This window comes from Halorhodospira sp. M38 (genome assembly GCF_022227985.1).
GTDB lineage: Bacteria > Pseudomonadota > Gammaproteobacteria > Nitrococcales > Halorhodospiraceae > Halorhodospira > Halorhodospira halophila_A.
The window spans coordinates 168,972-226,504 of sequence record NZ_JAJNQP010000001.1; the positions used below are offsets into that span (position 1 = coordinate 168,972).

Here is a 57,533-nt window from a genome sequence, read left to right on the forward strand (position 1 = left end):
CAACCACGACGTCGTACTGGTGCTCGACCGTTTTGATCGGTTCTGTCATCTGCGCCTTAGCCCCCCAGAACGATTTGGATGACCGCCAGGATCCCGGCGACGGCCACCAGGAAACACGCGAAATAGACGGCGAGGTTGCCGAGCCACTTCAGCCCCTCGAGGTGCACGTAGTCCTCGATGACCACCTGAACCCCAAGCGCCCCGTGATAGAAGAGCATGATGATGGCGGCGACCAGCAGCGTGGCGTTGAACGGGTTCGCCACCCAGGCGCGGGCCGACTCGAAATCGGCGCCAGCCTGCAGGGCCAGCCCGATCCCCAGCCACATCATCAACGGCACCAGCACCACCGCGGTCAGGCGCTGATGCCACCAGTGGTGAAAGCCGTTCTTGGCCGAGCCGAGGCCGCGGGCCCGGGAGACGGCGGTCTCGTACTTACGCATGATCAAAACTCCCCTGCGTAGGCGATCACCCAGACCAGAGCGGTCAACAGGACGCTCGCGGCGAGCACCATGTAACCGCCGCGATAGACCGCCTTGAGCTCGAAGGCGCGCACGGTGTCCCAAACCAGGTGCCGAACGCCATTGCAAAGGTGGTAGGCCAGGCTGAACGTGATACCCAGCAGCACCAGCTGCCCGAACCAGTGGCCGAGCACCCGCGTCAGCAGTTCGTAGTATTCGGGTCCGGCGGCCAAGGCCATCACCCAGGCGACCAGCAGGACCGCAGCCATGGTGACGAACACCCCGGTGCCGCGGTGGAGCACCGAGAGCAGCGAGGTCAACTGCGGCCGGTAGATGGTCAGGTGCGGAGAGAGCGGACGATTCGGATTTCTCATGGATTTTTGCTCCGCTGAGCCGAGTCAGAACCTGCGGCGCACGATAAGAGTGAGGAAACGGGACGATAAGCTATATTGCGGACAATCGTAATGCAAGCATTAACAAATGGGAATACTGATGCTGACGGAAGATTAACATTCTGCCCCGGTCTAAGGCTGGCTGCCCCGGCGATGATCACCCACAATGAATACGATGTCAGTATACGGATCCCGCCCCTAGAGTGGCACTAGATGCAGCAAGCCACCGAGGAGAGGTTATGCGAGAAGAGTTCCCGACCGTACCGGTAGATGCGCCCGAAGACGGCGCCGGAGCCTCTCAGCCGGAGTGCCTCGAGACCGGCACCGGCTATAGCGTGGTGGCGGTTACCGGCGAGGAAGCCGGGGATTTCTTGCAACGCATCCTGACCGCGGACATCCCGGCTGCAGACGACGCACGCAGCGTGCTGGCCGGGTTGTGCACGCCCAAGGGGCGGCTGCTTGCCCTGGCGCGAGTCATCCCCTGGGACGACGGCTACCGGCTCGTCCTCCCGGAGGACACCGCGGCCGAGACCGTCGCCCGGCTGCAGATGTATGTACTGCGCTCGAGGGTGACGGTGCACGCCCCCGACATGCAGTGGCGCCTGCTCCGGGCGGCCGGCCCGACCGCCCGGAGCCTGCTGGCCCGATGGAGTGAGCGCCCTATGCCAGAGGCCGAAGGCGTTGTGCGCAGCGGCGAGGTGGCGATCATCCGGCTACCCGGTGCGCCGGAGCGCTACTGGGTGGTCGGACCGGCGGCCCCGGTGGCCGCGGTAGAGGGCGTGCTTGCCGAACACCTGCCGCCGACCGACGAAGAGACCTGGCGGGCGTTGGAAATCCTTGCCGGACAGCCCGAGATCCGCGCCCCGGGCCGGGAACTGTTCATCCCGCAGATGGTGAATCTCGATCGCCTTGGTGGCGTGAGCTTCAGCAAGGGATGCTTCCCGGGGCAGGAGGTGGTGGCGCGGGCGCACTACCGCGGCAAGGTCAAGCAGCGCATGTTCCGCGCCCGGGGCACCGGAGATGCGCCGGCGGACGGCAGCGAGGTCCGTGATGCCGACAACCAGCTGGCCGGCCACGTCGTCTGCGCAGCGGGTGCGCCGCAGGGGTTCACGGCCCTCGTTTCGCTGCGCGAGGCACAGCTGTCCGGCCCCGCATCGCTGAGCGTGAACGGACAGCCGTTGCACCTCCTCCGCGAGGCCGGCACCTGAACCGCCGCCCTACGACTCCGGGCGCATGGCGGGGAATAGCAGGACGTCGCGGATCGAATCGCAGTCAGCGAGCAGCATGACCAGGCGGTCGATCCCGATGCCCTCCCCGGCAGTCGGCGGCAGCCCGTACTCCAGGGCACGGATATAGTCGCCGTCGTAGTGCATCGCCTCCTGATCCCCGGCATCCCGCTCCGCCGCCTGGGCACGGAAGCGATCCGCTTGGTCCTCGGCGTCGTTAAGCTCAGAGAAACCGTTGGCGATCTCGCGACCACCGACGATCAACTCAAAACGCTCAGTGTAGAAGGGTTCGTCGTCCCGCGGGCGAGCCAAGGGGGATACCTCCTTGGGGTAATCGGTTACAAAGACCGGGCCGTGGAGCCGAGGCTCAGCCGTCTCCTCGAACAGGGCCGCCTGGATCCTGCCCAGCCCGTCGCCGGAGCTCACCTCGATCCCGCGCGCCTCGGCCGCCCGGGCCGCCTGCTCGCGATCCGCGAGTTCCTCGGCCGTGAGGTCAGGATTGTACCGAAGAACCGCTTCAATCAGAGAGATACGCTCGAATGTTGAAGTGAAATCATAAGTCTCGCCCTGCCAGGTTACCTGCCCGCTTCCGAGCGCCTGTTCAGCCAGATGCCGGAGCATTTCCTCGGTAAGGTCCATCAGGTCGTGGTAGTCGGCAAAGGCCTGATAGAACTCCAGCATGGTGAATTCCGGGTTGTGGCGGGTCGAAACCCCCTCGTTCCGGAAGTTTCGGTTGACTTCGTAGACACGCTCGAAGCCCCCCACGACGAGCCGCTTGAGGTAGAGCTCCGGCGCGATGCGCAGATAGAGATCCCGGCCGAGGGCGTTGTGGTGGGTCACGAAAGGTCGCGCCGCGGCTCCGCCGGGGATCGGCTGCATCATCGGTGTCTCCACCTCCATGAAACCGCGGCCATCCAGGAAACGGCGCAGGGCAGCGAGTACGCGGGTGCGCAGGGCAAAGACGCGCCGACTCTCCTGGTTGACGATTAGATCCAGGTAGCGCTGGCGATAGCGGATCTCGTGATCGGTCAGCCCGTGCCACTTCTCCGGCAGCGGCCGCAGCGATTTCGTTAGGAGCCGGACCTGATCGCAATGGATGGAAAGCTCCCCCTTGTTCGTCCGGAACACCGTCCCGGTCGCGCCGACGATATCGCCCACGTCCCAGCTCTTGAACGCGGCGTAGACCCCCTCGGGCAGGTCATCCCGGCGCAGATAGAGCTGGATCCGCCCCGAGCTGTCCTGGAGCTGCGCGAAGCTCGCCTTGCCCATGACCCGTTTGGCCATCATGCGCCCGCCGACCGTGACTCGGGCGCCCTCCTGCTCCAGGGCCTCCTCGTCCAGCGGGCCGTAGCGCTCGTGAAGGTCGGCGGCCAGCGCGTCACGGCGGAAATCGTTGGGGAAGGCCTGGCCCGCATCGCGCAGACCCTGCAGCTTCTCGCGGCGCTGGGCGATGAGCTTGTTCTCGTCGCTTTCGGACATCCGTTGACTCCGGGCAGTGTCAGGGGCGAGCGTCAGAGGCCGGCCTTGAGGCTCGCCTGTATGAACGGGTCGAGGTGGCCGTCGAGCACGGCCTGCGTGTTGCCGATCTCGATTCCCGTCCGCAGATCCTTGATCCGGGACTGATCGAGGACGTAGGAGCGGATCTGGTTCCCCCACCCGATATCGGACTTGGTCTCTTCCTGGGCTTCGGCCTCGGCACGGCGGCGCTGCATCTCCAGCTCGTAGAGTTTGGCGCGCAGCTGACTCATCGCCGTGGCACGGTTCTTGTGCTGCGATCGATCGTTCTGCGACTGCACCACGACGCCGGTGGGTTCGTGGGTGATGCGGACCGCCGACTCGGTGGTATTGACGTGCTGGCCACCTGCGCCGGAAGCGCGGAAGACGTCCACGCGCAAATCCGACGGGTCGATCTCGATATCGACATTCTCGTCGTCGATCTCCGGCGACACGAACACCGAGGAGAACGAGGTGTGGCGGCGACCGCCGGAGTCAAAGGGCGACTTGCGCACCAGACGGTGAACCCCGGTCTCCGTGCGCAGCCAGCCGAAGGCGTACTCGCCGGAAACCTTGATCGTGGCGCTCTTGACTCCCGCCTCCTGGCCGGCCGTCACCTCGATGACCTCGGTGTCGAAGCCGCGGGCCTCGGCCCAGCGCAGATACATCCGCAGCAGCATCTCGGCCCAGTCCTGGGCCTCCGTTCCGCCTGACCCCGCCTGGATATCGAGGAACGCATTGGACGCGTCCATCTCTCCGGAGAACATGCGTCGGAACTCCAGGGTCTCGATGTGCGTGGCGACGCGCTGGACATCCGCCTGGACCGCCTCAAGAGTTTCCTCGTCGCCCTCCTCCCGGGCCATGGCGACCATCTCGCCGGCGTCATCGAGCACCCCGCCGATCTCCTCGAGGGTGCTCAGGACGGACTGCAGCTGAGAGCGCTCGCGGCTCAGCCCCTGGGCCCGCTCCGGGTCGCTCCAGACGTCGGGGTTCTCCAGCTCACGCAGGACTTCCTCAAGCCGTTCGCGTTTGCCGGCTTCGTCAAAGATACCCCCTCAGGGCCTCGAAACGCCCTTGCAGATCTTCGATTTGTTCAAGCAGCGGGTTGATCTCCATGAGCACCTCCGGATACTAAGGGCGCGAATCGTACTATATTCACCCGTCGTTCAGCAGCCTCGAACTTCAGCGCCGGCATCCAAGCCGTGCGCATCGACGGGTGTCTGCGCCGCCGCCGCGGCGCGCCATCCACCCGCTGATCAGGATTGAGGTTCCCATGACCACGACGACCAGTGCCGAGCCTGGCCATCAGAAGCTTGCCTGGGCCCGCGCCCATATGCCGGTCCACAAAGCCCTGCGCGAGCGCTACCGCGAGACACGCCCCTTCGAAGGCCTATGCATCGCGGTCTGTTCCCACATCGAGGCGAAAACCGGCGTCTTTCTGGAGACACTCGCCGCAGCCGGCGCCGAAGTCGTATTCACCGGCAGTGAACCCGGTTCCAGCCAGGACGATGTGGTCGCGGCACTCAATGAGCAACCCGGGATCAGCGGCTACGCCCGGCGCGGTGTCAGCGAGGCGGAGCTGGCCCGGCTCCACGGCCGCGCCCTGGATCACCAGCCCAACCTGATCCTGGATGACGCCGCCGAACTCACCGCACGACTCGTTCACCAGCGCCCCGAGCTGCTGGACGGGCTGCGTGGGGTCTGCGAGCAGACCACCACCGGTGTGCAGCGGATCCAGGCCATGACGGCCGAGGGCGCTCTGCATTTCCCGGCTTACGCCGTCAACCACACACCGATGAAGCACGAGTTTGACAATATCCACGGCACCGGCGAGTCGGCACTAACCAACCTGATGCTGACAACCAACCTGCTGCTCGCCGGAAAGCAGGTCGTGATCTGCGGCTACGGTGACTGCGGCGTGGGGATCGCCCACAAGGCCCGCACCTGGGGGGCGCAGGTGACGATCACGGAGGTCGAACCACGCCGGGCGCTACGTGCCCACATGAACGGTTTCGCCGTGCGCCCCATGGAGGAGGCCGCCGGCGTCGGTGATTTCTTCATCACCGCCACGGGCAACCGGGATGTCATCCGCGCCGAGCACGTTGCGCGCATGCGCGACGGCGCGATCCTGGCCAACGCCGGGCACTTCAACGTGGAGATCGACGCCGCGGGCTTGGCCCAGCAGGCCGAATCCCGCTATCCGGCGCGACCGGGTATCGAGGCCTTCCGCATGAGCGACGGCCGCGAGATCCACTTGGTCTGCGAAGGTCGCCTGGTGAACCTGGCCGCCCCGACGGCCATGGGTCACCCGGCCGAGGTCATGGACCAGACCTTCGCGATGCAATTCATGGCCGCGGACGACCTGTTGCGCCACCGCGACCAGCTCCGCGCCGGCGTGCATCCGGTTCCCGACGAGGTCGACGCCGAGGTGGCCCGCCTCAAGCTGGAAACGCTGGGGGTCGGCATCGACGCCCTGACCGACAGCCAGCGCCGGTTTCTCGAGGCTTGGCGGGCCGATGACATCCTTGAAGCGCCCTGAGCGCCACCCCATGCACCGGGCGGGCGGCGAAGCCTCGGCGGAGCGCCGCCCACCCCCCGGCTACTTGCCTGAGGCGAAAACGCGCACTAGGGTATACACGCTATGGCAGATTACAAACGCGACGACAATCCGGACCGTCACGAAGGGCACAGCCGGACTTCCCCCTATCCGGTCAGCCGGCTATCCGCGCCCATCGACCTTGTCGACACCGCCCGCGAGATCCAGGAGGCGGATCAGGCGATCAACAACCGCACCAGCTCAAAGCTGACGGTGATCGCGGATCAGATTCGCGCCCTCCAGGAGCAGGCACGGGAGGTGCTCGAGGAAAGTCAGCGTGACATGGACCTGCACCGGGCCAAGTGCAACTTCACCCGGCGCCCGGGAAGCATCTACCACCTCTACGAGCGCGAGGACGGCGAACTCTACTTCTCCATGCTCGCTCCCGAGGATTGGCGCAACGGCCCGCCCCATACCTACAAGGGGTCCTACCGCCTGGAAGCCGACCTCTCCTGGACACCATTCGACGAGATGGATCAGCCCGATGCCACCCGGGACATGGTGCAGCGCCTGATTGCCGATCACCGCAGCGGCGGGGGGGGGGGGGCCCCCCCCCCCCCCCCCCCCCCCGCCCTGTCTCCTCCGGGCGCTACTCCGCCTGCCCGGGCTCGGCCTGGCCGAGCCGGCGCACCCGCTGCTCGAGTGCCGCGGCGATGCGCAGCTCGGGCGTCTCTCCCTCGCCTTCGGCATCCAGCGTCTCCGCTGATACGGGCTCTCCGAGGCGGATCGTGATCCGCCCGGGCCTGAGCAGCCGGGTGCCGATGGGCATGACCCGATCGGTTCCCTCGATCCAGACCGGGATGGCCGGTACCGACTGCGCCTGGAGCAGAAGACCCACGCCCGGCTGAAACGCCTGCAGGCTGCCATCGGCCGAGCGCCGCCCCTCCGGGAACCAGACCAGCCCGTAGCCATCCCGTAGGGCTTTCGCACCGAGCGCCAGGCTGCCGCGTGGGCCGGTGTGCGGATCGATGGGCAGCACCAGGCAGGCCCGGCTGACCAGCCGCACCAGACGGTTGGAGAACAGCAGCCCGGTCCAACCACCCCAGCGCATGCGCACGATCCGGGCGTAGCGCATGATCGACCCCAGCGCCGGTGGATCCACGGCGCTCAGATGGTTGGGGACGAGCAAGACCGGGTCGCGCTCCGGCAGGTTCTCCAGGCCTTCCACGCGCACCGGCGCATAGGCCCGGAACAGAACCTGGTCGATGCCGTAGAAGATCGCCCCGAGCAGGCGCTCGAACCGCGTACGCGGCAGCATCCAGCGTAGTTGCTGGTCGCTGAGCATGGCCTCCGGGTCGCGCAGCTGTTCCACCAGGCCCGGCCCGCGGCTCTCATCGGGAGAGATCTCCGCGGCTTCGGCCGCCTCGCGCAGCAGGTCGCGGACGGTCTCGATCCGCCCCAGGGCCTCCTCCTCCAAGGCCACGCCGACGCTACCGCGTAGCTCCAGGGTCAGATCCACCCACCCCAGCGAGTCGAGCCCGAGGTCGAGACGCAGATTGCTGTCCGGGGTCAGGCGCACCCGCGGATAGCGGCGGACGAGCCCCTCCCAGACCCGGCGGGCAGTGGGGATCTGCAGCAGCTGCTGATCCTCCACCGCCATCCGCTCCTCGGGCATGGGACCGGTCTCGGCCGCCTTGGCGCCCTCGCCGAGCATTTCGAACAGCTCTCGCAGCTTGTGCCGGCGCAGCTTGCCCAAGCGCGTGCGCGGCAGCGGGTCGGGACTGACCCGATAGGTGCTGATCTGGTGGTGGCTGGGCAGGACCGTGGCCGCCTCATGCAGGGCCTGATTCAGGCGCTGGCGCACCTGCTCATCGTCGTGGTCGCGCACCGCCGCCGGCTCCGGGAAGAGCACCGCCGCCAGACGCCCCTCCTGCTCGAGCACCCCGGCATCGCGGACCACCTCCGCGGCGCACAGCGCCGCCTCCACCCGCTCCGGATCGACGTTCTCGCCGCCGGCGAGGACGATCATCTCCGAGGCTCGGCCCTCCAGGTGGAGATAACCGTCGTCATCGAACCAGCCCAGATCGCCGGTTCGGTAGAAGCCGTCGGCGGTGAACACCTGGGCACTCTTCTCCGGCAACTGCCAGTAGCCCTGGAAGACGTTGCCGCCGCGGGCCAGCACCTCGCCCGTGCGCGCCCCTTCCTCCAGCGGTTCGATCCGCAGCTCCACACCCGGCAGCGGCAGGCCGGCCGCCTTCAGGCGCAGCCGATCCGGCGGGTTGTAGGTGAGGATCGGCGAGGTCTCGGTCAGGCCGTATCCGGTGGCCACCTCCCAGCCCAGATCCCGCAACCGCTCACCGATCTCGGGGTTGAGAGGCGCCCCGCCAGAGACGACCATGCGCACCGACGGCGCCATGCGCTGATGCAGGCCGCGAAAGAGCCGGCGCCCCAGCTGCCAGCCGAACCGTTGCCGGGCGCCGCGGGAGAGCCGGGCCATGCCTTCGAACAACCGTTCGGCGCGGGCACCCCGCTCTGCGACCCGCCCCCGGATCGCCCCATCCAGGGCCTCGTAGAGCCGCGGCACCCCCAGGATGATGGTGGCATCCCCCTCGCGCAGGGCGCGCACGATCTGCGGGCCGAGGACCGAGTATGGCAGGACGATCGCCGCCCCCAGAGCTAGGGGCGTGATCAACCCCAGCGTGAACGGGTAGACGTGATGGTAGGGCAGCGGCACGAAGACTCGGTCGTCCCTCTGGGCCAGCTCCTGGCCCAGGAGCGCATTGAGGTTGGTGGTGATATTGCCGTGGGTCAGCGGCACCCCCTTGGGCATGCCGGTGGTCCCTGAGGTGTAGAACAGGGTGGCCGGATCCTCCGGGGTGACCTGCGCCGCCGCCGGGCCGTCTTCGCGCAGCCAGTCCCGCCAACTCTGCCCGTTGCCCGCCGGCTCATCGAGGCGGATCGCCTCCAGGGGCTGCTCGAGTTCCAGACCCTCGAGCCGCCGTGCCGCTTCGCCGGCGGTAAAGACCCGGCGCGCGCCGCTATCATCCAGCGCATGGACCAGCTCGGTGCGCGGCATCTGGGTATCCAGCGGGGTGACCACCGCGCCGGCATCGAGGATGGCCAGGCAGGCGATGACCCACTCGGCGCTATTCGGGGCAAACAACGCGACCCGCTCGCCGCGCTCCACACCGGCCTCCACCAGGCCCGCGCTCAACCGGCGCGCGAGCTCGGCCACGGCTTGATAATCCCAGCGGTGGAGCTCGTCCCGATCCAGTGAACGGACCGCGTCGCGCCGGCCGCCCTCCTCCAGGCGCCGGACCAGCATCTGAAGCGTCTGCAGTTCTTCGCTCACAAGACCTCCTGTCCTGCCTTGGCAGGGGCTTTGGTCGAGTCGCGGCCCCGAGCCTGATACCATGTTCAGCTTCGATGGCAACCCTGACCGTTGAGAATGGCCGCTAATACCCAGGAACCGACCCGTATCCGCGAGATTCCCTATAACTATACGTCCTTCTCCGACCGAGAGATCGTGGTCCGTTTCCTCGGCGAGGAGACCTGGGACCTGCTCAATGAACTCCGCGGTGAGCGGCGCACCGGGATCTCGGCGCGCATGCTCTTCGAGGTCCTCGGCGATCTCTGGGTTGTCTCCCGCAATCCTTACATCCAGGACGACCTGATCAACACCCCCCGCCGGCTGCGCGCGCTGGTCAGCTCCATGCACCACCGCGTCGATCAGATCTTCGCGCGCGCCGATGGCAATCAAAAAGGCATTGACCTGGGCGAGCGGGCCCGCCAGGCCGTCCGCGATTTCGAGCAACACTACCGCCAGCAGCGCCAGCGCCGGCAACGCATCAAGCGCCGCCTGGCCCGTCATACGCGCAGCGATAACATCTGCTTCGACGGCCTTTCACGGGTCTCCCACGCCACCGATGCCACCGACTGGCGGGTCGAGATCCCGTTTCTCGTCCTCACACCGGATACCGAGCAGGAGATCGCCCCGCTGGTGGCGACCTGCATTGAAGAAGGCCTGACCATCATCCCCCGTGGGGGCGGCACCGGCTACACCGGCGGTGCCGTTCCGCTGGATGGCGATTCGGCGGTGATCAACACCGAAAAGCTCGACGCCATCTCGCCCGTCGAGGAGGTGGACCTGCCGGGGGTCGAGGGCCCGGTGAGCACCATCCACGTCGGCGCCGGCGCCGTCACCCGCCGGGTCAGCGAGCGCGCCGAGGCCCACGGCCGCGTCTTTGCCGTGGACCCCACCTCTCAGGATGCCTCGACCATCGGCGGCAACATCTCCATGAACGCCGGCGGCAAGAAGGCCGTCCTGTGGGGCACGACGCTCGACAACATCGTCTCCTTCCGGATGATCACCGCCGAGGCGAAGTGGATCGAGGTCGAGCGCCTTGACCACAACCTGGGCAAGCTCGATGACCTCGACACGGTGCGCTTTAGGGTCACGCACTACGCCCGGGACGGGCGCACCCCGGAGGGCGAGCCGCAGATCCTCAGCTTCTCGGGCACCTCGTTCCGCAAGCCGGGGCTGGGCAAAGACGTTACCGACAAGTTCCTCGGCGGTCTGCCGGGTGTCCAGAAGGAGGGCTGCGACGGGCTGATCACCTCGGCGCGCATGCTCGTCCACCGCATGCCCGAGCACCAGCGCACCGTCTGCCTGGAGTTCTACGGCCACGACCTGCACGAAGCGGTGCCGGCGATCACCGAGATCCGCGACGACCTGCTTGCCGATGAGAACGTGGCACTGGCCGGACTCGAGCACCTGGACGAGCGCTACATCCAGGCTGTGGATTACTCGCCGAAGGCCAACCGCAGCGAAATCCCCAAGATGATCCTGCTCGCGGATCTGGCCAGTGACGACCCCGACGCGGTGGCGGAGGCGGCGTCGCGCATCGTACGCCTAGCCAACGCCCGCAACGGTGAGGGCTTCATCGCAGTCTCGGCCGAGGCGCGGCAGCGGTTCTGGGCCGAGCGCTCGCGTACCGCGGCCATCGCCTCGCACACCAACGCCTTCAAGATCAACGAGGACGTCGTCATCCCGCTGGAGCGGCTGGCGGAGTACACCGAGGGCGTCGAGCGGATCAACGTCGAGCAGTCGATGGGCAACAAGCTGGCGATGCTCCGCGAGCTGCTCGATTACCTCGACGGTGACATGCCCGAGGTCCGCCAGGTGAAGGACTTCGTGGACAGCGAGGAAGGCGACCGGATCCTCGCCGACAAGAAAGCTACCGCCCGTGAGCACCTGAGCCGCGTCCGCGAGCGTTGGCAGCGGATCCTGGAGGCCTTCGACGACCGCGCCGCCGAGCGTGACGACCTCCTCGACGAGACGGCCCGCGCCGACTGCCGCCCGGACGACCGGATTATCGATCTGCTCCTGCGGCGCAGCCTGCGCATCTCTTACCGCCGGGAGGTCGAGCGACCGCTGGAGGAGTTCTTCAAGGGCCGCGACCTGCAGCCGGTGCGTGCGCGCTTTACCGAGATCCACGACCGCGTGCTGCGCAGTCGCCTGTTCGTCGCCCTGCACATGCACGCCGGTGACGGCAACGTGCACACCAACATCCCGGTCAACTCCGGCGACTACGGCATGATGCGCGAGGCCGAGCGGATCGTCGACCGCATCATGGAGCTGGCGCAGTCCCTCGGTGGCGTCATTACCGGCGAGCACGGGGTCGGCCTGACCAAGATGCAGTACCTCGACCCCGAGCAGGTGCAGCGCTTTGCCGAGTTCATCGATCGCGTCGACCCGCAGGGGCGCTTCAATCGCGGCAAGCTGATGCCGGGCTCCGGGCTGGAGAACGCCTACACACCGTCGCTGTTCCTGGTCGAGGAGGAGGCCCTGATCCTCGAGGAGAGCGAACTCGGCGAGCTCAACCGCGACATCAAGGATTGCCTGCGCTGCGGCAAGTGCAAGCCGGTGTGCAGCACCCACGTGCCGCGGGCCAACCTGCTCTACTCGCCGCGCAACAAGATCCTCGCCTCGGGGCTGATCATCGAGGCCTTCCTCTACGAGGAACAGACGCGGCGCGGGCTGTCGCTGCGCCACTTCGACGTCATGAACGACGTGGCGGATCACTGCACCATCTGCCACAAGTGCCTCAAGCCTTGCCCGGTGAACATCGACTTCGGCGATGTCACCATCCGCCTGCGAGATATCCTGCAGCGGCGCAAGCAGCGGCGCACGCGCCCGCAGGCGCGGGTGGCCATGGGCTTTCTGAACCTGACCGACCCGCGCCTGATCAACACCCTGCGCCTGGGCATGGCACGCTTTGGCTTTGCCGCACAACGCCAGGTCTCCCAGGGCCTGCGCCGGCTGGGCGTGTTCCCGCTCAAACGGCGCCCGGGCGGCACCACGGAGCGCTCGAGCATCCCCGCCCAGGCGGTTCACTTCCTCGAGAAGCCGATGCCCTCCAACGTGCCGCCCCAGGGCATGCGTCAGATCCTCGGTGCCGAGGAATCGGACCACATCCCGATCATCCGCGACCCGCAGAAGACCGATGAGAACAGTGAGGCGGTCTTCTACTTCCCGGGGTGCGGCCCGGAGCGATTGTTCAGCCAGGTGGGCATGGCCACCCTGGCCATGCTCCATGACGCCGGGGTAAAGACCGTTCTCCCTCCGGGGTACCTTTGCTGTGGCTACCCGCAGCACGCCGGCGGCTACATCGATCGCGCCAAGCAGATCACCACCGCCAACCGGGTGCTCCTCCACCGGGTGGCCAACACCCTGAACTACATGGACATCCAGACGGTGGTCGTCTCCTGCGGCACGTGCATCAGCCAACTGGAACTCTACGAGTTCAACCGGATCTTCCCGGGATGCCGCCTGATCGACATCCACGAGTTCCTGCTCGAGAAGGGCTATCGGCTGGAGGGCAGCGGTACCACGCAGTACCTCTATCACGACCCCTGCCACCCGTCGATCAAGACGCAGAACCCGACGAGCGTGGCCACGGAACTCATGGGCCAGCCCGTGCAGCTCTCCGACCGCTGCTGTGGTGAGTCCGGGATCTTCGCCGTCTCCCGTCCGGATATCTCCAGCCAGGTGCGTCATCGCAAGCAGGAAGAGATCCGCCAGGGCGTGGAGTCGCTGACCGGGGCCGAGCGAGCCGAAGACGGCAACGTGCGAATGCTGACCACCTGCCCGTCGTGTCTGCAGGGCCTGTCGCGCTATCGCGAGGACACCGGCGTCGAAACCGACTACATCGTCACCGAGATGGCCCGCGAACTCCTCGGCCAGGACTGGCAGGAGCGCTTCACGGAGCAGGCCCGCAAGGGCAGCCTGGAGAAGATCCTGCTGTGATGAGCGCAGGGTAGGCGACGGTGCGCGAGCTGATTGACGAGCTGCTGTGGCGATCCGGCACCTGGGTCCACGGGCATGTCCACGACATCGCCCTGGCCCTGGTGGCCACGCTCCTGGTGGTCTACGGGGGCAGCATCAACCGCTTCGTCGCCCGCCCCCTGCGGCCCTATCCGTGGCTGATGCGCGTCGGTGCGTTCGTACTGATGTGCGCCTTCGGCTACGGTCTGGTCACGGTCTGGATCACGCCCCTGCTTGCCGAGGCCCTGCTGTATATCGAAACGCGCTACCTGGGCGTCGCGGTTATCGGCGCCTTCCTGGTCATCGGCTGGCTCGCCGAGCGCCGCAACCAGATCTGACGGCACCGTAGCGACCTCACCACAAGGAGTTCCACCATGCTGATCCTGCTGCTGGGCCTGATCCTGTTCCTCGGCACCCACTCGATCCGGGTTGTCGCCGACGATTGGCGGGCCAACCAGATCGCCGCCTACGGCGAGATTCCTTGGAAGGCCGCCTACTCGGTGCTCTCACTACTGGGGCTGGTTATCGCCATTTACGGCTACGGGCTGACCCGGGTCGATGCCATCTGGGTGTGGACGCCCCCCACCTGGACCGCGCACCTGATGGCGCTAGTGATGATTCCGGCCTTCACCCTGCTCTTCGCCGCCTACGGGCCAGCCAACCGCATTCGCAACGCCATCGGCCACCCGATGTTGCTGGCGGTAGCACTGTGGGCCCTGGCCCACCTGATGGCCAACGGGCGCCTCGGTGATCTGGTCTTCTTCGGCGCCTTCCTGGCCTGGGCCGGCGTGACCTTCGTCTCGGCGCGGGAACGGGATCGCCGTCAGGCCACGACCCCGGCCGAACCGAAACGATTGGGGGATGCTTGGGCCATCGTCGGTGGGCTGATCGGCTACATCGTCTTCGCCCTGTTTCTGCACGTACCGATCACCGGCGTCCCGGCCCACTTGTAGGGACCCGGCACCCGATGGCGGGTCCCGCCAACCAACGGGACCCGCTCCTCAGGTGCCCGACCCGCCGGCTGCACGCGACCAGGCCTTGGGGAATAGGCTGACCACGGCACCGCCGCGGTACATGCCGATACCGACGGTATGGCCGTGATGGCGCAATACGCTGTGTCCTCCCTCGGCCAGGCCGACGCAACGCTCCGGCCCGGGGAACAGCGGCTCGCGGCGGAAAAAGGCGTGGACCTCGTCCCGGTCCAGCTCCAGCACGGGCCCCCGGGCACAATGGCCCAGGGCCATGACCCCGGCCGTGGAGGGCTTGGGCGGCCGGGTCTGCGCCCGCACTGCCGGAATCCCGCTGCGCACGACCGGCACCCCTCCCGCCGCGACATGGCCGGAGGCGACCACCTTGGCGTACTTGCTGCCCTCGAAGAAGGCCGTCAGCCCATCCAGCACATCCTCCGGCACTCCGAGTTCGTCCTTGAAGGTCTGCAGCAGAACCCGGGCGCGTGGCTCCTCCTGCACGGCAGGAAGGTCATCCGCTGGGTTCTCGCGCTCACCGCTGCCCACACGACGCAACACCGCCACGAAAAAGCCCCCGGTGTCGTTGTGGTGGGGCCACAGGCGTCCGCAGGACTCCATCTCGGCGCCGTAATGGGCCCCGTCCCATGCCTCCAGACCTGGGCTCAACTGCAGCCCCGACACCCTTGCAGGTACCAACTCGAACGCGCCCGGGGCTCGCTCGAGCGCGGCAGCGACCACCGCCTCATTCTCTTCCGGGGCAAACGTGCAGGTCGAATAGACCACCGTCCCCCCGGGCCGCGTCAGCGCCATCCCGCGCAGCAGCAACCGCTTCTGCCGCTGAACGAGCCGCTCGCGGAACGTCGGTGATGTCGGCTCGGCGGCCGTCGCGGTCTTGCGAAAGGTGCCCTCGCAGCTGCACGGGGCATCGACAACGACCTTGTCGAAACGACCCGCAGCCCAGGGCATACCCTGCCCGTCGCGAACGGTCTGGGAGACATTGAACAGCCCGTGCCGTTTGACCGCCTGACCGAGAGCTCCCAGGCGGCCGGCACTGGCGTCGTTCGCGACCACGGTGCCCCGATTGGCCAGGGCATCTGCAATCTGGACCGTTTTGTTCCCCGGGGCGGCACAGAGATCGAGGACCCGTTCGCCGGGTCGCGGATCGAGCAGTTGCACGGGCAACAGCGAGGCAGCTTCCTGGATCTGGTAGAGACCGGCGATGGCGCCCCAGTGGTGGCCAGGCCGGAATCCGCCTTCAACCAGTAGAGCATCCCCCTGCCAGCCCAGCGGCTGCGGATCCCACCCCTCGTCCCGCAAAAGGCTGGCCAGCTCATCTCTGGAAAGCCGCGTCGTATTGGCGCGCAGACACGGGGTTAGTGGCCGCTGAAGGGTGCCGCAGAAAGCCTCCCAGTCGTCAATCAGGGGTCGGTAGCGGGTATAGGCGCTCTCACCCCGGGCCAGATCCTCGGGCGGCTGGTATCGCTCTCTTCGGGCCACGCTCCCTCCGGGTCAAAACCGCTTATTGTAACCGGCCGCGAATCCTTCGGGCACGATGGAAGCTGCACAGCGCCCGCGTCCTTCCCAATAACCCTGCAGTCTGTGCGAAACTGCCCCGAAGAAAACCGCCCTTGTGCGGGCCCGGTCCGGGGGTGTGCCGGACGATCCGGGAGGAGACCGATGCAGCAAAGGGGCGATGCCGGCAAACGCTCCGGGGCTTTCACCACCGCCGGTCCGGGCAACGCCCCCGTGGGGGTTCAGACCTGGCTGGCAGCGCTGGATGCCATCGAGGTTCCAATCTTTATCCACGATGCCGAGCACCGGATCGTCGAGGCTAACCGGGCCTACTACGAGCAGGTCGGCCTACACCCTGAAGACGTGCTTGGGCGCCCCTACTACGAGATCTTCCCCCGACGCGACGGCCCCCTGCCCGGCTGCCGCCACGGACTCCAAGCAGCACAATCCGGGCACGGCAAGAACGATCCGACCGGGGACGCGGCGCTGGAAGAACGCTTCACCGTGGATACCGGCGAAACCTTCCTGTCGCGCTCCTTCGCCGTATACGACGAGGAGGGCACCTACCGGCACTCGGTGCACATCCTGGAGGACATCACCGAGCGCAGCCGTGCGGAACGGGAACAGACCCGGATCCACCAGGCCTTGCGCGAGCGCGAGGAGCAACTCCACCGACTGTTCGAGAACATGACCGAGGGCGTCCTGGTGGTCACCCCGGACGGTACCGTGCGTTACGCCAACCCGAGTGCGGCACGGCTCTTCGCGCGCGACAGCGCAACCCTGATCGGGGCCGTGATCGGCCTGCCCATCGGCGGACCCGATGCCCAGGAAATCGAGCTGCGCAGTCCCGGCGGGGAGTTGCGGACGGTCGAGATGCGCGTGCGCGAGATCCACTGGCAGGACCAGCCAGCCCACCTGCTCAACCTGCGCGACGTGACCGAGCGCAAGCGCATCGAGACCGAACTGCGCCAGGCCGCTATCGTCTTCGAAGAGGCCCGGGAAGCCATCCTGGTCACCGATGCCGAACAGCGCGTGGTCGCGGTCAATCCGGCTTTCACCGAGATCACCGGGTATGCCGAGCAGGAAGTCCTTGGCAAGGACCCGGCGCTGCTCTACTCCGGTTTCCACGATGAGGGCTTCTACGAGGCCATCCACCGGGCCCTGGCCGAGCGCGGCTACTGGACCGGGGAGATGTGGAACCGGTGCCGGGATGGCACCACCTTCGCCAGCCTGGTTACGATCCGCGCGGTCTATGACAGTACCGGGCAGCTGACCCATTACATGGCGGTGCTCGCCGATATCTCCCGGCTCAAGGAGTATCAGAGCCAGCTGGAGCGGATCATGCACTCAGATCCGCTCACCGGCCTGCCCAATCGCCTCGTGTTCCAGGATCGCCTCCATCAGGCCCTGGTGACCACGCAGCATCACACCGGCTGTTTCGCCGTTCTCTCCTTGGATCTCAACGATCTCAAGGCGATCAACTACAGCCTCGGCCACGCGGTGGGCGATGCCATCTTGCAGCAGCTCGCCGAGCGGCTGCGCGCCACCCTGCGCGAGGAGGACACCGTAGCCAGGCTGGGCGGCGACGAGTTCGGTGTACTGCTCCTCGGCGTCCGGGACGCTAGCGAGGTGGCAACAATCACCGAGGGATTGAGCCGGGCGTTGGATGCCCCCTTCCAGATCGCCGACCGGAGCATTCCCATCGCCGCGAGCATCGGCATCGCCGTCTATCCCGAACAGGAAGCCGGTGCGGCCGACCTCTTCCAGCAGGCGAATGCTGCCATGCATCAGGCCAAGCGCGAGGGCATCAACTACCGCTTCTTCAGCGAGGAACTCACCGAGCAGGCCCGCGAACGGGTTCAGCTGGGCAGCGAGCTGCGCCAGGCCCTCGACGAGGGCGGGTTGGAACTCCACTACCAACCCCAGATCGAGCTGAGTAGCGGTGCCTGGGTGGGGCTGGAGGCCCTGGTCCGCTGGCACCATCCGGTACAGGGCTGGATCAGCCCGGAGCGGTTCATCCCGGTGGCCGAACGCATCGGCCTGGTGACCGCGCTGGGCGCCTGGGTCCTCGAGCAGGCCTGCCGGCAGGGACGCGCCTGGCTCGACGCGGGCTTTAACTTCGGCCGCCTGGGGGTCAACTTCGCCGCCCCGGAACTCACTGCGCCCGATCTCGGCCAGCGCGTACTGGCCACGCTCGAGCGCACGCGGCTACCGGCCCGCCACTTGGAGATCGAGGTCACCGAGCGCCTGCTGGTGGATCCCGATCCGGTGGTGATCGAGCAACTGCAACAACTGCGCGATCACGGCGTCACGGTGGCGCTCGACGATTTTGGAACCGGCTACTCGGCGCTTAGCTACCTGCGGGACCTGCCGGTGGACCGGCTCAAGATTGACCGCAGCTTCGTCGACGGTCTGCCGGAAGACGAGCGCACACTGGCCATCGCCCAGGCGATCGCCGGCCTCGGCCGTAATCTCGGTTTTACTATCATCGCCGAGGGGGTCGAGACACCGGCGCAGCGTGAGGCGCTCATCGGCATCGGCTGCCCCTGGGCCCAGGGGTTCCTGTTCGCCCGGCCCGCGCCGGTCGCCGGGATCGAGGCCATGGCCCCGCACTTCCCGCGGGGCGCCCTATAGCGAAGGAGGCGGAGAAGCCGGCCGCGCAAAATAGAAGCCCTGCAATAGGTCGACACCGACTTCGCGCAGCCACTCGGCCTCATCCCGCTCCTCGACCCCTTCGGCAACGGTCGTGGTGCCCAAATTGCGGGCCATGCCGACCATTGCCTCGACGATGGTCGCCTGCCCCGGGTTGCGATGCACGTGCCGGATCAACTCGCGGTCGATCTTCACGAAGTCCGGCTCAAGATCCTTGAGCAGATTCAGGGAGCCGTAGCCGGCCCCAAGGTCGTCCAGGGCGATGCGGAACCCACCCTGCCGATACTGATCCACGATGTGGCGCAGGTGACGGTGGTCGGAGATCGCTTCGGTCTCGACAACCTCGAAGACAATGCGCCGCGGGTCCAGGCCAAGTTTCTCCACGGCGCCCACGGTGGTGCGCAGGCAGAAGGCCGGGTCGTAGATGGCCGTTGGCCGGAAGTTGATAAACAGGTTGGCCTGAATCCCCTGGAGGTGGCTATCACGGATCGCCGCCACGCGCGCCAGTCGATCCAGGTGAAACTCCAGATCAGCCAACTCCGCCGCCCGGAACATCGCCCCGGGTGCGATCACCCCCCCGTCGCCGCCGACCCCGCGCATCAGGCACTCGTAGGCGAACACCCGCTGCGGATCCCGTGCATCAACGAGGGGCTGATAGTGGATCTGGATCCGCTCGCTGCGGATAACCTCCAGCAGCCACTCGTGCTCGGCGCGAGCCACCCAGGTGGAAAGCGGACGGGACTGGAACAGCGACCGGGCGTCGAACACCTCACCGTGCTCCATGAAGACAGCGGAACCGGCGGCCATCTCTGGTTCGCTCATCAGCGGCTCCAAGGCGGCGAGCAGCACCGGCAGCGCCTGCCCCGGTACCTCGACTCCCATGACCCCGGCCGCCGGGAACCGCACCCGCCACCCGGCGTCGCGCAGTCGGACGTAGACCCGATCCCGCGTGTGCTGCAGCGGCGGGGCCAGGTAGAACGTCCCCGGGGCCGGACTCAGATCGGGCAGCTCCGGGCTGCCGGGGCAGATGGTGGGAACTTCAATGGTCATCGGTACGCTGCTCTCCTTGGGTGACGACTCCGTACGGTGGCGGACAGCCCCGCGCTGCTGCGGTTTTTTCACGCTTAGCCTAATGCATGGCCCCGGAGAACTCCCATAGTGGTGCCGGCGAATCTGGCACAATGCGGCTGTCTCACCACAACGGGGGTTCCCATGGAAGATCCGCGCGCTGTCTCCACGGGCATTGCCGGCGTCGACGAGATCCTCGATGGCCTGCGCCTGGGGGACAACGTCGTCTGGCGTGTCGAAGATCTCGACGACTACCGGGCATTCCTCAGGCCTTTTGTGGAGACCGCCCGCGAACAGGGGCGTGCCATCATCTACCTGCGCTACGGGCAGCACGCCCCCCTGCTCAACCCCGGCTCCGGCGTCCGGGTGGTGGAGATCGATGCCCGCGGCGGCTTCGAGGCCTTCACCAGCCGCGTCTATCAGTTGATCACGGACTACGGCCGCGGCGCCTTCTACGTCTGCGACTGCCTGACCGATCTCCTCCAGGCCTGGACCACCGATTACATGGTGGGCAACTTCTTCCGTGTCGTCTGTCCATACCTTTTCGAGCTCGACACGGTCGCCTACTTCGCCTTGTGCCCGCACAGTCACTCCCACGGCACCCTGGCGCGGATCCGCGAGACCACCCAGGTACTGATCGACGTGCGCCGGGCCGGCGATGAGGTGCATATCCAGCCCGTCAAGGTCTGGCGGCGGCACTCACCGACCATGTTCCTGCCCCATCGCCAGCGCGGCGAGCGGTTCTTGCCGGTGACCGACAGCAGCGACGCCACGCGGTTGCAGGACCGGCTGGAGCGCCAGCACCAGGAGGATCGTCAGCGCCGCCTGCTCGACTACTGGGATCGCTTGTTCCTCAGTGCCGGGGAATGCCTGGATCAACCCGCCGACGACCCCCAGAGGTGCGCGATCCTCGAGGAGCTGCTCGGGGCGTTGATCGGGCACGACCCGCGCCTGCTGGGGCTCGCGCGGCAGTACCTCGGTCTCGACGATCTGCTGGCCGTGCGCGCGCGGATGATCGGCAGCGGGCTGATCGGCGGCAAAGCGGTGGGCATGCTGCTGGCGCGCAACATCCTGCTGGCCGAGGACGCACAACGCTGGCAGGCGGCGCTCGAACCCCACGACTCCTTCTACCTGGGTTCCGACGCTTACTACGCCTACATCGTGCACAACGGATGGTGGCCGCGGTTAATGCGCCAGCGCACCGAGGCGGGTTACTTCGAGGAGGGGCGCGAACTGCACCGGGCCATGCTCGAGGGTGAGATGCCGCCAGAGATCCGCCCGGAGCTCGAGCGCATGCTCGATCACTTCGGGCAGTACCCGATCCTCGTGCGCTCCAGCAGCCTTCTGGAAGACGGCTTCGGCAACGCGTTCGCCGGCAAGTACGAGAGCATCTTCTGCGTTAACCAGGGCAGCCCGGAGCAGCGACTCGCCGAGCTTGAGGAGGCCATCCGTCGGGTTTACGCCTCCACGCTGGCCGAGGATGCCCTGGTCTACCGTCGGCAACGGGGGCTCGATCGCCTGGAAGAGCCGATGGCCCTGCTCATGCAGCGGGTCAACGGGCGCTACCACCGCCATCTCTACCTCCCCGATGCCGCCGGGGTCGGCGTCTCACGCAACCCCTTCGTCTGGGACGCGGGGCTCGACCCAAAGGCGGGCATGCTGCGCCTGGTGATGGGCCTCGGCACACGGGCGGTGGATCGCATCGGCACGGACCACGCCTGTGTCGTCGCCCTCGATCAGCCCCACCGCCGCCCCTTCCGCGACCGGGACGACCTCTACCGGTTCTCGCAGCACGAGGTCGACTGCCTCGATGTCAACGCCAACAGCCTCGCCTCCCTACCCCTGCGGGAGCTGGTTGCCCAGGCCGAGGACCTCCCGCTGGAGCGGCTCGGTGAGCTAGACCGTGCGGCCACGCAACGGGCCCGCGAACTCGGCGACAGCAACCCGGTCTGGCGGTTGACCTTCACCCCGCTGCTGCGCAGCGAGGATTTCGTCACCCGGGCCGCAGCCATGCTGCGGACGCTGGAGTCTGCCTACTGCCACCCCGTGGACGTGGAGTTCACCGTGCATCTGGATGAGGCCGGCACCGCCTCCTTCAATCTGGTCCAGTGCCGCCCTCTGCCCACGCGTGGCGAGGGCTCGTTGGCGCCACTGCCCGAGTCGGTCCCCGAAGAGCGACTGTTCATGCAGAGTGAGGGCCACTTCATGGGCGGCAATCTGGATCTGCACCCGGGGCACATCCTCCGGGTCCACAGCAGCCGCTACGCTGCCCTGAGTCGTGAGGCGAAGCATCAGGTGGCCACACTCATCGGCGTGCTCACCCGCCGCTTGGCCGAGGAGGAACCCGGCGCACCCATCGTGCTCATCGGACCGGGCCGTTGGGGGACCAGCAGCCCAGAGCTGGGTGTGCCAGTCGGCTTCGCGGACATCAGCCGCGTGGCGGTCCTCGCCGAGGTCGCGGAGATGGGATCGGAGGTGGTGCCCGATCTCTCCTTCGGGTCCCACTTCTTCCAGGATCTGATCGAATCGGGGATCGCGTACGTGGCGCTGTTCCCGGGAAGGCCCGGCAGCACCTACCGGCCGCAATGGCTCGACGGCGGCCCGGCACAGCCTGCCGAGACGCCCCGCGGCCAGGGCGCCCCCGACGACGTATCGGCGGCGGTCGAGCACTTCCGCGTTCCGCCCGGAAGACTGCGCCTCGCCGCCGACCTCGTCGAGCAGCGCCTCCTGGCCTACCAGCCCTAGATCAGCCCCATCGCTACCATGGCATTGCTGACCTTGATGAAGCCGGTGATGTTGGCACCGGTGACGTAGTCCCCGGGGACACCGAACTCATCGGCGGTTTCGTAGCAGTTGCGGTGGATGTCGACCATGATCTCGTGCAACCGCTCCTCGGTGTGCTCGAAGGTCCAGGAGTCGCGGCTGGCGTTCTGCTGCATCTCCAGGGCGCTGGTGGCCACGCCGCCGGCGTTGGCCGCCTTGCCGGGACCGTAGGCGATCCGGGCCTCCTGGAACATGCGGACCGCCTCGGGCGTACAGGGCATGTTGGCCCCCTCGGCCAGCGCGGTGCAGCCTTTGTTCAGAAGCTCCCGCGCGTCCTTGCCGCTGATCTCGTTCTGCGTTGCGCAGGGCAGCGCCACGTCACAGGGGACGGTCCAGATATTGCCATCCTCGACGTACCGGGCCTTCGGCCGCTCGTCGGCATAGACGGAAATGCGCCGCCGCTCCACTTCCTTGATACGCTTGATGCGCTCGAGGTCGATGCCGTCTTCGTCGACGACGATACCACTCGAATCGGAGCAGGCGATGACCTTGCCGCCCAGCTTGCGGATCTTGTCCATGGCGTAGATAGCCACGTTGCCCGAGCCGGAGACCACGCAGGTCTTGCCCTCAAGATCCTCTCCACGGGCCTTGAGCATCTCCTGCAGGAAGTAAACGGTGCCGTAACCCGTCGCCTCCTTGCGGGCGCGGCTACCGCCCCAGGTCAACCCCTTGCCGGTGAAGACACCGGATTCGTAGCGGTTGGTGATCCGCTTGTACTGGCCGAAGAGGTACCCCACCTCTCGCTGACCGACGCCGATGTCACCGGCGGGCACATCGGTGTACTCGCCGAGGTAGCGGTAGAGTTCGGTCATCAAGCTCTGGCAGAACCGCATGATCTCGTCGTCGGAGCGGCCCTTCGGATCGAAGTCGCTACCCCCCTTGCCGCCGCCGATGGGCATGCCAGTGATGGCGTTCTTGAACACCTGCTCGAAGCCAAGGAACTTGATGATGCCCAGGTACACCGAGGGGTGGAAGCGCATGCCGCCCTTGTAGGGGCCCATGGCGCTGTTGAACTCCACCCGGAAGGCGCGGTTGATGTGGATCTCCCCGTTGTCGTCTTGCCAGGGAACCCGGAAGATGATCTGACGCTCCGGCTCGCAGATCCGCTGGATGATCTTGTGGTCCGCGAACTCCGGGTACTTGCTCATGACCGGGCCGAGGGTCTCGAGCACCTCGTGCACCGCCTGGTGAAACTCGCTCTCGCCGGGGTTGCGGCGAACAACATCCTGATAGATCGGTTCCAGTTTCTCGTCGAGCCGTGCGGTCATCTTCTTCTCCGTTTTTCAGTGCCCCGGAGACCCATGCGGCCCCCGACAGGACGATATCTCTTCTCCGGCGGGCGCCCGGACGGATCCGGCACCCACCGACAGGATCTCAGGCGCGGGAAGTCTGCACTAAAAACGGACCCGTGTGCACCATCCCGGTGCCACGGCGATCATCTCTGTGCGGCATACGGTCGCCGGTGAACGGCTCAGACGCCGCGGATCGCCCCTGCCATCCGCTCGATGCCAGCGAGGGTGAAGACCAGGATGATCAGGATGATCAGCACTGCCACCGACCAGGTCAGCACACGCCCCCAGAACGTGCCCTCAAGGATCTCTCGCAAGCGGCCCATAACGATACCCCAATCTCTCGCGACCACGGTCTCGGCCTCATCGAGAGTTTGATGCAGCGTGCTCCTGCTCGTTCCACGCTGCGACATCAAGCCGTGGGCAGATTTGCCACGTCAGTTGTTGCCGCCCGACGGCCCCTTGCCGCACATGTCCGCGATCGCGCAGACCCCGCACCCCCCGTGACCGGACCCTTCCCCCTCCGGCGTGGTAGGCCCGAGTTCCGGGTGCCGGCGCGCGAAACGGCGCGCCGCACCCTGGACACCGACCCAGCCGACAACCAGCGCAAAGATGACGAGGAACGCCGCAACGTAGGTGCCCATATCGGCTACCCCCCGAGTCCAGCGAAGCCCATGAACGCCAGCGACAGGACCCCGGCCAGCATCAGGCTCATCGCCGCGCCGCGGGCCACGGAGGGCACGTCGGCCAGATCGACCTGCTCGCGCAGGCCCGCCATCAGTACGATCGCCAGGATGAACCCGGCGCCGGCGCCCAGGCTGTAGGTCACCGACTGCAGGAAATCGTACTCGTAGCTGGTCTGGAACAGCGCCACGCCCAGGATCGCGCAGTTCGTGGTAATCAGCGGTAGGAAGATGCCCAGTGCCCGGTAGAGGGGCGGGCTGAACTTCTTCACCACCATCTCCACCAGCTGCACCGCCGAGGCGATGACGGCGATGTAGGCGATCAGGCTCAGGAACTCGAGCTCGAAGTAGCCCAGCACGATGTTGATGCCGTAGGCGGCCAGCGACGCGATGAGCATGACGAAGGCACTCGCCACGCCCATCGGAAAGGCCGTGCCCAGCTTGCCCGACACCCCGAGGATGGGGCAGATGCCGAGGAACAGGGCGAGCACGAAGTTGTTGATGATCGCCGCATTGAGGAAGATGTAGCTCAGGGAATCAGCGTCCATCGGCGGTCGCCTCCTTACCGGCAGCGGCGCGCTTGTTCTGCCGCTCCTTGATCCAGGCAAAGAGCAGCAGCCAGCCGGCGAGCACGAAGAACCCGCCCGGCGGCAGCAGCATGATCACCCAGGGCTCGAAACTGTCGGCGAAGACCTGAATACCCAGGATCTCCCCCGCCCCGAGGAGCTCACGCACGGTCCCGAGGCAGAGCAGTGCCAGCGTGAAACCGGCCCCGACGCCGAGGGCGTCAATCAGCGTCTTACCCAGCGGCTTGCGCGACGCGAACGCCTCGGCCCGGCCGAGGATCATGCAGTTGGCCACGATTAGCTGAATGAACGCCCCGAGGGCGTTGTAGATATCCAGGCTGATCGCCTGAATCGCGTAGTCGACCACCGTGACGAAGCTCGCGATGATCACGATATAGGAGGCGATGCGCACCTCCTTGGGGATGAAATCGCGCAGAATGGAGACCAGCCCGGTGGAGCAGACCAACACGAAGGTCGTAGCCAGCCCCATCGCCAGCGCGTTCTCGGTCGTGTTGGTCACGGCCAGCACCGGGCACATCCCCAGGAGCATCACGAAAACGGGGTTCTCCCGCCAGATGCCGCTGAGGAAGGTATCCATGGTGATCGGTTCTTGCTCACGCTTGGCAGCCATCAGTCATTCCTTTCCAGCTCGGACCAGTGCCCCTGGAGCTGCGGCAGTCGCTCGTCCGCGCTCCGGTGCAGCATGTCTCCGATGGCTTCGGCGGAGACGGTGGCCCCAGTGATCCCGTCAATATCGCCGGGATCCTCGCGCTCTCCCGGGTCTACGGTGCGGATGCCGTGCTTCAGTCCGGTACCGTCCTCATTCAGTGAGGCGTCCAACCCTTCGATACTGCCCAGGAAGTCCGGATCGGTCTCGATCCGGTCCCCCAGACCCGGCGTCTCCTGGCTCTCCAGGACGGACATGCCGACAATGCACGCGCAGGACGGGTCGTAGCCGTAGAGGATGCGGATCACATCCGCATACCCTCGCCCCGAGGCCTCTAGCGCCACTCCGGCCAGGGTGCCGTCCTCGGTATAGCCGGCGTGGATGATCGGGCCTCGCTCCTGGGCGTCCTCCTTCGGCACCGGGCCCTCGTCGGTCAGCACGAAATCCCGGCGTTGCGTAGCCCCGGGGATGACGTCGAAGACCGCCTGCTGCAGCGCCCGTTCGTGGTTCTCGGCGATGATCGGCCGGGTCCACTCGACCACGCTGACCACCAGCAGCCCGGCGAACAGCGCGATCACCCCCAGCGTCCCGATCAAACGCAGGCTGGAGGTCGGCGTCGGCGCCACCTGCTGGGACTGGGCTGCTTCGCTCATTGCCCCCTCCTCTTGCGCAGGCCATACATCCGCGGCTGGGCAATGCGCTCGATTAGCGGCACCGCCGCATTACCGAGCAGGATCGCGTACATCACACCCTCGGGAAGACCACCGAAAAAGCGGATAATGACCGTCAGGAAGCCGATCAGGATGCCGTAGATCCAGATTCCGGCCGGCGTTACCGGCGACGAGGACATATCGCTGGCCATGAAGAAGGCGCCCAGCATCAGGGCCCCGGAGGCCAGCACGAAGAGCGGATCCGGGTAGGCGGCGGGATCCAGGGCGTAAAACACGCCGGCCGTGGCCGCGGCACTGCCCAGCACCGAGACCGGCACGCGCCAGTTCACCGCGCCACGCAGCACAAGGAAAAGGCCGCAGACGAGGACCAACAGCGCCGAGGTCTCCCCGGCCGAGCCGGCGATGGTCCCGAGCATGAGGTCCCACGTTTCAGTGGCGATCTGCCCCTCGAACTTCCACTCGGCCAGCGGGGTCGCCGTTGTGTACGCGTCCACCGAATCCGGCGTCATGAACGGCAGGGCCAGCGTCGACGGCAGAAACTCCGTGAAACGATCAGCCAGGCCGGCCTGCGTCCAAGTGGAAGACGCCTCGGGGAAGGCCGCGGCGGCGAAGGCACGGCCAAGCAGCGCCGGGTTGAACGGGTTGTAGCCCAACCCCCCGAACAGCGCCTTGCCCAGGGCGATGGCCACGAAAGCCGATACCGCCGCCATCCACAGCGGGAAGGCCGGCGGCAGCGTCAGGGCCAGCAACAGCCCGGTAATGACCGCACTGTAGTCCCCGATCGTACTCGCACGACCCGATAGCTGATTGAACAGCTGCTCGGTCAGGACCGCCGTGACGGTGGTCACCACTAGCAGTGCGGCGACACTGATGCCGAACTGGTAGACCGAGAAGGCACACACCGGCAGCAGAGCCAGGACCACCGAGCGCATGATGCGCTCGACCGTGTCCGGCTCCTTGATGTGGGGCGATGTCTTGATCTCGATACGCGGGCGCATTAAGAGGCTCGCTCCCGATTCAGCGATTTGGCAATCCGGAAGTACTGCACCAGTGGGATGTTCGAGGGGCAGACGTAACTGCAACAGCCGCACTCGAAGCAGTCATTGAGATGGAAGCGCTCTTCCATGGCCTCGTACTGCCGCTTGGCTGCAAGCCGCCCGAGCTCAGCCGGGTTGAGCCCCACCGGACACACCTCCACACAGCGACCGCAGCGGATGCACGGCTGCGTCGGCGGGCGATCGGTCTCATCGCCAACCCCCTCGGGCAGCACCAGCACCCCCGAGATCCCCTTCGTGACCGGCACATCCAGGAACGCCACCGTGTTCCCCATCATCGGCCCACCGAGGATGATTCGGCTCGGATCATCTCCCTCGAAGCCGACCTCCTCGAGCAGGTAGCGCAGCGGCGTGCCGACAGGGACCCGATAGTTGCCGGGGCGTTCCACGCCGGGACCGGCCACGGTGATGACGCGCTCGATCAGCCCCTCCCCGCGCGGGAGCAGGTGCCCGAGCTGCGCCATGGTGCCGATGTTGTTGACCACGGCCCCGATCTCGTAGGGCAGGCCACCCGAGGGCACCTCCCGGTCAAGCAGGGCCTTGATCAACATCTTCTCCGAGCCCTGGGGGTACTTGGACTTGAGCTGCACCACCCGGATGGCGTCTTCTTCGGCGACCGCCTGCTGCAGCGCGGCGACGGCATCGGGCTTGTTGTCCTCGACGCCGATCACCGCCTCCGGAGCACCCACCGCCCGCATCGCCAGGCGCACGCCGGCGATGATGGACTCAGTGGCTTCGATCATCAGCCGGTGGTCGGTACTGAGGAAGGGCTCGCATTCGCAGCCGTTGACCACCAGCGTGTCGATGGCGTAGCCCTCCGGCACCGAAAGCTTCAGGTGGGTAGGAAACGACGCCCCCCCCTGCCCGACGATCCCGGCGTCCTGAATGGCCTCGATGAGCTCCTGACGCGAGAGGGCATCGAGATCCCGCTCCCGGCTCCAGCGCACCACCTGGCTATCGCCCGGAGCCGTGCGCAGGAGAATCGCCTCGGTCTTGGGACCGCGGGCGGTGGGCATGAGCTCGACCCCCTCCACGGTACCGGTCACCGGGGCGTGGATCGGAACCGAGGGCCAGCCATCCGCCTCGGCGATCGGCTCACCGCGGCTCACCTCCTGCCCACGGGTCACCAGCGACCGCGCCGGACGCCCGAAGTGCTGCGTCAGCGGCAGCACCATGCGCGGGGCAAACGACAGACGCCGAATGGGCTGCTTGCGGGTCTGATCCTTGCGCCCCGGGGGCTCAATCCCCCGGGGGAAGGTCAGTCCACCCAGAAAGGACAGCACGCTCATGGTCAGTTGAACTTCTCTGCCCGCTTGATGAGCTTGTCCAGGCCCGGCTCGTTCGGGTCGAACGGGGTGCCCGGGTGGATCGCGAACGAGGCGCACTTCTCCGCCGCGCGGACGATGTCCTTGAACGACGCCCCCTTCGGATCCTTCACAACGACCTGCTTGTTGTCGTCGTACTCAAAAACGCCGGGGGCGATGTCGATGCAGTCATCGCACGCGGTGCACTCGTTGCTCTCCACCCACACCGGATCGTGGGCTGCAGTGGGCGCGGCATCGGCAGCGCCCCCGTCATCGGCCCCCTGACCCTGCGCGCCCGCGGAGGACACCGCCGACTCGGGGGCGGCGAGCGCGCCGGCCAGCTGGCCGGAATCCTCGCCGCTGGCCATGGAGACCAGGGCCGCGCTGATCCGTTGCGCCATCTCCTGACGCGTCCGGGCAGCCACGGCCTGCTCATCGACCTCTTCACGATCCAGTCCGAGCAGACCCTTGAGCTGGTGCCAGAAGTCACGTCGCTCCTCGGTCGAGCGGACCAGCTCCTCGGAGACGATGACCCGGACCAGTCGGTTCTGCTTGTCCACGGCCCAGATGTACGGGAACAGGCCCTCGCGATCCTCTTCGTCGAGCTCCAGCAGCTCCACCAGCGGGATCATGTCGTCGTTCCACTTTTCCGGCGGCACCTGCTTGAAGTGCTTGCGGAAGCGACCCTCGGTCAGCGCGAAGTCGGCAAAGGTCATGGGTAGTTCCATGCTCTGCTCCGCGCCCTCCTCGTCGAGGTAGTTGAGGGTGTACGTCGGCCAGTCCTGCTCGACCTCAGGGTTACCCTCGAGATCACTGCACTCGCGGAACGTGGTGCCGCGATCCGGGTTGTAGCGGAACAGCGGGTAGGCCCGGCCGTCCACTGCCATACGCGACTGCATGAAGGCCACATCGTCCCCCACTCCGTGCTCCGGCGGGCAGACGGCGTAGACGTTGAACACCGCCGGACGCCGGGTGTTGAGACCCTCGATGAAGCTCTCCAGCAGGTGCGTGACGTTGGCGATGGTCCCCTGCGCGACATAACTGGTGCGGTGGGCCATGCCGATGAGGCTGATCTCCTTGCGGATCTCGTTCTTGCCCTTCCAGGCCTTGCCGTAGGGCGCCATGTCCGAGACCTGGCTGATGAACCCAGAGGTGCAGGCCTGGCCACCGGTGTTGGAGTAGACCTGGGTATCGAGCACCAGCACCTTCACCGGCTTCCCGGACATCATGGCCCGCGACAGGTTCTGGAAGCCGATGTCGTACATGGCGCCGTCGCCGCCCAGGCTGACCACCGGCGGGCACAGGGCGTACTCCTCGTCGGTGAAGTTCTCCCAGTTGAACTGGGCGAAGAACGCGTCGTGCTCGGCCGGATCGTACTTGCCGGCGAGTTCGAGTTCGGCCATGCGGATGGCCTTGAAGCCATCGGCCATCTTCGACATGTGCCCCTCGAAGATGCCCACTGCCATCGACGGGCTATCCTGGAACAGGTGGCTGGTCCACGGGAACGGATAGGGGTTGTAGGGATACGTGCTCCCCCAGACCGAGGTGCAGCCTGTGGCGTTGATCACGCCCATGTGGGTACGGCCGCGGCCGGTCGGCCCCTCGGTGTAGCGCCAGCGCAGATCCTTGAGCCGGGCCAGCACGTCGGTAGCCCACTTCAGCCAGTCGGGATCCACAGTCTGGCTGCCCCGCCCCTCATCCAGCGTGCCGGACAAGCGCGAGAGCGTCAGGTCACGGTCCGAGTGTGCTTGGATGGCCTCGTGGACCGCGTGGACGTCGGAGATATCCATGCCTTCGGCCAGCTTGAGGCGGATGTGCTGCTCCAGCCGGGCGATCAGGTCGTCAATCTTCTTGACGTGCTCCTTGACCCGGGGCTGCATCAGCGCCGAGACCGTGGAGGTGAACAGGTGCACCGCGGTCTTCTCGCCGCAGCCCAGGCATGCGCCGTCGCCGGCGTTCAACGACTCGTAGTTGGTCTTATCGAGCAGCAGCGTCTCCAGGGCGCCGATGCCCTCATCCAGGTCGTCGATGCGGATGTAGTCCTTGCTGGTGCTCGGCAGATCAAGCCAGAAGTCCCAATTGCGCCGCATTCGGTCGACGTCGTCCTGGGTCTGTGTCACCGCCTCGAGGGCACCCTCGTCACAGATGCGGACGCACTCCATGCACCCCTTGCAGGTATACGGATTGACCGCCAGGGAGAACAGACCGCCACTGCCGGGGCTGCGCTTCTCCTGCGCGGAGAAGAACGGCTTGGTGACGGCGAACTGGAAGTCGCCGATCTGCTCGCGCAGCGATGCCAGCTCCCGCTCCAGACGCTCCTTATCGCCGCCATCGAGCGTGCTATCGGCCAGCAGGCGCTGGATGGAGTCGTCGAGTTCAGCGTGGAAGTCGGCCTCCTCGCCGGCCTCGAGCAGCGCACTGCGCAGCCGCTTCTCAAGATCGCGCACGGCGCGCCGCAGATGGCGTGTCGGCTGGGTCTTCTCGATACGACGCACGCCGGTGTCGAAGATCTCGCCGATGCTGTTGACCAGCCCGGGCAGTGCGGTGTCCGGACAGACCGCGTAGCAGTCCCCGCAGGCCGTGCACTTGGCCGGATCCCAGGCGGGGTACTCGAAGCGTACCTGGGTCATGTCCCGGTAGATCGCCGTGGACGCCGGGATCAGCGACTGCGCCATGAAGGGATCGGCCAGGTTGTCACTGCCCTGCCCGGCGACATAGAAGCTGCCGGTCTGCTCCCAGAAACGGTGGATATCCGAACGCGCATCCTCGGACTTGGGCAGACGCTTGAGCATCACCGGCATCTCCGGCATGGCCCGCTGCTCGCCCGAAGCCGGCGCCACGGCACCGCTGAGGGTCTTGTCGGTGATCTCCACCAGTTCATCGAAGCCGCGGCGGACCACCCGCAGGTTGTCCTCCACCACGCGGCGCCCCTTGCTGCCGAACTTCTGCTCGAGCTGCTCCTCGATAGCGCGGAAAAGTGAGTCACGTGTCAGGCCGCGGCGCTGCATAAGCGGCGACGACGCGAAAAACGCGCCCTGGAAGGCAATGCCCTGCATGCGGAACTGCAGATCGGCATCCGAGGCCTCGTCCCGGGCAATCTTGAACGCATCGAGATAGTAGACGTGGATATCGTTCTCGACGATGTAGCGCTGGGCCTCCGCCGGGAAGCTCTCCCAGACGGCAGCCGGCGAGTCCAGGTTCGACTGGATGACGAACGTCCCGCCCTTGGCCAGGCCGGCCAGCGGGTTGGAGTGATCGAAGACGTTCGGGTCCGGCGACAGGACAACCTCGACCTCCTTGAGCTCGCTGCTGACCCGGATTGGCTCCGGCGCAGCAGCCAGGTAATAGGTGGTCGGCTGCCCCTTCTTCTCGGAGCCGTACTTCGGGTTCGCCTTGATGTGGAAGTCGAGCAGGTCGAAGAGCGTCATGGCCAGGTTCTTGCCCGTGGTCATGGCGCCCCAACCGCCAACCGAGTGCAGCCGCGCGGTGATCGCCTCATCGGGCATCAGGCTCGGGTTCTCGGAACCGCGCAGTGCCATCTTCTCGATACCCGGGTAGGCCTCCTGCACCTTCTGCTGATGCACCTCCTGGGTGGGCGTCGCCGGGTTGGGGCGGATGAAGTCCACCGACAGGTAAAAGAACGTCTGCTGCGGCCCGTCGCCGAGCATGTTCTCCACGGCGGCGATCAGCCCCTCGGGCTGCAGGTCGCGCGACCCCAAGCCGTAGGCACCGGAATAGATCCGCGGCATGTCCCCGCCGCCGAAGGACGGATAATCCGGGTACGGTTTGCCTTCCCCGGCGATGCGGTTCTCCAGGCACTTGGTCAGTGCCGCCCGGGTTTCGCGGGCCAGGGGCAGATCCTCGGCCAACGGCTGATCCGTGCGCTCGAGCACGGCGACGCCCTTGCGCCCCTTGAGCAGCTGGGCCAGGTCGGCGCCAGGGAAGGGACGGAACATGGTCAGATTGACCACGCCCACCGGGATGCCGCGCGTATCCCGCAGGTAATCGGCCACCGCCTCGGCAGTGGCCACCATGCTGCCCTGACCGACAATGACGTACTCGGCGTCGTCCATCCGGTAACCGGAGACCCGGTTGTAGCGCCGGCCGGTCAGCTGGGAGAACTCCTCCATGCAGGCGTCGGCGATCTCGGGCAGGTGGGCGTAGAAGTACGGCCGCTGGGCCGCCACCTGCTGCATGTAGGCGTCCTGGTTCTGCACCGAACCGGAGAGCATCGGGTTGTCGACATCCCAAATGGCGGGGATACGGCGGCGCTGCTCGCCATAGAGCATCCGCTGCGCCGGGGTCGGACAGTCGATGATATCGTCGGCACTGCCCAGGTACTCCTGGATCAGCTCCCGCTCGGGGATGCGCAGCGACTCGATCAGGTGAGTGGTCAGGAAGCCGTCCTGACCGACGATACCCGGGTTGAGCGCTAGCTCGGCGATCTTGTGGGAGATGATGTTCAGGTCCGCCGCCTCCTGGGCGTTCTTGGCGAAGACCTGGAAGAAGCCGGTGTCGTCGACGCAGTGGTAGTCGTCGTGGCCGGCATGGACGTTGAGCGCGCCCTTAGTGATGGCGCGGCAGCCCATGTTGAGGATGTACGGCAGTCGCTTGCCGGCAGCGGCATAGAGCGATTCGTGCATGAACGCCACGCCCTGCGCCGACGAGAAATTAATCGCCCGCAGGCCGGTCATCGACAGCCCGGCGGTCATCGCCGCAGCGGCGTGCTCGGACTCCGGCTCGATGAAGATCAGCGAGCGACCGGAGACATTGATATGACCCTTGGAGACCTCCTCGGCCCACATCTCACCCATGTCCGTGGACGGAGTGATCGGGTAGGCGCCGGCGGCGTCCGAGGATTCGCGCTCGCACTGGATGACGGCACTGTTGCCGTCCATCGCCCCGCGAATCCCCTGATACTTCATCAGGTCCTGCGACGTAGTGCGCTTGAAAAGCATATCGCCTCCCCTAGCTTGCCCGGTCCGTCCGGACCGGTGCTCATTTCGAAATCTGTGTACCTGTAACCGCCAGACGCCACACCGCGGCGCCGGCCCGCGCGCATGCCGGCCGGCCAGCCATGCGGGTTGTAGCGCTGTGCCTCAGACGCGAGGCAGGGGTTCCATGCGCGGTAGAGGTTCTTTGCGGGTGATCTTCCGTGCGCCCGCACCCCGTCGGGGCTCACCGTCTTCCAACCAGACAATGGCGCCCGTTGGACAACGTTCGATCGCCACTGGTGAGGCCAGGTCGTTCTTGCTGTAGTCGATCACCGCCAGGTTATTTTCCATGCGGATCAGACCTTCCGGCGCGTCGGCTGCACAGCGCCCGCAGGCAGTGCAGACGACCTCACAGTGGGATTCGGCCTCGTCCTGCGGATCCTGGTTGCGGCAATTGATCCACAGGCGGTGGCTTTCGGGTTGCAGGCTGAAGAGGTCTTTTGGACAGATTTCGACGCAATCACCGCAGCCGGTGCATTTTTCGGCATCCACGATCGGCAGGCCATACCGGTTGAGCTCAATGGCGTCGAAACCGCACTCGTCCTCGCAGTCACCAAGGCCGAGACAGCCCCAGACACAGCCCTTGCCACCGCCGGCGACCAGCGCCGCCGCTCGACAGGACTTGAGCCCCTCGTAGCGCGCCCGGGTAGCCGCCACGTGGGTGCCGCCAGCGCAGGCCAGTCGGGCGATTAGCCGCTCCTGGTCGCCTACGCTGACACCGAGCAGGTCAGCGATCTGCTGATTCAACTCGGGGGAGTTGACTGTACACCGGGAAGGCTGGGTGTCGCCGTTGATCAGGGCTTCGGCAAACGGGCGACAGCCCGCGACCCCGCAGGCCCCGCAGTTCGCCCGAGGCAGCAGGTCCTCGATCTCGTCGATTCGCGGATCCTCGTAGACGTAGAGCCGCCGATTGGCCACGGCGAGCATCGCGGCCAGGAGGATACCCAGGCTCGCCATCACGCCGCCCGCCAGGGCGATCTGTGTCATTGCCGAAGTCACTCGCTGCGTCCCTTCCCGATGGTGTTAACGGTATTGTGCAGTGAACAATAGCGAGTGGAAATTACCCTCATAGAGGTCGACAGGTCAAATCCCGATGGGTTTTCCGGTGCCCGCGACCACCCGCTCGCGCGCGCGCGCTCCCATCATGTTGATCCCCCACCCCTTGCTCTCTATGCTCTACCGGCCTGAAATCGCAGTCCGGACAACGAGTCAGTCCCCAGGAGCAGTGCATGCCCGATCAATTCCTCACAGGCAATGAAGCCGTCGCCCAAGCCGCACTCGACGGCGCCGTGTCGCTGGGTACCGGCTATCCGGGAACCCCCTCGACCGAGATCCTCGAGCGCCTCGACCACCTCGGAGGGCGTGCCCAGTGGGCTCCCAACGAGAAGGTGGCCCTTGAGGTCGGCCTCGGCGTGGCCTACGGCAACGCCCGGGCCCTGGTGACTATGAAGCACGTCGGCCTCAACGTGGCCGCTGACGCGTTGTTCTCCGCCACCTACACCGGTGTAGCCGAGGGCCTGGTCATCGCCGTCGCCGACGACCCGGGAATGCACTCCAGCCAGAACGAGCAGGACACCCGCCGCTATGCCGAAGCCTCCGGGGCACCGATGCTCGAGCCCGGCGACAGCCAGGAGGCGTACGACTATACGCTCAAGGCCCTGGAACTCTCCGCTCGCTTCCAGTTGCCGGTGATCCTGCGTTTGACCACACGGATCTGCCACTCCAAGGGGCGGGTCCGCACCCGCACCGAACGGGCGCAGGTGCCCGCGCCGCGGTACGAGCGGGACATCCCCGGTCGGGTCATGATCCCTGGCTACGCGCGTCCGGCCCACGTCCGGCTGCGCGAACGCCTGGCCAACCTTGCGCGCTCCGAGGTGTCGGCGGAGCTGCTCGTCGAGGAGGGCGAGGATACGAGCCTGGGGATCATCGCCGACGGCGTGGCTGCAGCCCATGCCCGGGAGGCCGCCCCCGGAGCTCGCCTGCTCAAGCCGGGGCTGACCCACCCGCTACCCATCGAGGCCATGCGCGCCTTCGCCGCCAAGGTGGACCGTTGCGTAGTGATCGAAGAGGGGGATCCGTACCTCTACACCGCCGCTCGGGCAGCGGACATCCCGGTGGAGGGCAAGCCGGAGCGCTTCCGTTTCGGTGAGCTCAACGCCGACCGGGTCCGCCGCATCCTCGCCGGCGACGAGAGCCCGGAGCCCGAACCGGAGGAACCGGGCAGGCCGCCGCGGCTCTGTGCCGACTGCTCCCATAGACAGGTGTTCCAGACCCTGTCCCGGCACGAGTGCATCGTTGCCGGAGACATCGGCTGCTACACCCTCGGCGTCATGCCTCCCTTCGAGGCGATGGACACCTGCGTATGCATGGGCGCGAGCGTCGGCGTCGGGCTCGGCCTGCGCCATGCCCTCCCCGCCGACCAGGCACGACGGGTGGTGAGCGTCATCGGCGACAGCACCTTCGTGCATACCGGCCTCCCCGGGCTGGCCGAGATGGCCTATAACCCGCCGGCCACCGGCCACGTGCTGCTCATACTCGACAACGACACCACAGCTATGACCGGGCTCCAGGAGCACCCGGGCACAGGCCGACAGATCGACCACCACCCGGCCACCAGCAAGCTCAACTACGAGGCCGTCGCCCTGGCGATGGGCATCACCCGGGTGCACACGGTGGATCCGGTCGAGGCTCAGGACGAGTTCGAGCGACTGCTCACCGACGCCTTGGCCAGCGACGAGCTCACCCTGATCGTGGCCAGGCGCCCCTGCCCGCTGGCCAGCCGGCGCCTGGCCGCACTTCAGGCCGAGCAGGAGTCGTCGTCATGACTGACGAGCACGGCGTAACCAACATCGTCATTGCCGGACTCGGCGGCCAGGGGATCGTCACGGGCTCGGACATCCTGGCCGAGGCCGCCTTCAGCGCCGGCCACGACGTAAAGAAGAGCGAGATCCACGGCATGAGTCAACGAGGCGGGTCGGTCAGCAGCGACATCCGCTTCGGGCCCCGGGTCCACAGCCCGATGGTGCCGCACGCCGAGGCCGACTTCCTGATCATCTCGGAATCGTCCCAGGTCCTGCCCAACCGCCATCGGCTGGCCCCTCACGGGCGCCTGATCACGCCGGACGCCGTCCCGCAGCTCTTCCAGGACGAGGCATCGCAGCACGCCGCCCGCATGGTCAATGTCGCACTGCTCGGCGTGCTCAGTGCCCACCTCGACATCGACGAGACGCACTGGATCGACGCCATCCGCGGTCAGCTGCCCGATAAGCTCCACGAGATGAACCTGCGCGTATTCCGCCAGGCGCGGGGCATCGAGGCCCTGTTCGGCACTCTAACCAGCCATTCACGCCCCCGACCCACTCTGTGACGAGGGAGACCATGCACGACCGAGCCGCACCGACTCCGGATCAGCCGACCTTCAACCCGCGCAGCGCCCCCGATTACCTCCCGGAGCAGCAGCTGCGCGAGCTCCAGCTCACTCGTCTCCAGGGCATGGTCACGCGGGCCTACGAGCGCGTACCACTGTTCCGCGAGCGTTGCGAGCAGCGGGGGGTGCAACCCTCCGACCTGCGTCAGCTGGCCGACATCCAGCATCTGCCGTTCACCGTCAAGAACGACCTGCGCGATACCTACCCCTTCGGCCTGTTTGCTAGCCCGCGTGAGGAGATCGTCCGCCTGCACGCCTCCAGCGGAACCACTGGCAAGCCGATCGTGGTGGCGTACACCCGGGACGATCTGGACGTCTGGTCCGAGGTCATGAGCCGGACCTTCGCCGCTTGTGGCGTCCATGCCGGCGACATGGTGCAGAACGCCTTCGGTTACGGGCTGTTCACCGGGGGGCTTGGCGCGCACTACGGCGCCGAGGAACTGGGGGCCACGGTCATCCCCATCTCCGGGGGCAACACCGAGCGGCAGATGATGGTGATGCGCGATTTCGGGGTCACCGCGCTGTGCGCCACCCCCAGCTATTTCCTTCATCTGCTGGAACGCGCCCGCGAGGCAGACATCGATTGGCCGAACCTGCCCCTGCGTGTGGGGATCTTCGGCGCCGAGCCGTGGACCGAGGCAATGCGCCAGCGCATCGAGCAGGAGAGCGGTATTCTTGCCTACGACATCTACGGCCTTTCCGAGATCATCGGCCCCGGCGTGGGCAGCGAGTGCTGCGCTCAGGACGGCCTGCACATCTTCGAGGATCACTTCTACCCGGAGATCATCGACCCCGAGTCCGGCACCCCGCTGCCCGACGGCGAGGAAGGCGAGCTGGTGCTCACCACCCTGAGCAAGCAGGCCATGCCGATGATCCGTTACCGGACCCGGGACCTGACCACCATCATCCCCGAGCCGTGCAGCTGCGGCCGGACCATAAGGCGCATCCAACGCATCGGCCGGCGCAGCGACGATATGTTCATCATCCGCGGTATCAATGTCTTTCCGGCCCAAGTCGAGACCGCGCTGCTGCAGGTTGAAGGGACCCTGCCCCACTACCAGATCACCCTGAGCCGCCAGGGGAGCCTCGACCAGATGGAGGTCGCCGTCGAGGTCACCGAGGCGGTGCTGAGTGATACCGTCGGGGGGATGGAGGCGCTGCAAAGGCAGATCGCCGACGCCCTCGAGCACATCATCGGGCTGCGCGTCGGTGTCCGCCTCGCCGAGCCTCAGAGTCTCCCACGCAGCGAGGGCAAGGCGAAGCGGGTTTTCGATAACCGCGAGGGGTGACCATGAAATTCAAGCAGTTATCACTCTTCCTTGAGAACCAACCTGCACACCTCAAGCAACCGTGCCGAATCCTCGCGGAGGCAGGCATCAACATCCGCACCCTCTCCCTGGCCGACGCGGACCAGTTCGGCATCCTGCGCCTGATCGTCGCCGACTGGGAGCGCGCCAAGCGCGTGCTTGAGGAGGCCGGCTGCGCCGTTCGCGTCGATGAGGTGGTGGGGCTGGAAGTGGCCGATGAGTGCGGCGGTATGGCTTACGTCCTGGAGGTCCTCGAACAGGGCGGCCATAACGTGCTCTACACCTACGCCTTCACCTTTGGCGAACCGGGCCGGGCCGTACTATTCATGCGCTTTGAGGATCCGGACGCCGCGATTGCTACGCTGCAGGCCGGACAGATCCATGTCCTCGATCCGGTGCGCTGGCTCACCCGCGCGGACTGACCCGATTCCCGGGGAACGGCTCAGCCGCCGGTGGCGCTCATGAACCGCACCACCCGCGGCTGGCTGGCTCCGGGTGCCGCGAACCCGTGCCGGGCCGGTTTGCGTGCCAGGGCGTCGCGAACCCCCGCGCGCAGACGCTCCCGAACGGTTACGGCATCGTCGCCGGCGCGCAGGATCCCGCGCAGATCGACGGCACCCTCGTCGCCCAGGCACGGCAAAAGCAGCCCCTCCACGGTCACCCGAACCCGATTGCAGGCCGGGCAGAAACATCCCGAGTGGGGCGAGATGAAGCCGACCCGGGTAGCGCTCCCGGACACCTGCAACTCCCGCGAGGGGCCGGCGGCCGGCCGCGGCTCGGCATCCTCCAGGTCGTAGCGCCGCTCGATCAGCGACCGCACCTCGGCCGAGCCCATGAAGGCCTCGCCCCGGACATGACGTTGGGCGTCGCCGAACGGCATCTCTTCGATGAAGCTGATGTCCATCCCCCGCGCCAGCGCAAAATCAACCAGCGATAGGATCTCGTCGTCGTTGCGGCCGCGCATCGCAACGGTGTTTAGGCGGATACGCTTGAAACCAGCCCCCCGTGCCGACTCGATGCCCTCGAGAACTTGGTCCAGCCGTCCGGTCCGGGTCAATTGCCGGAAGCGATCGGCGTCGAGCGTATCCAGACTGATATTCAGGCGCTGCACGCCGGCCGCCCGCAGCTCCCTCGCGTAGCGCGCCAGCTGCGTGGCATTGGTCGTCATCACCAGTTCCTCGAGCCCGTCGATGGCTCCGAGACGCCGCGCGAGCCCCAGCACCCCCCGCCGCAGCAGGGGCTCCCCTCCAGTGATTCGGACCTTCCGCACGCCCAGACCGACGACGGCCACCGCCACCTGCTCTAGCTCCTCTAGGGAGAGGATCTCGGAGCGCGGGACGAAACGCACCTCTCCACCCATGCAGTAGAGACAGCGCAGATCGCAGCGGTCGGTGACCGACAGGCGCAGATAGTCGATCCGGCGCCCGTGGGCATCAACCAGCGGCTGAGAATCGGACGACATGGCAGCCCTCACTGACCGGCGTCCACCCCCTTAGCGCAACCGGAAAACGGCGTACAGCGATGCCGCACCGAGGACCGTAAACCCGAAGAAGCTAGCAAACGGAAGCGGAACCCCAAACAGCGCGGCCGCTTCGGCACAGTCCGTGTTGCCGGTTACCAGCTCGACGAGGAACTCCCGCCAGGGCAGCATCTGCAGCATGACTTCCGGGCTCATCCCGCAATCGACCACCTCCGGATTCCACATGACATAGAGGTGGCGGCCAGCGGCGGCTAGACCCCCGGCGGTTACCGCAGCCAACGCTCCGCCCAGGCTCCACCGCCACCAGCCCCGGCGCGGCCAGAACACCACGCCGAGCAACGCCACGAGCATGAGGGCGGCCAGAATGCCGCGTTGCGTCCAGCACAGCGAGCACGGCTCCAGCCCCCCCCAATGCTCCGCCCCGGCAACAATCCCCCCTGCCGCCGCTGCCACCACGGCCACCAGCCCCAAAAGGGCTCGGCCCCGCTGTCCACGTGTCTCGCTCATTACCGGTACACCAATTCCTTCACGCGTCGGACTGGGTGCAGCGATGATAGCAGCCCTGAGACGGGACCAGCTGCTCATCCCGACCACCTGCCCCGTCCTTGGCCCCCTCGCCGCCTCTACCCGTCGGGGCTACCCCGACACACTATCGATGCAGTTCTATCGATCCATGTAGAATCGCGCCGTAACCTTGCCGTTTCCACGACCGCAACCAAGAGGATCCACCCATGTACAAGGATTGGGCCAGCACCGCCGACGAACTCTCCGCGCTGTTCAAGGAGGTCCGCAAGGGCCAGCCAGATGTTGCCAAGGGGTTCTCGGCCATCGCCCAGGCCGCGACCGCCGACGGGGCGCTCTCGCCCAAGACCAAGGAATTGATCGCGGTCGCGATCAGTGTGGCGACCCGTTGTGACGGTTGTATCGCCTTCCACACTAAGGCCGCGGCCAAGCATGGCGCCACCCGCGACGAGATCCTCGAGATGATCGGTGTCTCGGTCTACATGGGCGGCGGTCCCTCGATGACCTACGGGGCCCAGGCCCTAGAGGCCTTCGACCAGTTCGCCGCGGATCGTTAGTGCGGTAAAAAGTCCACTCCAAAAGGGAGCGCTTGATAAGCATCAAAACCACGCCGTACGGTAGGGAAGACCACTTGCTCCCTACCGTACGGCACACCGGAGTGCAGCCTGGAATCCATGGAACAGCAAATCCCCAAACGTCGCGTGCTCGAGCAGTTCGCGGTTATCGCCAAGGCGGTGGGACACGAATACCGCCTGGAACTGCTCGAGCTAGTTGCGCAGCGGGAACGCAGCGTCGAGGCCCTGACGCAGTTGACCCAGCTGCCCGTGGGCAGCGTCTCGCAACATCTGCAGCAGCTCCGGCGCGCCGGCCTGGTGACCGCCCGCAAAGAGGGTAAGTACGTCTACTACGCGCTCGCCGACGAGGAGGTTTTGACCCTGATGTCGACCCTGCGCCGGGTGGCCGAGCGCAACATAGCCGAAGTCAATCAGCTGATTGCGCAGTACTTCGAGGACCACCAGGACCTGGACACGCTCTCGTCGGCGGAGCTCCTTGAGCGCCTGCAGCGTAACGAAGTCACTTTGATCGACGTCCGCCCGCCCGAGGAGTACGCCTCCGGACACTTGCCGGGCGCCATCAACGTACCCCTGGATGAACTCGAGGCCCGGCTCCAAGACTTGCCCGCCGAGCAACAGGTGGTCGCCTACTGCCGGGGACCGTTCTGCGCCCTGGCTCGCGACGCCGTGCGCCGACTGCGCCGCCAAGGCGTTGACGCAACCCGGCTCAACCAAGGCTTCCCGGAGTGGAAGGCCGAGGGGCTCCCGGTTCAATAAGAGGGTTTACCAGTTCAACCACTTGCGGCACTCGCCCTCGGCGTCGGCCGCCACGGTCTCGGCATCCACCTGCTCCGGGCGCCATTCGCGTACCTGCCCCTGACACTCCAGGTGCAGGACCGGATACTGCGGCCGCGCCGTGTCCCCGTGCAGCGCAGGGAACGCAAAGGACGGCTTGTGATAGAGGCGGCCCTCCACGGTGTAGACGCAGCTTCCCTCCGAGTCGGTTGCGACCATCAATCTGGCCCAGTGCTCGTTGTGCTCGACAAGGGCGGCAAACCCCTCGGCGATCAGGGTGTCGCGGGCCCGCCACAAGCCGGGCAGCACCGCCTCCCGGAAGCTTTGCTCGAGTTGTTGCTCGGCGTCACGGAGCTGTGCTTGCGCCGCCTCGGCATCGGCCATCTGGGGTTCGCCGCTTTTGAGGAGCTTTCTCAGCCAGCGTCTCATTGACGTTTCGTCCTTGTCTGCGGAGTGTCCGAGCTGCCCCGCGGCGGCCATCCACGGCGCCGCCGCCGGCGCTCATCCAGATAGCGGAACAGCCGTTCTAGCTTCGGCTCGGGGATGGGGCTGATCATGTCCGACTGCTGCGCATCGGCACGGAACGCCGCCCACAGCCCCCAGGCCATGAGCAGAAGGATCAGTGACAACGGCAGCGCCGCCGCAATGGTGACTGTTTGCAAGGCCTGCAGCCCGCCGGCGATCAACAGCACCGCGGCCACGGCACCGGTCATGGTGCTCCAGAAGATCTTCTGCAGCAGCGGCGGATTGGGGTTGCCGCCGGAGGCCAGGACATTCATGACCAGCGCCCCCGAGTCTGCCGACGTCACGAAATAGCCCACCACCACGGCGGTAGCCAGTGGAACCGTAATCGCCGCCAGGGGCAGCGCCTCGAGCATGGCGTAGAGCGCCTGCGGCACGCTCTCCTGTACCACTGCCGCGATGCCGGCGCCGGCCTGATCCAGATGCAGTGCACCCGCGCCGAAGGCGGTCAGCCAGACGAAGGTGAACAGCGTCGGTACCAACAACACGCCGAGGATGAACTCCCCCACCGTCCGCCCGCGGGAGACCCGGGCGATGAACATGCCCACGAACGGACACCACGAGATCCACCACCCCCAGTAGAACAGCGTCCAGTCGGCCTGCCAGTCGGGGCTCCGAAAGGCGTCGGTGCGGAAGGTCAGCTCCACGAGGCCGTCCACATAGTGGCCGAGGGATTCAAAAAAGCCGGCCAGGACCAGCCGGGTCGGCCCGGCGATCAGCACGAACAACATCAGCGCCGCACCGAGGAACAGATTGGCGCGTGAGAGAAGACGGATCCCGTTGTTCAATCCGCTGACCACGGAGATGGTCGCCGCCCCCATGATGGCGATGATCAGCCCGATCTGGTGCGTCAGTGACTCCTCCAGCAGCCCGACCCGTGCCAATCCGGAGTTGACCTGCATAACCCCCAACCCCAGGGATGTCGCCACTCCGAGCACGGTCCCCACCACCGCCATGGTGTCGACCAGATCGCCAATGACGCCGTGTATACGCTGTCCGAGCAGCGGGTAGAGCGCCGAGCGAAGAGACAACGGCAAGTCGTGGCGGTAGGAGAAAAACGCCAGCGAGAGCGCGACGATGATGTAGATCGCCCAAGGGTGCAAACCCCAGTGGAAGAAAGTGATCTGCAGCGCCTCGAGGGCCGCATCCGGCGTACCCGGCTCGGCCCGGGGCGGATCGGCGAAGTGCATCAGCGGTTCGGCAACGCTGTAGAACAGCAGGCCGATGCCCATACCCGCCGAGAAGAGCATGGCGAACCACGACAGGTAGCTGTACTCCGGATAGGAGTCGGGCGGCCCCAGACGCAGCCTGCGGAAATCAGGACGCAGCAGCACCACCAAAACGAAACCGAGTAGGAACGCAACGACACCGGTGTAGACCCAACCCAGCTCGACGGCAATGAACGTCTGCAGCCGGGCGATCCCATCACCCATCGCCTCGGTCCAGACGGCGGCGGCCACCACCAGGGTCACCACCAGGGCTGCTGCCGGCAGAAAGACCCTAGGATACATATACCCACCCAAGGGACGCGGATCGACCACCCCGACGGACGCGCGACGGGGCGGTCATGCTACGTTCGCTCCCAGTCCATGCTCCGGCGCACAGCCTTTTGCCAACCGCTGTAGAGTCGATCACGTTCCTCCTCCGCCATCGACGGTTCGAAGACCCGCTCCAAAGCCACCTGGCGGGCCACGCTCCCCTGATCCCAGACGCCCGCGTTAATACCCGCCAGGTAAGCGGCTCCGAGGGCGGTGGTTTCGGTGATCTCGGGCCGCTCCACCCGCACCCCCAGCACGTCGGCCTGGAACTGCATCAGCACGTTGTTGGCCACGGCCCCGCCGTCGACTCGGAGCCCCTTGAGCGGCAGCCCGGAGTCACGCCCCATGGCATCGATCACGTCCCGGGTCTGATAGGCCAGCGCATCCAGGGTCGCGCGGGTGACATGCTCCTTCCGCGTCCCCCGCGTCAGCCCGAAGATCGCGCCCCGGGCGTACATGTCCCAGTACGGGGCACCGAGCCCAGCGAAAGCCGGTACGACGTAGACCCCACCGGCGTCTGGCACCTTGCCGGCGAAGTACTCCGAATCCTCCGCCGAGTCGATCAGCTTCAACTCGTCGCGCAGCCACTGGATGGCGGCGCCGGCGATGAAGATCGCCCCCTCGAGGGCGTACTCCACCCGACCGTCAATGCCCCAGGCGATGGTGGTGAGCAGGCCCGACTCCGAGACCGCGGGTTGCTCACCGGTATGCATCAGCAGGAAACAGCCGGTGCCGTAAGTGTTCTTGGCCATGCCCGGCTCGAAGCAGGCCTGCCCGAACAGTGCCGCCTGCTGATCTCCGGCGATGCCGGCAATGGGGATCTGTGCTCCGCCGAGCATATCCGGGTCCGTGGTCCCGAAATGCCCACAGGAGGGGCGCACCTCCGGCAGCAGCGTCCGCGGGATCGCCAGCGCCTCAAGCAGTTCGTCGTCCCAGGCCAGGCGATGGATGTCGTAGAGCATGGTGCGCGAGGCGTTGCTGTAGTCGGTGACGTGGCATGCCCCGCGGGTCAGATTCCAGACCAGCCAGGTATCCATGGTGCCGAACAGCAGCTCACCCTGCTCGGCTCGTTCGCGTGCTCCCGCGACATTGTCGAGCAACCAGCGGATCTTGGTGCCCGAGAAGTAGGCATCGATCACCAGGCCGGTGGTGTCACGCACTTTCCGCTCCAGATCGCGCTCCTTGAGCGACTCGCATAGGGCGGCCGTGCGTCGGTCCTGCCAGACGATCGCATTGTGAATCGGGCGCCCCGTGTGGCGATCCCAGATCACGGTGGTCTCGCGCTGGTTGGTGATCCCGATGGCGTGGAGTTCGGCCGGCTTAACCCCATGCACCTCGAGAACTTCCCGCACCACCCCCATCTGCGCGCCCCAGATCTCCATGGCGTCGTGTTCCACCCAGCCCGGGTGCGGGTAATACTGCGTCAGCTCCTTCTGCGCGACGCCCACGATCTGCGCCCGCTGATCAAAGAGAATCGCACGGCAGCTGGTGGTGCCCTGATCCAGGGCCAGGATGTAGCGCTGCTGCATGGTTCGACTCCTTCGCTGCGTCCCCCGGCCTGCTTTCAGCGCGGGCCGCTGCCCCGATCATCTCTGCCCGGCCGACGATTGCAAAGAGGCTCGCGAGACTTTGCCGCTGCTGTGCGCTTTCTTGCTAGGGTTCACGCTGGTGGAACCAGATTCCCACGCTGCAACCGAGGAGCCAGCCCGATGAGTGGACGGATCCCCGCGGAGCTCGAACACCCCTACGACCTGATCGTCATTGGCGCTGGGATCAATGGCGCCGGCATCGCCCGGGACGCAGCGCTGCGCGGACTCCGGGTACTGGTCCTGGAACAGGACGATATCGGCGGTGCCACCTCCGCCTGGAACAGCCGCCTGGTCCACGGCGGGCTGCGCTACCTCGAACACGGCGAGATCGGGCTGGTCCGGGAGTCTCTGCGCGATCGCGAGATCCTGCTGCGCACCGCCCCCCACCTGGTCACGCCCCTGCCCCTGCTCATCCCTCTCTACGCCGGCCAGCGGCGGGGCCCCGGAATGGTGCGCCTGGGCATGCTCGCCTACGACTTCCTATCCTTGGACAAAAGCCTGCCTTGCCACCGCATGTACGACCGCGCCACAGTCCGTGCCGTCGAACCAGGTCTGGCCGAGCAGGGCCTACTCGGCGCCGCGCGCTATTACGACGCCCAAGTCGCTTACCCGGAGCGGCTGACCCTGGAGAATCTCCTCTGCGCCCGTGCCCACGGAGCCACGGTCTATACCCACGCCCGGGCGCGGCGGGTGCAACGGGAAGCGGCCACGGGTCGTGTCACCGGGGTCGAGATCGCGGACCAGCTCACCGGCGAAACCGCCAGGGCGCGAAGCGCATCGGTGATCAATGTCGCCGGCCCGTGGGTCGACCACCTCCTTGAGGCCACCGCACCCGAGTTCCCGCGGCGCATCGGCGGCACCAAGGGCACGCACATCGTCGTCCCCCCCTTCCCCGGTGCTCCGGGCCACGCGCTCTATGCCGAGGCCCGAGAGGATGGGCGCCCCTACTTCACACTGCCCTGGAACGGGCTCTATCTGATCGGTACCACCGATACCCGCTACGATGCAGACCCCGGGACCGCAGCCCCCACCGAGGACGAAATCCGCTACCTCCTCGATGAGACCAACCGGCTCCTGCCGGATGCAGGGCTCGAGCGCAGCCAGGTACTGTACGCCTACAGCGGTGTGCGCCCCCTACCCCACGTCGCCGCCGGAGAAACAGGGGCAATCACCCGGCGCCACCTGATCGTCGACCACGAGGATCAGGCACCAGGGCTGTGGTCGGTGATTGGCGGCAAACTCACCACGTACCGCCACCTGGCCGAGGAAGTAGTGGAGCGGATCGGCCGGTCCCGCGGCTGGCAGCTGCCCCCGTGCCCGACGCGCCGGCGGCCTCTCCCGGGAGCTGCGACCCCGGACCTGGAGACGTTTCGGCGCCGCCTAGCGGCAGCCCATGGGCTAACCCCGGTGCTGGCCCAACGCCTGGCGGCGCTCTACGGCGTCAAGGCCGAGCAGATCGCTACACGCATGAGCGCGGACCCTCGACTGCAGGAGGTGTTCAGCCCGCAGACTGGGGCCGTCGCCGCGGAGCTGATCCACGCTTTTGAGACGGAGATGTCCGAGACGCTCACCGACGCCCTGATGCGTCGCACGATGGTCGGTCTGGGACCGGCGGCGGGGCTGGATGCGGTGGATAGCGCGGCGTGTATCGCCGGAGCGCACCTCGGGTGGGACCGTGACCGTGTGGCAGCAGAGGCGGAAGGATTCCGCACCTACATCGGCCGGTTCTGCCCGCAGACGACCGCCTCGGCACCCTAGCGGATCGGCCGGGCCTGCTCGGCGGCGGCCCGCTGCTGGGCCCGGCGAGCCCGGACGCGCAGCACGGTCCAGATGATGGAGACGGCAGCAGCCGGCAGGGCAAGCCAGCGCAGCAGCTCGTAGAGCGGTAGATGGTCCGTCACGCTCCACCCCGGTGCATAGAGGCGCACGGCCACCGATGCACTGAGGATCGTGAAGGTCAGAACCGTGGCGGCGTAGTAAGGCTCGCGCCGGCGCAGCCCGGCCGCGCCGAAGGCGGCAACGTGGGCCAGGAAGATCAGCAGCAGTAGGGTCAGACCGTGGTCGGCCATGGCAGCGCGTCCCTTCTCGCTGAACCGGACGGAACGGTCCCCATCATAGCGGCCTCAGCCGGTCCCGGCCACGGCCGGGAAGGCGGTACAGGGGGGATATCAGTCGCCCCCGGTTCCCGGCTCGAAGTCCAGCTCGGCCAGCTCGCCGAGCACCGCACTGGCGATGTTGGTCAGGTGCGCGGCCACACGCTTGTAGTGGCGAGCGAGCAGCGAATACGCCACCGCCTCGTGGAATTCGATCTCGCCCTCGTCCTCGAACAGCTCCTCGATGAGCTGATCGCAGCGGCGCTGGATATCCCGCGCCTGCTCGCGGCGCTCACGGGCGGCCTCCTGCTGGTCCGGATCCCGGCACGCCGAGGCCAACGTGCGAAAAATCCCGCCTAACTCCCCTTCGATCTCCTCCAGGGGCTGGTGGTACTTCGCAACGTGGAAGCCCCGTGTGTAGAAGCGCCCGATTTCAAAGACGTTCTTGCAGTAGTCGCCGATGCGCTCCGCATCCCTGGAGACACTCAGTAGCGCCAGACAAACGGGGACATCGTAGCCGGGGTTCACCGTCAGGTGGCGGAGGAGCTTGCGGCGGACCGAGCGCTCGCGGGCGTTGATCCGCCGATCCCGCTCATAGATCGCGTCCTCGGCCTTTTCCGCCGGTACCCGACTGTGCAGCACCTCGTTGGCCCGCTCGAACATCCACGCCCCGTCCTGGAGCATGGCTTCCAGCTCCGCAAAGGCACGGTCGACGGCCGTCTCTCGGGCAAAGGCACTGAGGATCTCGCGGAACATCGCCATCTCCGGTGGGAGCGTTTAACGGTGAATGAGCAACACCTCGGTGACTGCCAGCCCGACAAGCGGCAGCACCAAGAATACCAAGAACAGGAACAGGAACGCGTACGGCATGCTGCGCCCGGCCAGGCGGCCGTACCAGCTGGCCATGCGGATCGGTATATAGCGTAACGGATACCAGATCGCCGTGCCCAACAGATTGAACAGCACGTGCACGAAGGCCACGGTCAGCGCCGCCGAGACGGGGTTGGCCGTAGCAGCCAGGACACTGGTCGCGGTGGTCCCGAGATTCGAGCCCATCATGAACGGCAGGACCCGCCGCATGGGCACCACACCGGCGCCGGCCAGGGGAACCATCAGACTCGTGGTAATCGTGCTGGACTGGACCATTACCGTGGAGATCGCCCCGATCCCGTAGGAGCGCGGATCCGTGCGGAAGAAATAGCTACGGAACAGACCGTCCATGTGCCGCAGCAGGGCCCCGCGGAGATTCTTCACCATGAGCACCAGGGCGAAGAACATGAGCACCAGGCCGCCGGCAGCCACCAGTAGGCCCTCCGTGCCCCCGGTCGACGCCAGCGCACTCCCGCCCGACTCGAACACGGCCACGATCGGCGCGGTCACCACCCCCACCGGGCTGTCCGGTCGCGCCACTTCCGGCAGACCGACCAACTCGGCAAGCCAGGCAGCGGTCTGGGTGATCACGCCCCGGCCACTCACGGCGAGAGCCGAGGTCACCCACTCCAGCGGGAAGAGCACGGCAACCGTGAGGATGTTGAAGAAGTCGTGGAGCAGCGCCGCAGTGAACGAGCGCCGGAAGGTCCGGCGGATGCGCATATTCGCCAGCGCCACGAGGAGGGCGGTGACCGAGGTGCCGATGTTCGCGCCCATGATGGCGAACACCGCCGTGCCCAGGGTCATCTCGCCGGTCGCCACCAAGGTGACGATCAGCGCCGTCGTGAACGATGAACTCTGAACGATGGCCGTGACCAGCACGGCACCGAGTAGCGCGATGAACGGGTTCTCGCCATATTCGAAGGCGCGGACGAGGAAGTCGCTGGCCTCGCCGAAAGTCCCCAGCCCGCTGCCGATGACGTTCAGCGCGGCCAGGAAGAGGTACAGACAGAGCCCGGCATAGACCCCGCGCAGCCAGGCCGGCACCTCACGATGCCGGACGACTGCCGGGTCCACCCCGGCAGCGGAGGCTGATTTGCCTTGTGCCATCAGCTGGTCGCCCCTGTGTCCAGAACGGTCACCCGGCACGCACCGCGAAGCCCCGCGGCCGGGCGAACCGTAAGCTGCCCACCCGGCTCATGACAGTCAAGTTACAGTTTCATTGCAGCCAATAGGCCGAGCGCCCTGCCCAGGGTCACCCCGAGGGGCGCACCCAGGCGGTGATCCCCACCATCCGCTCGATACGCACCCGATCGCCCGGACGCAGCTCCTGCCCGTCGGCCCCGCGCGCGGGGAAGACCTCGTCATCGACCAGCACTCCGATCCCCTGCCCCCGCCGAACCAGGACACCGCATCGTCCTGCATAGGCATCGGCCGGGGCGACCATCCGGTGGGCGTAGGCCCCGGCAAAACGCTGCGCAAGGCGGTAACCGGTCGGCAAGAGGATCAGTGTGGTGACCAGATAGATCAGCAGCTGGTGAGAGACGGCCATGTCCGCCTTCACTGACGTCACCACCGCCAGAACGAAGGCGGCCACGGCCAGATCCACCAGGAACAGGTGACCACCGAAGAGAGCCGCTGTCACGAGTAGCAGGATGCCGCCGGCCAGCCAGATCCAGGATGGGTCGAACATGCACACCTCCAGCTCGCGGCCACTTTCAGTCTAATCCACAAAAACTGTGGAAGGCCCTGTGGAAAACCCTGCCCCGCCTCGATCCCGTGCGGACCTGCGGCAGGTGGCGATTTTTTCGCCGGCTAGCCGCACCCACCCCGGGGTACGCTATCCTGAGCGGCCGAAACCGGACGCCGGCTCTATTCCCTGGCTCATCAACGAAGGTCTTTGATGCGACTGATCGGCCCCTTATCCACTGTCGGCCTGCTGCTCGGCACCCTGTTCTTTGCCTTCTCGCTGACCCCGAGCCTGGTCCCCCGCCCCTTCGCCTTCCAGGGCGCCATCTCCGGCCTGTCCCTGACCGCGGGATACGCCATTGGTGCCGGGATGAGCGGGCTGTGGCACTACCTGCAACTCCCCGAGCTGCGCGGGCGGCTCGAGCGCATGGTGCGCTGGCTGGCCGTGGCCGGTTGCGCCCTGGTCGCGGTCACCTTCATGTGGCGCGCGGCCGGCTGGCAGGATGCGGTGCGCGCACAGATGGAGCTAGAACCGGCCGGCGGGCTGCCACCGATCGGTGCCGCGCTGGTTGCCTTGCTGGTCTTTGCCGCCGCCCTGCTCCTGGCCCGGCTCTTCCGTGGGACCTTCCGCTTCCTGTCCCAGCGCCTGCAGCGTTACATCCCCCGCCGGGTGTCGCAACTGGCCGGGGTCGTGGTCGCCGTGGGCCTGTTCTGGGCGGTGATCGACGGCGTGCTGTTCACCATGGCTCTGCGCGCTGCCGACAGCTCCTACCAGCAGGTCGACGCCCTCATCGAGGCGGATCAGGAGCGTCCGAGTGAATCCGAACGCGCAGGCAGCCCGGACTCGTTCGTCGACTGGAAGGATCTCGGCCGTCAGGGCCGCAGCTTCGTCTCCTCGGGCCCCACGGCGACGGAGCTCGAGTCGTTCCTCGATAAGCCGACCCCCACGCCCATCCGCATCTATATCGGCCTGAACGCCGCTGAGACGCCCGAGGAGCGCGCCCGGCTTGCCCTTCAGGAGCTTCACCGCACTGACGCCTTCGAGCGGTCGGTGCTGGTCCTCGCCACACCCACCGGAACCGGCTGGATCGACCCGGCGGCCGCCGACCCGGTGGAGTACCTCCACCGCGGGGACATTGCCACGGTCACCGCGCAGTACTCCTACCTGCCCAGCCCGCTGGCCCTGATGGTGGAGGGGGGATACGGGGCGGAGATGGCCCGGGCCCTGTTCGAGGCCGTCTACGGACACTGGCGGACGCTGCCGGAGGATGATCGCCCGGCGCTCTATCTCCACGGACTAAGCCTGGGTGCCCTCAACTCCGATCGCGCCTTCGACGTCTTCGATATCATCCAGGACCCCTTCGACGGCGCCCTCTGGAGCGGTCCCCCGTTTCGCAGCGAGACCTGGCGAACCGTCACCGAGCGCCGCGATGAGGGATCGCCGGCCTGGCTGCCGGAGTTCCGTGATGGTGAGGTGGTCCGCTTCATGAATCAGGAGACCCGGCTCGATGCCATCGGCGAGGAATGGGGACCATTCCGGATTGCCTTCCTGCAATACGCCAGCGATCCGATCACCTTCTTCAGCCCAAGCATCCTTTACCGGGAACCCGACTGGATGAGTGAGCCCCGCGGGCCGGACGTCTCTTCGGAGCTGCGCTGGTACCCGGTGGTGACCATGCTTCAGCTGGCCGCGGACATGGCCGCCGGCGGCGCCCCAGCCGGCTACGGACACACCTACGCAGTGGACGACTACATCGACGCCTGGGTTGATCTCACCGAGCCGGAGAGCTGGGACAGCGACGATCTGGATCAGCTACGCCAGCATCTGGGCGGCTGAAGGCAGCGCCCGGGGAACCCGGCGGTGGCGTTCCGGTCCGCTTGCCAGGCAAGGGTGGATCGCCTTTTAATGAATATTTTTGAATGCCTTAGAGAGGTTACCTATGCTCAAGCGCATCCTCATCCCGCTGGCCATCGCCCTGCCGGTACTGGGTCTGCTCTACGTCGGCCTGGGCATGGACTCCGAGGAGCTGCCCTCGCCCCTGGTCGGCGAACAGGCACCGCCTTTCGAGCTGGAAGACCTCCACGATGGGGACGAGACGATCACCCATGAGGATTTCGTCGGCGACGTGGCTGTCGTCCACGTGTGGGGATCCACCTGCCCGGTCTGCCACGAGGACTTCCCCCACCTTGAACGCCTCTCGGAGCACGGGGTCAAGGTCTACGCCTTTAACTACCGCGACGACCGCGCGCAGGCCCTGCAGTATCTCCGGGTGCGCGGTGATCCCTACGATCGCATCGCCCACGACCCCGAGGGCGAGGCGGGTATGGAGTGGGGCGTCTACGCCACCCCGGAGACCTACGTACTGGATGAGGACGGCACCATCACCTACAAGGAGATCGGGCCGCTCGATGAGGAGGTGGTGGAAGAGGAGATCCTCTCGCTGGTTGATTGAACCGCAGCGCTGGGCCACGGCCGCGGATGGCCGTGGCCCAGCGCCACCCACTTACGCCACCGCCCCGACCCCTCCCTGGACGCGACGCAGCGCGTCGAGCTTCTTGAGTGCGCCCCCGGTGGCCAGTGCCTCCTTGGCCTGTTCCGTGGCCCGTGCCGGGCTTGGGGCCCGGTCGGCGAGCCAGAGCAACGCGGCCGCATTCATGGCGAAGAAATCGGCCTCCGGCGTATCGTAGCGGCCTTCAAGGGTCGCCAGGATGCGCTGCGCGTTATCCTCGGCGCGATTACTGCTGGCGATCTGTGCCAGCGGCCGCGTCGGTAGCCCGAAATCCGCCGGGGTCACCTCGAACGTGTCGATCCGCCCAGCCTTGAGCTGCACGAGCCGCGTCGGGCCGCAGGGCGAGACTTCATCCATGCCGAACCGCGGATCCTCGCCTTCGGCTCGACCGAATGGGGCCAGCGCCGCCTGCATACCGATCTCGCGCAGGATCGCCACCAGCTGATCGCACACCCCGGGCGAATAGGCCCCGATCACGATATGACTGGTACGGGCACAGGGCATGGCCAGCGGGCCGACAATGTTGAACGCCGACGTAAAGCGCATGCGCTGGATCAGCCGCGCCCATCCAGACCGCAGGAACGCCTCGCCGGGCAAATAGCCAATGCCGTGGGCCTCCAGGCAGGCCTCGGCCCGCGCCATCGGGGCCTCCAGGTCTACGCCGAGGCGCTCTAGGACGTCGGATGCGCCGGATACCCCGGTGACCAGTCGCGCCCCCTTCTTGGCCACCGGTAATCCACAGGCGGCGGCGATCAGGGCCGCAGGGGTCGATGCGTTGACCGTCTTCAGGGAGTCGGAGCCAGTGCCGACGATGTCGCCCACAGGGCCGTCCACCCGCGGGTGAATCTTCACCGTATCGTGGGCATCGAGGGCATCCCAGGCCCCGGAAAACTCCTCGGTAGTGGGTCCCCGGGCCTGATGGGCCGCCAAGAAGGCGCCCTGCTGGAGCTCGGGCTGCTCGTTCAGGATGACCTGCCGATAAGCGTCCGCAGCCTCTTCCCGGGACAGCTCCTCCCCACGGGCCACCCGGCTGATTATCTTTCCGAAGCCCCGCAGTGCTTCTTCTTCACTGGACATAACTGATTCCCTGTAGCGGTTGCCTTTCAAGCCTGGTAACCGGCCCCCTCCGGGCGCACGACAAAACGCAGAACACCCCCCTGCCCCACTCGACGCAGGGCGTCCGGGCTCTCCTCCAGGGATATCACCGCCTCGATCAGCGCCCCGGCCGCCATCCGGTACCCGGCCAACAGGTCCACCGCCTCCGTTACTGAGGCGTGCGTGCACCCGAAAGCCCCCACCAGATGCAGCTGCCGATAGTGCACCTCGTTCAGGCGCGAAAGATCGTTCCTACCGGCCTCCTGCCGCAGGCCGCTGAAAACGACGTATCGCCCCCCGGAGCGCAACCGCTGAAGCCCCGCACACAGGGCGTGGCTCGACGAAGTGGCGTTGATGGCCACGTCCCAGCCATACCCGGGCTCCTCCCGCGTGACCACCACGCCGCTCAGGGACTGGAAGCAACTGCTCAGTGCGGCTTTCTCCGCATCGACCTCCACAACCAGCGGTTGGGCGCCCCGCGCTCGGGCCGCCAGCGCCAGCAGCAGCTCTACTGGCCCGCCACCGTGGATCAGCACCCGCTCCCCCGCCTCGACCCCGGCCTGGTTCAGCGCGTTGACGCCGCAGCCCAGCGGCTCGGCCAGACAGACCACGGCATCCGGCACCTCCCCCGGTACCGGCACCAGGCTGCTACGCGGAACGCGCACCCGCTGCGCAATGCCCCCATCACGATGGAACCCGAGAACCGCCACTGCCCGGCAGAGGTTCTCGGCGCCAGACCGGCAGGCCTGACAGCGGCCACAGCTCGCCCCGGGCCAGACCGCATAGCGACGCCCATCCTCGCCGCGGACACACAGCTCATGCCCGAGGACACGGGGCAACACCAGATCTCGATGTCCGGACTGCCACATGCGTGCATCCGTCCGACAGATCGCGGCAGCGAGGACGTGCAGCACGACCTCCTCCGCCGTATCCGCCGGCAGCGCCTGTTCGACGATCCGCGCCTGCCCCGGCGCCTCGAGTCGCAGTGCCCGCACCGGCATCAAGCCACTGCACGCCAACATCGACGCCGGCACCGGTCAGTCATCGCTGCCCCCGCCCTCCTCGGCGGCCCCACCGCGATGCCCCTCCAGTGCCTGGACACGACGGAAGAGGCTGTCGAGCTGCGTAAAACGAACCGTGTTGCGTCGCCACTGCCGGACCGGTTGCGCCGGCAGCGGCGAGGCGTAGGCGCCGGGCTCCCGAATCGATCCGGTGACCCCGGTCATCCCCATCAGAGAGACGCCGTCGGCGATGCGGATGTTGTCGGTGATCGCGACCAGCCCGCCAATCATGCAATCCCGTCCGATGATGGTGCTGCCCGCAACGACTGCGGCGCCAGCGATGACGGTACGGGCACCCACGCGGCAGTTGTGGGCGATGTGGACGTGGTCATCGAGCTTGACCCCGGCCTCGATGACCGTGTCCTCAAGCGCCCCGCGGTCCACCGTGGCATTGGCACCGATCTCAACGTCATCGCCGATTTCGACCGCGCCGATCTGCGGAACCTTGCGCCACCCCTTGCCATCGGGCAGAGGGGCATAACCGAAGCCATCGGCACCGATCACCGCTCCGGCATGGATACGCACCCGTTCACCGGTGCGACACCCGCCACCGAGCACCGCATTGGGACCGAGCCAGCCGCCCGCCCCCAGCCGGGCCGCGGCTCCGACGAAGGCTCCCGGAGCCACTGTACTGCCCGCGCCGAGCATCGCCCCGGCCTCGACCACCGCGTTGGGACCGACACTGACCCCGTCTTCCAGCACAGCCTCCGACGAGACCACGGCACCGGACTGGACCCCCGTCGGCGCCGGCGCCTCGGGATGTAGAAGCTCCACCGCGTCGATGAAGGCCAGGTAGGGGTCGCCCACCACCAGCGCGGTGACCGGGCACTCGCTCTCGTATTCGGCGCGCACCAGCACGGCCGCCGCGGCGCAGCGGCGCAGGTCGCTCAAGTGGCGCTGGCTGGTGCAGAAGGCTACGGCATCATCCCCGGCCCCGAGCAGCGTGGCGGCACGGCGGACCGGGCGGTCCCCGTCACCGGCCACCCGAGCGCCGACCCGCGCGGCGAGTTCCTGGATGGTCATGGCGCTGGTCATGCTTCCTCCTGGCGGCGGTGTTCGCGGAGCCGGCCCCGACCGGGCCCATCCCGGATCCCCGCACGCGCCCCGGCCCCCCACTGTAGCCGAGGGATCGTAACCGAACGGGTTGCCCGGCCTCCAGCCGGCTCCGATCAGATCCGCCAGAAGGGCGGATAGCCAACGGCGTCCTGCGGGTTGCGGTAGATGCGCGAGCGAATCTCGCGTTCCCGCGCGATGATCTCCATCGAGCTGTCACCGGTGATCCACAGCTGCTGGAGCATCACGCCTGCGGCGGACAGTTCCGCCTCTCGGATGACCTCGTCGCGTTGGCGCACATGACGGATCAGAACGCCCTGCTCGGCCTCCAGTGCATCCACGTAATCGTAATCGAGGATATCCCCCACCCGGCCCGGCTCCCGGGCGGTGATCAGGACGATGAGCGTGTAACGGTGAGGCGCGCCGAGCCGCCACTGATCCCAGGGCGTGGGTCCGGCTGGCCGCCCACCGGCGGCGAGGCGCAGATTGTCGCCATAAAGCGACTGACCGAAGGAGTAGCGGTAGTTGTAGTGGTAGGTGTGCGCCGCACGCGGGTTGATCTCGGTCAGATGCAACGACCCATCCGGCATCAGCCAGAACTCCAGATTGAAGAACTGATTCCGGTAGCCGAGGGCCACCAAGCGGCGCATGTAGGCGCAGACCCAGGCCTCGATGGTGTCGGCCATGTCCCGGCTGATGGAAACCGGCGGCGTCAGGTACCCCAGTGCCTGGTGGTTGGAGAAGTAGACCTCCTCGGTCAGGCCGTAGTGCACGATCTCACCATCCGCGGTGACATAGCCCTCATAGCAGTATTCCGTGGCCCGACTCATATCCACCAGGTGCTCGGCCACGAAGGGAGGTGCCAGCGCCGGCACCTGCTGCGGTGCCACTCCCTCGAGATAGGCCGCATACTGCCGTGCCAGCGCCCGCTGCAGCTCATGGTCCTGCCGGTAGTCGGCCAGCACCCGGCGCAGCTGCTCCAGGTTGGCGATACGGAAGATCCCCCGGCCGAGCGACAGCGAGGTGTTCTTCAGCATGAAGGGCCACTCGTGCGCCGGGATTCGCGCGGCGATCTCTTCGTCACTCTCCTGAAGCGGGTCGACCGGGGCGTAGAAAAAGGCATCCCGCTCCAGGGTCCGCATCAGGTACTTGTTCATGCAGTAGAAGAAGGCCACCCGCGAAGGGACTGGGTTGCCCAGGCGCTCATTGATGAGCAGATGGTGGAAGGCGTCCTTCTGCGCGAACCCGGCAACAGCCACGACCCCCTGCTCCCGGCAGAACCTCGCCGTGGAGCTGATTTCACCCTCGCTCCAGTGCTCAGGGTAGAGACGCACCGCCTCATGTTCCTGCTCCAGCTCCGCCAGCGCCGGCTCCATATAGGGCTGAGGATTGATAACGCCGAACTTCATATCGGTTTCCCCCCTGCAACCAAGATCGCCAGCACGGTTTCGCGCGCCTCGCTGAGGATAGCGGACCGGGCCCGCCCGGAACGCCCGTCATGCAAATGTCACGCGAACGGCATCGCCACGTCACGGCAGACTGCCAGGCTGCCGTCTAATCTGAATAGATCGACACGAAACGCACTCAAAGGAGATTCGGCAATGGCCCGCAAGAGCCCCACGGAGCTTTACCACACCGCGCTGCGCATGTACCGGCACGGCTGGACCATCGAGCAGATCGCCGACGAGCTGGCGATCCACCCGCAATCGCTGCGGACGTGGCTGACGGCCCCAGTCTATCCGG

At 66.8% G+C, this 57,533-nt stretch carries 48 protein-coding genes and 1 pseudogene (2 of these 49 cut by a window edge); 18 read left to right on the plus strand and 31 right to left on the minus strand.

The features are described 5' to 3' along the window. The 3 genes in view from sdhA to sdhC are tightly spaced (at most 7 nt apart) and all read right to left on the minus strand, a layout consistent with a single transcriptional unit that may run on beyond the window. Positions 1-49, minus strand: partial view of a succinate dehydrogenase flavoprotein subunit gene (gene sdhA, locus LRA98_RS00810; protein WP_238632573.1) — the 5' end (the start) only. It extends 1,742 nt beyond the left edge of the window; the window shows 49 of its 1,791 coding nt (coding positions 1-49); the start codon lies at positions 47-49; the stop codon falls past the left edge of the window. Positions 50-56: 7 nt separating this feature from the next. Next, the gene (sdhD, locus tag LRA98_RS00815; protein ID WP_238632572.1) at positions 57-440 is read right to left on the minus strand and encodes a succinate dehydrogenase, hydrophobic membrane anchor protein; all 384 of its coding nucleotides are present in this window, start codon (positions 438-440) and stop codon (positions 57-59) included. A gap of 2 nt (positions 441-442) precedes the next feature. Continuing rightward, positions 443-832 (minus strand): succinate dehydrogenase, cytochrome b556 subunit, encoded by a 390-nt coding sequence (gene sdhC / locus LRA98_RS00820; RefSeq protein WP_201167287.1) that lies wholly within the window; start codon positions 830-832, stop codon positions 443-445. 257 nt (positions 833-1,089) lie between these two features. On the opposite strand from sdhC, the gene ygfZ reads away from it, so the two are divergent. Continuing rightward, positions 1,090-2,058 carry a CAF17-like 4Fe-4S cluster assembly/insertion protein YgfZ gene (ygfZ, locus tag LRA98_RS00825; RefSeq protein WP_238632571.1) on the plus strand — a complete coding sequence of 323 codons (969 nt, stop codon included), beginning with the start codon at positions 1,090-1,092 and terminating at the stop codon, positions 2,056-2,058. Between the two features lie 9 nt (positions 2,059-2,067). Here the strand turns inward: ygfZ and lysS are convergent, their stop codons facing one another. Together lysS and prfB are read right to left on the minus strand one after the other, a co-directional pair. Next, positions 2,068-3,555 (minus strand): lysine--tRNA ligase, encoded by a 1,488-nt coding sequence (lysS, locus tag LRA98_RS00830; RefSeq protein ID WP_201242538.1) that lies wholly within the window; start codon positions 3,553-3,555, stop codon positions 2,068-2,070. A 32-nt stretch (positions 3,556-3,587) separates the two neighbouring features. Beyond that, positions 3,588-4,686 (minus strand): peptide chain release factor 2 gene (gene prfB / locus LRA98_RS00835; RefSeq protein ID WP_238632570.1). Its coding sequence is split into 2 segments (ribosomal slippage): positions 3,588-4,613 and positions 4,615-4,686, totalling 1,098 coding nucleotides; the frame shifts between segments, so codons are not numbered across the junction. Between the two features lie 157 nt (positions 4,687-4,843). On the opposite strand from prfB, the gene LRA98_RS00840 reads away from it, so the two are divergent. Both LRA98_RS00840 and LRA98_RS00845 read left to right on the plus strand, forming a co-directional pair. Further along, a complete protein-coding gene (locus LRA98_RS00840) occupies positions 4,844-6,109 on the plus strand; it encodes an adenosylhomocysteinase (protein ID WP_238632569.1) in 1,266 nt (421 codons plus the stop codon). Positions 6,110-6,211: 102 nt separating this feature from the next. Continuing rightward, positions 6,212-6,673 (plus strand): annotated as a pseudogene (locus LRA98_RS00845) (DUF2452 domain-containing protein); the annotation flags it as partial. An 82-nt stretch (positions 6,674-6,755) separates the two neighbouring features. Here LRA98_RS00845 and LRA98_RS00850 read toward each other — a convergent pair. Next, positions 6,756-9,431 carry an AMP-binding protein gene (locus tag LRA98_RS00850; RefSeq protein WP_274519806.1) on the minus strand — a complete coding sequence of 892 codons (2,676 nt, stop codon included), beginning with the start codon at positions 9,429-9,431 and terminating at the stop codon, positions 6,756-6,758. Between the two features lie 123 nt (positions 9,432-9,554). Between LRA98_RS00850 and LRA98_RS00855 the strand changes: the two genes are divergently transcribed. From LRA98_RS00855 to LRA98_RS00865, 3 genes are read left to right on the plus strand one after another with little or no spacing between them, the layout of a single operon-like run. Continuing rightward, entirely contained in the window at positions 9,555-13,415 is a 3,861-nt protein-coding gene (locus LRA98_RS00855) for a DUF3683 domain-containing protein (RefSeq protein WP_238632567.1), read from the plus strand. A 20-nt stretch (positions 13,416-13,435) separates the two neighbouring features. After that, complete coding sequence (locus LRA98_RS00860; RefSeq protein ID WP_238632566.1) at positions 13,436-13,771, plus strand: DUF3392 domain-containing protein; 336 nt, start codon at positions 13,436-13,438, stop codon at positions 13,769-13,771. A 36-nt stretch (positions 13,772-13,807) separates the two neighbouring features. Then, positions 13,808-14,386: an NnrU family protein gene (locus LRA98_RS00865; RefSeq protein WP_238632565.1), complete on the plus strand. Its 579-nt coding sequence runs from the start codon at positions 13,808-13,810 to the stop codon at positions 14,384-14,386. A gap of 48 nt (positions 14,387-14,434) precedes the next feature. On the opposite strand, the gene LRA98_RS00870 is transcribed toward LRA98_RS00865, so the two are convergent. After that, the gene (locus LRA98_RS00870) at positions 14,435-15,898 is read right to left on the minus strand and encodes an RsmB/NOP family class I SAM-dependent RNA methyltransferase (RefSeq protein ID WP_238632564.1); all 1,464 of its coding nucleotides are present in this window, start codon (positions 15,896-15,898) and stop codon (positions 14,435-14,437) included. 180 nt (positions 15,899-16,078) lie between these two features. On the opposite strand from LRA98_RS00870, the gene LRA98_RS00875 reads away from it, so the two are divergent. Continuing rightward, positions 16,079-18,547, plus strand: a complete 2,469-nt coding sequence (locus LRA98_RS00875; RefSeq protein ID WP_238632563.1) for a sensor domain-containing protein — start codon at positions 16,079-16,081, stop codon at positions 18,545-18,547. Here the strand turns inward: LRA98_RS00875 and LRA98_RS00880 are convergent. Further along, positions 18,542-19,615, minus strand: a complete 1,074-nt coding sequence (locus LRA98_RS00880) for an EAL domain-containing protein (protein WP_201167333.1) — start codon at positions 19,613-19,615, stop codon at positions 18,542-18,544. The two genes, LRA98_RS00875 and LRA98_RS00880, sit on opposite strands and share 6 nt — an antisense overlap. 162 nt (positions 19,616-19,777) lie before the next feature. Here LRA98_RS00880 and LRA98_RS00885 point away from each other — a divergent pair, with 162 nt between their 5' ends. Next, positions 19,778-22,378 carry a PEP/pyruvate-binding domain-containing protein gene (locus LRA98_RS00885; protein WP_238632562.1) on the plus strand — a complete coding sequence of 867 codons (2,601 nt, stop codon included), beginning with the start codon at positions 19,778-19,780 and terminating at the stop codon, positions 22,376-22,378. Here LRA98_RS00885 and gdhA read toward each other — a convergent pair. The 10 genes from gdhA to LRA98_RS00935 form a co-directional block, all read right to left on the minus strand. Beyond that, positions 22,375-23,724, minus strand: a complete 1,350-nt coding sequence (gene gdhA / locus LRA98_RS00890) for an NADP-specific glutamate dehydrogenase (protein WP_201167339.1) — start codon at positions 23,722-23,724, stop codon at positions 22,375-22,377. The genes LRA98_RS00885 and gdhA overlap by 4 nt on opposite strands. Before the next feature lie 203 nt (positions 23,725-23,927). After that, complete coding sequence (locus LRA98_RS00895) at positions 23,928-24,071, minus strand: hypothetical protein (protein ID WP_201242549.1); 144 nt, start codon at positions 24,069-24,071, stop codon at positions 23,928-23,930. A 111-nt stretch (positions 24,072-24,182) separates the two neighbouring features. After that, on the minus strand, positions 24,183-24,389 hold the full coding sequence (locus LRA98_RS00900; RefSeq protein WP_201242550.1) for a hypothetical protein: 207 nt from the start codon (positions 24,387-24,389) through the stop codon (positions 24,183-24,185). Positions 24,390-24,394: 5 nt separating this feature from the next. Then, positions 24,395-24,976 (minus strand): electron transport complex protein RnfA, encoded by a 582-nt coding sequence (locus LRA98_RS00905; RefSeq protein WP_201167363.1) that lies wholly within the window; start codon positions 24,974-24,976, stop codon positions 24,395-24,397. Further along, positions 24,966-25,625, minus strand: coding sequence for an electron transport complex subunit RsxE (gene rsxE / locus LRA98_RS00910; protein ID WP_201242552.1), 660 nt, complete (start codon positions 25,623-25,625; stop codon positions 24,966-24,968). The genes LRA98_RS00905 and rsxE overlap by 11 nt, the downstream gene beginning before the upstream one ends. Then, a complete protein-coding gene (locus LRA98_RS00915; protein ID WP_238632561.1) occupies positions 25,625-26,314 on the minus strand; it encodes an FMN-binding protein in 690 nt (229 codons plus the stop codon). The genes rsxE and LRA98_RS00915 overlap by 1 nt, the downstream gene beginning before the upstream one ends. Further along, positions 26,311-27,330, minus strand: a complete 1,020-nt coding sequence (locus LRA98_RS00920) for an RnfABCDGE type electron transport complex subunit D (protein ID WP_201167372.1) — start codon at positions 27,328-27,330, stop codon at positions 26,311-26,313. Before LRA98_RS00920 ends, LRA98_RS00915 begins: the two co-directional genes overlap by 4 nt. After that, positions 27,330-28,676: an electron transport complex subunit RsxC gene (gene rsxC / locus LRA98_RS00925; RefSeq protein ID WP_238632560.1), complete on the minus strand. Its 1,347-nt coding sequence runs from the start codon at positions 28,674-28,676 to the stop codon at positions 27,330-27,332. Before rsxC ends, LRA98_RS00920 begins: the two co-directional genes overlap by 1 nt. 2 nt (positions 28,677-28,678) lie before the next feature. Beyond that, a complete protein-coding gene (locus LRA98_RS00930) occupies positions 28,679-33,649 on the minus strand; it encodes a 2-oxoacid:acceptor oxidoreductase family protein (RefSeq protein WP_201167377.1) in 4,971 nt (1,656 codons plus the stop codon). 141 nt (positions 33,650-33,790) lie between these two features. After that, positions 33,791-34,672: an RnfABCDGE type electron transport complex subunit B gene (locus tag LRA98_RS00935; RefSeq protein ID WP_201167379.1), complete on the minus strand. Its 882-nt coding sequence runs from the start codon at positions 34,670-34,672 to the stop codon at positions 33,791-33,793. A gap of 242 nt (positions 34,673-34,914) precedes the next feature. Here LRA98_RS00935 and LRA98_RS00940 point away from each other — a divergent pair, with 242 nt between their 5' ends. From LRA98_RS00940 to LRA98_RS00955, 4 genes are read left to right on the plus strand one after another with little or no spacing between them, the layout of a single operon-like run. Further along, on the plus strand, positions 34,915-36,510 hold the full coding sequence (locus LRA98_RS00940; RefSeq protein ID WP_238632559.1) for a thiamine pyrophosphate-dependent enzyme: 1,596 nt from the start codon (positions 34,915-34,917) through the stop codon (positions 36,508-36,510). After that, the gene (locus LRA98_RS00945) at positions 36,507-37,052 is read left to right on the plus strand and encodes an indolepyruvate oxidoreductase subunit beta (protein ID WP_201167382.1); all 546 of its coding nucleotides are present in this window, start codon (positions 36,507-36,509) and stop codon (positions 37,050-37,052) included. The genes LRA98_RS00940 and LRA98_RS00945 overlap by 4 nt, the downstream gene beginning before the upstream one ends. Positions 37,053-37,063: 11 nt before the next feature. After that, positions 37,064-38,401, plus strand: coding sequence for a phenylacetate--CoA ligase family protein (locus LRA98_RS00950; RefSeq protein WP_201167383.1), 1,338 nt, complete (start codon positions 37,064-37,066; stop codon positions 38,399-38,401). A 2-nt stretch (positions 38,402-38,403) separates the two neighbouring features. Then, a complete protein-coding gene (locus tag LRA98_RS00955; RefSeq protein WP_201167384.1) occupies positions 38,404-38,841 on the plus strand; it encodes an amino acid-binding protein in 438 nt (145 codons plus the stop codon). Positions 38,842-38,861: 20 nt separating this feature from the next. Here the strand turns inward: LRA98_RS00955 and moaA are convergent, their stop codons facing one another. Further along, the gene (gene moaA / locus LRA98_RS00960; protein ID WP_238632558.1) at positions 38,862-39,881 is read right to left on the minus strand and encodes a GTP 3',8-cyclase MoaA; all 1,020 of its coding nucleotides are present in this window, start codon (positions 39,879-39,881) and stop codon (positions 38,862-38,864) included. A 30-nt stretch (positions 39,882-39,911) separates the two neighbouring features. Continuing rightward, a complete protein-coding gene (locus tag LRA98_RS00965) occupies positions 39,912-40,406 on the minus strand; it encodes a disulfide bond formation protein B (RefSeq protein WP_238632557.1) in 495 nt (164 codons plus the stop codon). Between the two features lie 224 nt (positions 40,407-40,630). Here LRA98_RS00965 and LRA98_RS00970 point away from each other — a divergent pair, with 224 nt between their 5' ends. Then, positions 40,631-40,978 (plus strand): carboxymuconolactone decarboxylase family protein, encoded by a 348-nt coding sequence (locus LRA98_RS00970; protein ID WP_201167428.1) that lies wholly within the window; start codon positions 40,631-40,633, stop codon positions 40,976-40,978. Positions 40,979-41,095: 117 nt separating this feature from the next. Further along, positions 41,096-41,752, plus strand: a complete 657-nt coding sequence (locus LRA98_RS00975; RefSeq protein WP_201167441.1) for an ArsR/SmtB family transcription factor — start codon at positions 41,096-41,098, stop codon at positions 41,750-41,752. Positions 41,753-41,758: 6 nt separating this feature from the next. On the opposite strand, the gene LRA98_RS00980 is transcribed toward LRA98_RS00975, so the two are convergent. Genes LRA98_RS00980 through glpK form a run of 3 tightly spaced genes read right to left on the minus strand, consistent with a single transcriptional unit; the run spans position 41,759 to position 45,359 of the window. Continuing rightward, a complete protein-coding gene (locus tag LRA98_RS00980; protein WP_201167444.1) occupies positions 41,759-42,199 on the minus strand; it encodes a hypothetical protein in 441 nt (146 codons plus the stop codon). Further along, on the minus strand, positions 42,196-43,803 hold the full coding sequence (locus LRA98_RS00985; protein ID WP_207189755.1) for a BCCT family transporter: 1,608 nt from the start codon (positions 43,801-43,803) through the stop codon (positions 42,196-42,198). Before LRA98_RS00985 ends, LRA98_RS00980 begins: the two co-directional genes overlap by 4 nt. Positions 43,804-43,862: 59 nt before the next feature. After that, entirely contained in the window at positions 43,863-45,359 is a 1,497-nt protein-coding gene (glpK, locus tag LRA98_RS00990; protein WP_238632556.1) for a glycerol kinase GlpK, read from the minus strand. Positions 45,360-45,539: 180 nt separating this feature from the next. On the opposite strand from glpK, the gene LRA98_RS00995 reads away from it, so the two are divergent. Continuing rightward, the gene (locus LRA98_RS00995; RefSeq protein ID WP_238632555.1) at positions 45,540-47,177 is read left to right on the plus strand and encodes a glycerol-3-phosphate dehydrogenase/oxidase; all 1,638 of its coding nucleotides are present in this window, start codon (positions 45,540-45,542) and stop codon (positions 47,175-47,177) included. On the opposite strand, the gene LRA98_RS01000 is transcribed toward LRA98_RS00995, so the two are convergent. The 4 genes from LRA98_RS01000 to LRA98_RS01015 all read right to left on the minus strand — a co-directional run bounded on the left by LRA98_RS01000 (position 47,174) and on the right by LRA98_RS01015 (position 50,075). Further along, positions 47,174-47,488, minus strand: a complete 315-nt coding sequence (locus LRA98_RS01000) for a hypothetical protein (protein WP_201167469.1) — start codon at positions 47,486-47,488, stop codon at positions 47,174-47,176. The two genes, LRA98_RS00995 and LRA98_RS01000, sit on opposite strands and share 4 nt — an antisense overlap. Before the next feature lie 99 nt (positions 47,489-47,587). Beyond that, entirely contained in the window at positions 47,588-48,268 is a 681-nt protein-coding gene (locus LRA98_RS01005; RefSeq protein ID WP_201167471.1) for a phosphate signaling complex PhoU family protein, read from the minus strand. A 21-nt stretch (positions 48,269-48,289) separates the two neighbouring features. Next, positions 48,290-49,492 carry a Na/Pi symporter gene (locus LRA98_RS01010; RefSeq protein WP_238632554.1) on the minus strand — a complete coding sequence of 401 codons (1,203 nt, stop codon included), beginning with the start codon at positions 49,490-49,492 and terminating at the stop codon, positions 48,290-48,292. Positions 49,493-49,637: 145 nt separating this feature from the next. Further along, entirely contained in the window at positions 49,638-50,075 is a 438-nt protein-coding gene (locus tag LRA98_RS01015) for an NfeD family protein (RefSeq protein ID WP_201167477.1), read from the minus strand. Between the two features lie 210 nt (positions 50,076-50,285). On the opposite strand from LRA98_RS01015, the gene LRA98_RS01020 reads away from it, so the two are divergent. After that, positions 50,286-51,908, plus strand: a complete 1,623-nt coding sequence (locus tag LRA98_RS01020) for an alpha/beta hydrolase (protein WP_238632553.1) — start codon at positions 50,286-50,288, stop codon at positions 51,906-51,908. Between the two features lie 103 nt (positions 51,909-52,011). Beyond that, positions 52,012-52,524 carry a DsbE family thiol:disulfide interchange protein gene (locus LRA98_RS01025; RefSeq protein ID WP_201167483.1) on the plus strand — a complete coding sequence of 171 codons (513 nt, stop codon included), beginning with the start codon at positions 52,012-52,014 and terminating at the stop codon, positions 52,522-52,524. A gap of 51 nt (positions 52,525-52,575) precedes the next feature. On the opposite strand, the gene trpD is transcribed toward LRA98_RS01025, so the two are convergent. The 4 genes from trpD to LRA98_RS01045 form a co-directional block, all read right to left on the minus strand. After that, entirely contained in the window at positions 52,576-53,658 is a 1,083-nt protein-coding gene (trpD, locus tag LRA98_RS01030; RefSeq protein ID WP_238632817.1) for an anthranilate phosphoribosyltransferase, read from the minus strand. Positions 53,659-53,684: 26 nt separating this feature from the next. After that, positions 53,685-54,677, minus strand: a complete 993-nt coding sequence (locus LRA98_RS01035) for a zinc-dependent alcohol dehydrogenase (RefSeq protein ID WP_238632819.1) — start codon at positions 54,675-54,677, stop codon at positions 53,685-53,687. Positions 54,678-54,713: 36 nt separating this feature from the next. Then, positions 54,714-55,772, minus strand: coding sequence for a UDP-3-O-(3-hydroxymyristoyl)glucosamine N-acyltransferase (gene lpxD / locus LRA98_RS01040; protein WP_201167491.1), 1,059 nt, complete (start codon positions 55,770-55,772; stop codon positions 54,714-54,716). A 134-nt stretch (positions 55,773-55,906) separates the two neighbouring features. Then, positions 55,907-57,199 carry an ATP-grasp domain-containing protein gene (locus LRA98_RS01045; RefSeq protein WP_238632821.1) on the minus strand — a complete coding sequence of 431 codons (1,293 nt, stop codon included), beginning with the start codon at positions 57,197-57,199 and terminating at the stop codon, positions 55,907-55,909. A gap of 192 nt (positions 57,200-57,391) precedes the next feature. Here LRA98_RS01045 and LRA98_RS01050 point away from each other — a divergent pair, with 192 nt between their 5' ends. Further along, positions 57,392-57,533, plus strand: partial view of a helix-turn-helix domain-containing protein gene (locus tag LRA98_RS01050; RefSeq protein ID WP_201167496.1) — the 5' portion only. Its footprint extends 77 nt past the window's final position; 142 of the gene's 219 nt are visible here — the first part of the coding sequence; its start codon is at positions 57,392-57,394; the stop codon falls past the right edge of the window.

Coding starts and splice junctions, on each gene's coding strand:
- LRA98_RS00875 (WP_238632563.1), top strand. CDS start 16,079: ATGCAGCAAAGGGGCGATGCCGGCAAACGCTCCGGGGCTTTCACCACC.
- LRA98_RS01035 (WP_238632819.1), bottom strand. CDS start 54,677: ATGCCGGTGCGGGCACTGCGACTCGAGGCGCCGGGGCAGGCGCGGATC.
- LRA98_RS00965 (WP_238632557.1), bottom strand. CDS start 40,406: ATGAGCGAGACACGTGGACAGCGGGGCCGAGCCCTTTTGGGGCTGGTG.
- LRA98_RS00945 (WP_201167382.1), top strand. CDS start 36,507: ATGACTGACGAGCACGGCGTAACCAACATCGTCATTGCCGGACTCGGC.
- LRA98_RS00850 (WP_274519806.1), bottom strand. CDS start 9,431: ATGCTGGTCCGGCGCCTGGAGGAGGGCGGCCGGCGCGACGCGGTCCGT.
- LRA98_RS01025 (WP_201167483.1), top strand. CDS start 52,012: ATGCTCAAGCGCATCCTCATCCCGCTGGCCATCGCCCTGCCGGTACTG.
- gdhA (WP_201167339.1), bottom strand. CDS start 23,724: ATGACCGCACGGCTCGACGAGAAACTGGAACCGATCTATCAGGATGTT.
- LRA98_RS00980 (WP_201167444.1), bottom strand. CDS start 42,199: ATGAGACGCTGGCTGAGAAAGCTCCTCAAAAGCGGCGAACCCCAGATG.
- LRA98_RS00855 (WP_238632567.1), top strand. CDS start 9,555: ATGGCCGCTAATACCCAGGAACCGACCCGTATCCGCGAGATTCCCTAT.
- LRA98_RS00995 (WP_238632555.1), top strand. CDS start 45,540: ATGAGTGGACGGATCCCCGCGGAGCTCGAACACCCCTACGACCTGATC.
- rsxE (WP_201242552.1), bottom strand. CDS start 25,625: ATGGCTGCCAAGCGTGAGCAAGAACCGATCACCATGGATACCTTCCTC.
- LRA98_RS01000 (WP_201167469.1), bottom strand. CDS start 47,488: ATGGCCGACCACGGTCTGACCCTACTGCTGCTGATCTTCCTGGCCCAC.
- LRA98_RS00970 (WP_201167428.1), top strand. CDS start 40,631: ATGTACAAGGATTGGGCCAGCACCGCCGACGAACTCTCCGCGCTGTTC.
- glpK (WP_238632556.1), bottom strand. CDS start 45,359: ATGCAGCAGCGCTACATCCTGGCCCTGGATCAGGGCACCACCAGCTGC.
- LRA98_RS00975 (WP_201167441.1), top strand. CDS start 41,096: ATGGAACAGCAAATCCCCAAACGTCGCGTGCTCGAGCAGTTCGCGGTT.
- LRA98_RS00935 (WP_201167379.1), bottom strand. CDS start 34,672: ATGACACAGATCGCCCTGGCGGGCGGCGTGATGGCGAGCCTGGGTATC.
- LRA98_RS00900 (WP_201242550.1), bottom strand. CDS start 24,389: ATGGGCACCTACGTTGCGGCGTTCCTCGTCATCTTTGCGCTGGTTGTC.
- lysS (WP_201242538.1), bottom strand. CDS start 3,555: ATGTCCGAAAGCGACGAGAACAAGCTCATCGCCCAGCGCCGCGAGAAG.
- LRA98_RS00840 (WP_238632569.1), top strand. CDS start 4,844: ATGACCACGACGACCAGTGCCGAGCCTGGCCATCAGAAGCTTGCCTGG.
- LRA98_RS00955 (WP_201167384.1), top strand. CDS start 38,404: ATGAAATTCAAGCAGTTATCACTCTTCCTTGAGAACCAACCTGCACAC.
- LRA98_RS01020 (WP_238632553.1), top strand. CDS start 50,286: ATGCGACTGATCGGCCCCTTATCCACTGTCGGCCTGCTGCTCGGCACC.
- LRA98_RS00920 (WP_201167372.1), bottom strand. CDS start 27,330: ATGCGCCCGCGTATCGAGATCAAGACATCGCCCCACATCAAGGAGCCG.
- ygfZ (WP_238632571.1), top strand. CDS start 1,090: ATGCGAGAAGAGTTCCCGACCGTACCGGTAGATGCGCCCGAAGACGGC.
- trpD (WP_238632817.1), bottom strand. CDS start 53,658: ATGTCCAGTGAAGAAGAAGCACTGCGGGGCTTCGGAAAGATAATCAGC.
- LRA98_RS00880 (WP_201167333.1), bottom strand. CDS start 19,615: ATGACCATTGAAGTTCCCACCATCTGCCCCGGCAGCCCGGAGCTGCCC.
- LRA98_RS01005 (WP_201167471.1), bottom strand. CDS start 48,268: ATGTTCCGCGAGATCCTCAGTGCCTTTGCCCGAGAGACGGCCGTCGAC.
- LRA98_RS00915 (WP_238632561.1), bottom strand. CDS start 26,314: ATGAGCGAAGCAGCCCAGTCCCAGCAGGTGGCGCCGACGCCGACCTCC.
- LRA98_RS01045 (WP_238632821.1), bottom strand. CDS start 57,199: ATGAAGTTCGGCGTTATCAATCCTCAGCCCTATATGGAGCCGGCGCTG.
- LRA98_RS00940 (WP_238632559.1), top strand. CDS start 34,915: ATGCCCGATCAATTCCTCACAGGCAATGAAGCCGTCGCCCAAGCCGCA.
- LRA98_RS01010 (WP_238632554.1), bottom strand. CDS start 49,492: ATGGCACAAGGCAAATCAGCCTCCGCTGCCGGGGTGGACCCGGCAGTC.
- LRA98_RS00885 (WP_238632562.1), top strand. CDS start 19,778: ATGGAAGATCCGCGCGCTGTCTCCACGGGCATTGCCGGCGTCGACGAG.
- rsxC (WP_238632560.1), bottom strand. CDS start 28,676: ATGAGCGTGCTGTCCTTTCTGGGTGGACTGACCTTCCCCCGGGGGATT.
- LRA98_RS00950 (WP_201167383.1), top strand. CDS start 37,064: ATGCACGACCGAGCCGCACCGACTCCGGATCAGCCGACCTTCAACCCG.
- LRA98_RS00865 (WP_238632565.1), top strand. CDS start 13,808: ATGCTGATCCTGCTGCTGGGCCTGATCCTGTTCCTCGGCACCCACTCG.
- LRA98_RS00930 (WP_201167377.1), bottom strand. CDS start 33,649: ATGCTTTTCAAGCGCACTACGTCGCAGGACCTGATGAAGTATCAGGGG.
- moaA (WP_238632558.1), bottom strand. CDS start 39,881: ATGTCGTCCGATTCTCAGCCGCTGGTTGATGCCCACGGGCGCCGGATC.
- LRA98_RS00985 (WP_207189755.1), bottom strand. CDS start 43,803: ATGTATCCTAGGGTCTTTCTGCCGGCAGCAGCCCTGGTGGTGACCCTG.
- LRA98_RS00895 (WP_201242549.1), bottom strand. CDS start 24,071: ATGGGCCGCTTGCGAGAGATCCTTGAGGGCACGTTCTGGGGGCGTGTG.
- lpxD (WP_201167491.1), bottom strand. CDS start 55,772: ATGACCAGCGCCATGACCATCCAGGAACTCGCCGCGCGGGTCGGCGCT.
- LRA98_RS00905 (WP_201167363.1), bottom strand. CDS start 24,976: ATGGACGCTGATTCCCTGAGCTACATCTTCCTCAATGCGGCGATCATC.
- sdhD (WP_238632572.1), bottom strand. CDS start 440: ATGCGTAAGTACGAGACCGCCGTCTCCCGGGCCCGCGGCCTCGGCTCG.
- sdhC (WP_201167287.1), bottom strand. CDS start 832: ATGAGAAATCCGAATCGTCCGCTCTCTCCGCACCTGACCATCTACCGG.
- LRA98_RS01015 (WP_201167477.1), bottom strand. CDS start 50,075: ATGTTCGACCCATCCTGGATCTGGCTGGCCGGCGGCATCCTGCTACTC.